Origin of the sequence: Psychrosphaera ytuae (genome assembly GCF_017638545.1) — a bacterium.
Taxonomy (GTDB): Bacteria; Pseudomonadota; Gammaproteobacteria; order Enterobacterales; family Alteromonadaceae; genus Psychrosphaera; species Psychrosphaera ytuae.
In genome coordinates this window covers 402590-460260 of the sequence record NZ_CP072110.1, presented here as the reverse complement: position 1 = coordinate 460260, position 57671 = coordinate 402590, and the positions used below count along the sequence as shown (strand labels likewise).

General features: G+C 40.3%; 59 protein-coding genes, 1 tRNA gene and 1 pseudogene (1 of these 61 cut by a window edge). 35 read left to right on the top strand and 26 right to left on the bottom strand.

Annotation, left to right across the window (positions count from 1 at the left end; genetic code table 11):
- Nucleotides 1-549: the 5' portion of a pteridine reductase gene (locus J1N51_RS02125; protein ID WP_208832360.1), read on the bottom strand. Its footprint begins 210 nt before the window's first position; the window shows 549 of its 759 coding nt (coding positions 1-549); it begins with the start codon at nucleotides 547-549; the stop codon falls past the left edge of the window.
- 297 nt (nucleotides 550-846) lie between these two features.
- On the opposite strand from J1N51_RS02125, the gene thrS reads away from it, so the two are divergent.
- The 4 genes from thrS (at nucleotide 847) to rplT (ending at nucleotide 4061) form a co-directional block, all read left to right on the top strand.
- Nucleotides 847-2757 (top strand): threonine--tRNA ligase, encoded by a 1911-nt coding sequence (gene thrS / locus J1N51_RS02120; protein ID WP_208832359.1) that lies wholly within the window; start codon nucleotides 847-849, stop codon nucleotides 2755-2757.
- 63 nt (nucleotides 2758-2820) lie between these two features.
- The gene (gene infC, locus J1N51_RS02115; RefSeq protein ID WP_208832358.1) at nucleotides 2821-3381 is read left to right on the top strand and encodes a translation initiation factor IF-3; all 561 of its coding nucleotides are present in this window, start codon (nucleotides 2821-2823) and stop codon (nucleotides 3379-3381) included.
- A 106-nt stretch (nucleotides 3382-3487) separates the two neighbouring features.
- Entirely contained in the window at nucleotides 3488-3685 is a 198-nt protein-coding gene (rpmI, locus tag J1N51_RS02110) for a 50S ribosomal protein L35 (RefSeq protein WP_208832357.1), read from the top strand.
- Between the two features lie 16 nt (nucleotides 3686-3701).
- The gene (gene rplT / locus J1N51_RS02105; protein ID WP_208832356.1) at nucleotides 3702-4061 is read left to right on the top strand and encodes a 50S ribosomal protein L20; all 360 of its coding nucleotides are present in this window, start codon (nucleotides 3702-3704) and stop codon (nucleotides 4059-4061) included.
- 58 nt (nucleotides 4062-4119) lie between these two features.
- Here rplT and J1N51_RS02100 read toward each other — a convergent pair whose 3' ends face one another.
- Nucleotides 4120-4950: a MaoC/PaaZ C-terminal domain-containing protein gene (locus J1N51_RS02100; protein WP_208832355.1), complete on the bottom strand. Its 831-nt coding sequence runs from the start codon at nucleotides 4948-4950 to the stop codon at nucleotides 4120-4122.
- A gap of 43 nt (nucleotides 4951-4993) precedes the next feature.
- On the opposite strand from J1N51_RS02100, the gene J1N51_RS02095 reads away from it, so the two are divergent.
- Both J1N51_RS02095 and J1N51_RS02090 read left to right on the top strand, forming a co-directional pair.
- A complete protein-coding gene (locus J1N51_RS02095; RefSeq protein WP_208832354.1) occupies nucleotides 4994-5782 on the top strand; it encodes a substrate-binding periplasmic protein in 789 nt (262 codons plus the stop codon).
- Nucleotides 5772-6401 carry an MBL fold metallo-hydrolase gene (locus tag J1N51_RS02090; RefSeq protein ID WP_208832353.1) on the top strand — a complete coding sequence of 210 codons (630 nt, stop codon included), beginning with the start codon at nucleotides 5772-5774 and terminating at the stop codon, nucleotides 6399-6401. The genes J1N51_RS02095 and J1N51_RS02090 overlap by 11 nt, the downstream gene beginning before the upstream one ends.
- A 44-nt stretch (nucleotides 6402-6445) precedes the next feature.
- Here J1N51_RS02090 and fur read toward each other — a convergent pair whose 3' ends face one another.
- The 3 genes from fur to J1N51_RS02075 form a co-directional block, all read right to left on the bottom strand.
- Entirely contained in the window at nucleotides 6446-6871 is a 426-nt protein-coding gene (gene fur, locus J1N51_RS02085; RefSeq protein WP_208832352.1) for a ferric iron uptake transcriptional regulator, read from the bottom strand.
- A 93-nt stretch (nucleotides 6872-6964) separates the two neighbouring features.
- Complete coding sequence (gene rimO / locus J1N51_RS02080) at nucleotides 6965-8383, bottom strand: 30S ribosomal protein S12 methylthiotransferase RimO (protein ID WP_208832351.1); 1419 nt, start codon at nucleotides 8381-8383, stop codon at nucleotides 6965-6967.
- 154 nt (nucleotides 8384-8537) lie between these two features.
- Nucleotides 8538-9632 carry an energy transducer TonB gene (locus J1N51_RS02075; protein WP_208832350.1) on the bottom strand — a complete coding sequence of 365 codons (1095 nt, stop codon included), beginning with the start codon at nucleotides 9630-9632 and terminating at the stop codon, nucleotides 8538-8540.
- Nucleotides 9633-9737: 105 nt separating this feature from the next.
- On the opposite strand from J1N51_RS02075, the gene nagZ reads away from it, so the two are divergent.
- Together nagZ and J1N51_RS02065 are read left to right on the top strand one after the other, a co-directional pair.
- On the top strand, nucleotides 9738-10826 hold the full coding sequence (gene nagZ, locus J1N51_RS02070; RefSeq protein ID WP_208832349.1) for a beta-N-acetylhexosaminidase: 1089 nt from the start codon (nucleotides 9738-9740) through the stop codon (nucleotides 10824-10826).
- A 13-nt stretch (nucleotides 10827-10839) separates the two neighbouring features.
- Nucleotides 10840-12207: an SLC13 family permease gene (locus J1N51_RS02065; protein WP_208832348.1), complete on the top strand. Its 1368-nt coding sequence runs from the start codon at nucleotides 10840-10842 to the stop codon at nucleotides 12205-12207.
- 68 nt (nucleotides 12208-12275) lie between these two features.
- Here the strand turns inward: J1N51_RS02065 and fldA are convergent, their stop codons facing one another.
- From fldA to J1N51_RS02045, 4 genes are all read right to left on the bottom strand, one after another.
- Nucleotides 12276-12800, bottom strand: coding sequence for a flavodoxin FldA (gene fldA, locus J1N51_RS02060; protein WP_208832347.1), 525 nt, complete (start codon nucleotides 12798-12800; stop codon nucleotides 12276-12278).
- Nucleotides 12801-12804: 4 nt separating this feature from the next.
- A complete protein-coding gene (gene ybfE / locus J1N51_RS02055; protein WP_208832346.1) occupies nucleotides 12805-13089 on the bottom strand; it encodes a LexA regulated protein in 285 nt (94 codons plus the stop codon).
- A 12-nt stretch (nucleotides 13090-13101) separates the two neighbouring features.
- Complete coding sequence (locus J1N51_RS02050; RefSeq protein WP_208832345.1) at nucleotides 13102-13320, bottom strand: DUF2788 domain-containing protein; 219 nt, start codon at nucleotides 13318-13320, stop codon at nucleotides 13102-13104.
- A gap of 110 nt (nucleotides 13321-13430) precedes the next feature.
- Complete coding sequence (locus tag J1N51_RS02045) at nucleotides 13431-14189, bottom strand: alpha/beta fold hydrolase (protein ID WP_208832344.1); 759 nt, start codon at nucleotides 14187-14189, stop codon at nucleotides 13431-13433.
- Nucleotides 14190-14355: 166 nt separating this feature from the next.
- Here J1N51_RS02045 and seqA point away from each other — a divergent pair, with 166 nt between their 5' ends.
- The 7 genes from seqA (at nucleotide 14356) to J1N51_RS02010 (ending at nucleotide 24528) form a co-directional block, all read left to right on the top strand.
- Nucleotides 14356-14934, top strand: a complete 579-nt coding sequence (gene seqA / locus J1N51_RS02040) for a replication initiation negative regulator SeqA (protein ID WP_208832343.1) — start codon at nucleotides 14356-14358, stop codon at nucleotides 14932-14934.
- Between the two features lie 9 nt (nucleotides 14935-14943).
- Nucleotides 14944-16599: a phosphoglucomutase (alpha-D-glucose-1,6-bisphosphate-dependent) gene (gene pgm, locus J1N51_RS02035; RefSeq protein WP_208832342.1), complete on the top strand. Its 1656-nt coding sequence runs from the start codon at nucleotides 14944-14946 to the stop codon at nucleotides 16597-16599.
- Between the two features lie 195 nt (nucleotides 16600-16794).
- Nucleotides 16795-19275 (top strand): glycogen/starch/alpha-glucan phosphorylase, encoded by a 2481-nt coding sequence (locus J1N51_RS02030; protein WP_208832341.1) that lies wholly within the window; start codon nucleotides 16795-16797, stop codon nucleotides 19273-19275.
- A 119-nt stretch (nucleotides 19276-19394) separates the two neighbouring features.
- Nucleotides 19395-20435, top strand: coding sequence for a succinylglutamate desuccinylase (gene astE, locus J1N51_RS02025; protein WP_208832340.1), 1041 nt, complete (start codon nucleotides 19395-19397; stop codon nucleotides 20433-20435).
- Nucleotides 20436-20719: 284 nt separating this feature from the next.
- A complete protein-coding gene (locus J1N51_RS02020) occupies nucleotides 20720-21931 on the top strand; it encodes a thiamine pyrophosphate-dependent dehydrogenase E1 component subunit alpha (RefSeq protein WP_208832339.1) in 1212 nt (403 codons plus the stop codon).
- Nucleotides 21931-22908, top strand: coding sequence for an alpha-ketoacid dehydrogenase subunit beta (locus J1N51_RS02015; protein ID WP_208832338.1), 978 nt, complete (start codon nucleotides 21931-21933; stop codon nucleotides 22906-22908). Before J1N51_RS02020 ends, J1N51_RS02015 begins: the two co-directional genes overlap by 1 nt.
- Nucleotides 22909-22926: 18 nt before the next feature.
- Nucleotides 22927-24528, top strand: coding sequence for a dihydrolipoyllysine-residue acetyltransferase (locus J1N51_RS02010; protein ID WP_208832337.1), 1602 nt, complete (start codon nucleotides 22927-22929; stop codon nucleotides 24526-24528).
- A 68-nt stretch (nucleotides 24529-24596) separates the two neighbouring features.
- On the opposite strand, the gene J1N51_RS02005 is transcribed toward J1N51_RS02010, so the two are convergent.
- The 3 genes from J1N51_RS02005 to J1N51_RS01995 all read right to left on the bottom strand — a co-directional run bounded on the left by J1N51_RS02005 (nucleotide 24597) and on the right by J1N51_RS01995 (nucleotide 26328).
- Nucleotides 24597-25004 (bottom strand): type 2 periplasmic-binding domain-containing protein, encoded by a 408-nt coding sequence (locus J1N51_RS02005; protein WP_208832336.1) that lies wholly within the window; start codon nucleotides 25002-25004, stop codon nucleotides 24597-24599.
- A 12-nt stretch (nucleotides 25005-25016) separates the two neighbouring features.
- Complete coding sequence (locus J1N51_RS02000) at nucleotides 25017-26123, bottom strand: porin (RefSeq protein WP_208832335.1); 1107 nt, start codon at nucleotides 26121-26123, stop codon at nucleotides 25017-25019.
- Between the two features lie 120 nt (nucleotides 26124-26243).
- Nucleotides 26244-26328: transfer RNA gene (locus J1N51_RS01995), tRNA-Tyr, on the bottom strand.
- Between the two features lie 103 nt (nucleotides 26329-26431).
- Here J1N51_RS01995 and J1N51_RS01990 point away from each other — a divergent pair.
- The 17 genes and pseudogenes from J1N51_RS01990 (at nucleotide 26432) to J1N51_RS01915 (ending at nucleotide 40386) form a co-directional block, all read left to right on the top strand.
- Nucleotides 26432-27052, top strand: a complete 621-nt coding sequence (locus tag J1N51_RS01990; protein WP_208832334.1) for a hypothetical protein — start codon at nucleotides 26432-26434, stop codon at nucleotides 27050-27052.
- Nucleotides 27053-27101: 49 nt separating this feature from the next.
- Nucleotides 27102-30158 carry a D-2-hydroxyglutarate dehydrogenase YdiJ gene (gene ydiJ, locus J1N51_RS01985; protein WP_208832333.1) on the top strand — a complete coding sequence of 1019 codons (3057 nt, stop codon included), beginning with the start codon at nucleotides 27102-27104 and terminating at the stop codon, nucleotides 30156-30158.
- A 7-nt stretch (nucleotides 30159-30165) separates the two neighbouring features.
- The gene (locus J1N51_RS01980; protein WP_208832332.1) at nucleotides 30166-30849 is read left to right on the top strand and encodes a LysE family translocator; all 684 of its coding nucleotides are present in this window, start codon (nucleotides 30166-30168) and stop codon (nucleotides 30847-30849) included.
- 81 nt (nucleotides 30850-30930) lie between these two features.
- A complete protein-coding gene (locus tag J1N51_RS01975; protein ID WP_208832331.1) occupies nucleotides 30931-31356 on the top strand; it encodes a hypothetical protein in 426 nt (141 codons plus the stop codon).
- Nucleotides 31357-31362: 6 nt separating this feature from the next.
- Nucleotides 31363-31527: pseudogene (locus J1N51_RS14810) on the top strand (MerR family DNA-binding transcriptional regulator); the annotation flags it as partial.
- A 6-nt stretch (nucleotides 31528-31533) separates the two neighbouring features.
- Nucleotides 31534-31908, top strand: a complete 375-nt coding sequence (locus tag J1N51_RS01970; protein ID WP_232842838.1) for a MerR family transcriptional regulator — start codon at nucleotides 31534-31536, stop codon at nucleotides 31906-31908.
- 368 nt (nucleotides 31909-32276) lie between these two features.
- Nucleotides 32277-32657 carry a hypothetical protein gene (locus J1N51_RS01965; RefSeq protein WP_208832329.1) on the top strand — a complete coding sequence of 127 codons (381 nt, stop codon included), beginning with the start codon at nucleotides 32277-32279 and terminating at the stop codon, nucleotides 32655-32657.
- A 148-nt stretch (nucleotides 32658-32805) separates the two neighbouring features.
- Nucleotides 32806-33267, top strand: a complete 462-nt coding sequence (locus J1N51_RS01960; protein WP_208832328.1) for a hypothetical protein — start codon at nucleotides 32806-32808, stop codon at nucleotides 33265-33267.
- A 680-nt stretch (nucleotides 33268-33947) separates the two neighbouring features.
- Nucleotides 33948-34229: a hypothetical protein gene (locus tag J1N51_RS01955; RefSeq protein WP_208832327.1), complete on the top strand. Its 282-nt coding sequence runs from the start codon at nucleotides 33948-33950 to the stop codon at nucleotides 34227-34229.
- Between the two features lie 231 nt (nucleotides 34230-34460).
- On the top strand, nucleotides 34461-34814 hold the full coding sequence (locus J1N51_RS01950) for a 2OG-Fe(II) oxygenase (RefSeq protein WP_208832326.1): 354 nt from the start codon (nucleotides 34461-34463) through the stop codon (nucleotides 34812-34814).
- Nucleotides 34815-34934: 120 nt separating this feature from the next.
- Nucleotides 34935-35729, top strand: coding sequence for a S1 family peptidase (locus J1N51_RS01945; protein WP_208832325.1), 795 nt, complete (start codon nucleotides 34935-34937; stop codon nucleotides 35727-35729).
- 723 nt (nucleotides 35730-36452) lie between these two features.
- The gene (locus J1N51_RS01940) at nucleotides 36453-36848 is read left to right on the top strand and encodes a hypothetical protein (protein WP_208832324.1); all 396 of its coding nucleotides are present in this window, start codon (nucleotides 36453-36455) and stop codon (nucleotides 36846-36848) included.
- Between the two features lie 227 nt (nucleotides 36849-37075).
- Nucleotides 37076-37324, top strand: a complete 249-nt coding sequence (locus J1N51_RS01935) for a hypothetical protein (protein ID WP_208832323.1) — start codon at nucleotides 37076-37078, stop codon at nucleotides 37322-37324.
- A gap of 110 nt (nucleotides 37325-37434) precedes the next feature.
- Nucleotides 37435-37755: a hypothetical protein gene (locus J1N51_RS01930; protein WP_208832322.1), complete on the top strand. Its 321-nt coding sequence runs from the start codon at nucleotides 37435-37437 to the stop codon at nucleotides 37753-37755.
- A 666-nt stretch (nucleotides 37756-38421) separates the two neighbouring features.
- The gene (locus J1N51_RS01925; RefSeq protein ID WP_208832321.1) at nucleotides 38422-38760 is read left to right on the top strand and encodes a hypothetical protein; all 339 of its coding nucleotides are present in this window, start codon (nucleotides 38422-38424) and stop codon (nucleotides 38758-38760) included.
- Nucleotides 38761-38883: 123 nt separating this feature from the next.
- A complete protein-coding gene (locus J1N51_RS01920; protein ID WP_208832320.1) occupies nucleotides 38884-39756 on the top strand; it encodes a restriction endonuclease in 873 nt (290 codons plus the stop codon).
- Nucleotides 39757-39840: 84 nt separating this feature from the next.
- Nucleotides 39841-40386 carry a hypothetical protein gene (locus J1N51_RS01915; RefSeq protein WP_208832319.1) on the top strand — a complete coding sequence of 182 codons (546 nt, stop codon included), beginning with the start codon at nucleotides 39841-39843 and terminating at the stop codon, nucleotides 40384-40386.
- Nucleotides 40387-40657: 271 nt separating this feature from the next.
- Here J1N51_RS01915 and J1N51_RS01910 read toward each other — a convergent pair whose 3' ends face one another.
- Nucleotides 40658-41431, bottom strand: a complete 774-nt coding sequence (locus J1N51_RS01910; protein ID WP_208832318.1) for a DUF2884 family protein — start codon at nucleotides 41429-41431, stop codon at nucleotides 40658-40660.
- 365 nt (nucleotides 41432-41796) lie between these two features.
- On the opposite strand from J1N51_RS01910, the gene glnS reads away from it, so the two are divergent.
- The gene (glnS, locus tag J1N51_RS01905; RefSeq protein WP_208832317.1) at nucleotides 41797-43467 is read left to right on the top strand and encodes a glutamine--tRNA ligase; all 1671 of its coding nucleotides are present in this window, start codon (nucleotides 41797-41799) and stop codon (nucleotides 43465-43467) included.
- A gap of 110 nt (nucleotides 43468-43577) precedes the next feature.
- Here glnS and ttcA read toward each other — a convergent pair whose 3' ends face one another.
- From ttcA to ccoN, 11 genes are all read right to left on the bottom strand, one after another.
- The gene (ttcA, locus tag J1N51_RS01900) at nucleotides 43578-44486 is read right to left on the bottom strand and encodes a tRNA 2-thiocytidine(32) synthetase TtcA (protein ID WP_208832316.1); all 909 of its coding nucleotides are present in this window, start codon (nucleotides 44484-44486) and stop codon (nucleotides 43578-43580) included.
- An 80-nt stretch (nucleotides 44487-44566) separates the two neighbouring features.
- A complete protein-coding gene (uspE, locus tag J1N51_RS01895) occupies nucleotides 44567-45496 on the bottom strand; it encodes a universal stress protein UspE (protein WP_208832315.1) in 930 nt (309 codons plus the stop codon).
- A gap of 130 nt (nucleotides 45497-45626) precedes the next feature.
- Entirely contained in the window at nucleotides 45627-46349 is a 723-nt protein-coding gene (gene fnr, locus J1N51_RS01890) for a fumarate/nitrate reduction transcriptional regulator Fnr (RefSeq protein WP_208832314.1), read from the bottom strand.
- Nucleotides 46349-47017: a sulfite exporter TauE/SafE family protein gene (locus tag J1N51_RS01885; protein ID WP_208832313.1), complete on the bottom strand. Its 669-nt coding sequence runs from the start codon at nucleotides 47015-47017 to the stop codon at nucleotides 46349-46351. The genes fnr and J1N51_RS01885 overlap by 1 nt, the downstream gene beginning before the upstream one ends.
- On the bottom strand, nucleotides 47017-47229 hold the full coding sequence (gene ccoS / locus J1N51_RS01880) for a cbb3-type cytochrome oxidase assembly protein CcoS (RefSeq protein WP_208832312.1): 213 nt from the start codon (nucleotides 47227-47229) through the stop codon (nucleotides 47017-47019). Before ccoS ends, J1N51_RS01885 begins: the two co-directional genes overlap by 1 nt.
- Nucleotides 47230-47238: 9 nt before the next feature.
- Complete coding sequence (locus J1N51_RS01875; protein WP_208832311.1) at nucleotides 47239-49686, bottom strand: heavy metal translocating P-type ATPase; 2448 nt, start codon at nucleotides 49684-49686, stop codon at nucleotides 47239-47241.
- Between the two features lie 56 nt (nucleotides 49687-49742).
- Nucleotides 49743-50219, bottom strand: coding sequence for a FixH family protein (locus tag J1N51_RS01870; protein WP_208832310.1), 477 nt, complete (start codon nucleotides 50217-50219; stop codon nucleotides 49743-49745).
- Nucleotides 50220-50308: 89 nt separating this feature from the next.
- The gene (ccoP, locus tag J1N51_RS01865) at nucleotides 50309-51277 is read right to left on the bottom strand and encodes a cytochrome-c oxidase, cbb3-type subunit III (RefSeq protein ID WP_208833286.1); all 969 of its coding nucleotides are present in this window, start codon (nucleotides 51275-51277) and stop codon (nucleotides 50309-50311) included.
- Nucleotides 51270-51455 carry a CcoQ/FixQ family Cbb3-type cytochrome c oxidase assembly chaperone gene (locus J1N51_RS01860; protein ID WP_208832309.1) on the bottom strand — a complete coding sequence of 62 codons (186 nt, stop codon included), beginning with the start codon at nucleotides 51453-51455 and terminating at the stop codon, nucleotides 51270-51272. The genes ccoP and J1N51_RS01860 overlap by 8 nt, the downstream gene beginning before the upstream one ends.
- Before the next feature lie 5 nt (nucleotides 51456-51460).
- Entirely contained in the window at nucleotides 51461-52108 is a 648-nt protein-coding gene (gene ccoO, locus J1N51_RS01855; RefSeq protein WP_208832308.1) for a cytochrome-c oxidase, cbb3-type subunit II, read from the bottom strand.
- Between the two features lie 14 nt (nucleotides 52109-52122).
- Nucleotides 52123-53553 carry a cytochrome-c oxidase, cbb3-type subunit I gene (gene ccoN, locus J1N51_RS01850; protein ID WP_208832307.1) on the bottom strand — a complete coding sequence of 477 codons (1431 nt, stop codon included), beginning with the start codon at nucleotides 53551-53553 and terminating at the stop codon, nucleotides 52123-52125.
- A 376-nt stretch (nucleotides 53554-53929) separates the two neighbouring features.
- Here ccoN and J1N51_RS01845 point away from each other — a divergent pair, with 376 nt between their 5' ends.
- A complete protein-coding gene (locus tag J1N51_RS01845; protein WP_208832306.1) occupies nucleotides 53930-54217 on the top strand; it encodes a hypothetical protein in 288 nt (95 codons plus the stop codon).
- A 7-nt stretch (nucleotides 54218-54224) separates the two neighbouring features.
- Here J1N51_RS01845 and J1N51_RS01840 read toward each other — a convergent pair whose 3' ends face one another.
- Together J1N51_RS01840 and J1N51_RS01835 are read right to left on the bottom strand one after the other, a co-directional pair.
- Complete coding sequence (locus J1N51_RS01840; protein WP_208832305.1) at nucleotides 54225-54776, bottom strand: redoxin domain-containing protein; 552 nt, start codon at nucleotides 54774-54776, stop codon at nucleotides 54225-54227.
- Nucleotides 54777-54873: 97 nt separating this feature from the next.
- Nucleotides 54874-56790, bottom strand: a complete 1917-nt coding sequence (locus tag J1N51_RS01835) for a methyl-accepting chemotaxis protein (RefSeq protein WP_208832304.1) — start codon at nucleotides 56788-56790, stop codon at nucleotides 54874-54876.
- A 233-nt stretch (nucleotides 56791-57023) separates the two neighbouring features.
- Here J1N51_RS01835 and J1N51_RS01830 point away from each other — a divergent pair, with 233 nt between their 5' ends.
- Nucleotides 57024-57647 carry an HAD family hydrolase gene (locus tag J1N51_RS01830; protein WP_208832303.1) on the top strand — a complete coding sequence of 208 codons (624 nt, stop codon included), beginning with the start codon at nucleotides 57024-57026 and terminating at the stop codon, nucleotides 57645-57647.
- The last annotated feature ends 24 nt before the right edge of the window (nucleotides 57648-57671 follow it).

The window sequence follows — 57671 nt, the reverse complement described above, 5'->3', positions numbered from 1 at the left end:
ATTGACTCTAATTTTAGGCGCTAATTCGCGAGAAAGCGACTTCGTTAACATCACAAGACCAGCCTTTGCCATACAATAAACAGGGTATTCTTTTAATGGTCGATCAGCATGTATATCAACCATGTTAATAACAACACCTTGGTGTTCTGCTAATGTTTCCTGTAAGCCTTGAATGAGAAAAAATGGCGCTTTTAAATTACTCGACATTAAGTCGTTCCAAATATCCTCGTTTACGTCGCCCATTTTGGTCGGATAAAAACTACTGGCGTTGTTTACCAACACGTCAATACGGCCAAACACTTCAATAGCACTTTTTGCAAGTGTTGTGACTTGATTCATGTCGTTAAGATCAGCTTGAAGCCAGCTTGCAGAATCAACTCTTTTTGCGTTCAATTCAGCGCAAAATTCTGATGCGGCATTTGTTGAGTTATTACAGTGAATTATTACCCGATAACCGTTGTCGTGCAGAGTTTGGGCGGTTCGACGTCCAATTCGTTGCGCTGCGCCTGTGACCAGTGCGACAGGAGCTATGGTGTGATGATCTGACATGTCTCTCTCTAAATTCTAATTAATCCGCTACGTTACGGTTTTTTATAGTATTTAGTTTACTAATAAAAAATACAACTTATCTTTGAACTAGCCTTTAGTAGTCTTGTACTTTTAGCAATTATAAAATACCATTCGCCTCTGATTTTATCGGCAGTGCATTAGATGTTTTTTTAATGCTGTGCTGTTCTTTTTTGATACGACATCAAATGGACAGTAACCATTTGAGTATCTTCTACTTAATTATTAGTTTGTATACGCGACGCATCGTAGGCGCCGCCACTGTACTAAGGAAATAAAATGCCAGTTATAACTCTTCCTGATGGTAGTCAAAGAGCGTTCGATAACGCTGTTTCAGTTTTAGAAGTCGCCGCAGATATCGGCCCAGGTTTAGCAAAAGCGACCATTGCCGGTGTAGTGAATGGTGAACGTGTCGATGCTTGTGAAAAAATCGCGGAAGACGCGCAGCTTCAAATCATTACTGCCAAAGACGAAGACGGCTTAGAAATTATTCGTCACTCTTGTGCTCACCTTTTAGGTCATGCGATTAAGCAGCTTTACCCTAATTGTAAAATGGCCATCGGTCCTACCATTGATAATGGCTTTTACTATGACGTTGACCTTGAAGAGCCGTTGTCACAAGACGATTTAGTTGCGCTTGAGAAGCGCATGTTAGAGCTGGCAAAAACAAATTACGATGTTGTTAAGAAAACGGTTTCTTGGCAAGAAGCTCGCGATACATTCGAAGCGCGCGGCGAAACGTACAAGATGGAGATCCTAGACGAAAACATCGATAAAGACGATCGTCCAGGCTTGTACCATCACGAAGAATACATCGACATGTGTCGTGGTCCGCACGTACCAAACATGAAGTTCTGTCATCACTTTAAACTAATGAAAGTTGCTGGTGCATACTGGCGTGGCGATTCTGACAATAAAATGTTGCAGCGTATTTACGGCACGGCATGGGCAGACAAAAAGCAATTAAAAGCTTACTTAAAGCGTCTTGAAGAAGCAGAAAAGCGTGATCACCGTAAAATCGGTAAAGCGTTAGATCTATTCCATTGGCAGGAAGAAGCACCGGGCATGGTGTTTTGGCATAACGATGGTTACTCAATTTACACTGAGCTAGAGCGTTTTGTTCGTCGTAAGTTAACTGAATACAGTTATGACGAAGTAAAAGGCCCATTGATGATGGACCGTAGCCTATGGGAAAAATCGGGTCACTGGGACAAATACGCAGAAAACATGTTCACGACAAGTTCTGAGAACCGTGAATATGCAATTAAACCTATGAACTGTCCTGGTCACGTTCAAATCTTCAACCAAGGTCTGAAATCATATCGTGATCTACCGTTGCGTATGGCTGAGTTTGGTTGTTGTCACCGTAACGAGCCATCAGGTGCGTTACACGGTTTGATGCGCGTTCGTGGTTTTACTCAGGATGATGCGCACATCTTCTGTACTGAAGAACAAATTCAGGAAGAAGTAAGCGGCTGTATTCAAATGGTATTTGATACGTATAAGACGTTTGGTTTTGAAAATGTCAGTATCAAACTTTCAACCCGTCCAGAAAAACGCGTTGGTTCAGATGAGATCTGGGACAAGGCAGAAAAAGCATTAGCTGATGCGTTAGCGGCCAATGACCTTGAATATGATTTGCAACCGGGCGAAGGTGCGTTTTACGGTCCGAAAATCGAATTCACACTCCATGACTGTTTAGGTCGTGCATGGCAGTGTGGTACGGTTCAAGTGGACTTCTCAATGCCAGGTCGTTTAGGTGCGACTTATGTTGCTGAAGATAACGAGCGTCGTACACCAGTAATGATCCACCGTGCGATTTTAGGTTCTTTAGAGCGCTTCATCGGAATCTTAATTGAAGAATATGCGGGTTGGTTGCCGACTTGGTTAGCGCCAAAACAAGTTGTAGTGATGAATATTACCGACAGCCAAGCTGAATATGTTAAAGATATTGAACAAAAACTAAAAGAAAAGGGCATTCGTGTCATTTCGGACTTGAGAAATGAGAAGATTGGCTTTAAAATTCGCGAGCACACTCTCAAACGCATCCCTTACATGTTAGTTGTAGGTGAAAAAGAGAAAGAAACGGGACAAGTTGCCGTTCGTACGCGCAAAGGTGAAGACATGGGCTCAATGCCAGTAGATGACTTTGTTGCGCTGTTTGATGAAGTGGTTAGCAACTACGGGTAATAACCGTAAAGAGATACTGAAGTGCAGTTGAATAGATAAGGCTGCACTTATTTATTAATTTTTGTGGAGGATTTTGCCATTAGAGCGCAAAACAAACGTGGCCAGAAGGCTGCTCAAAACAGGTTGAACGAAGAAATTACAGCACAAGAAGTAAGATTAGTCGGTTCAGAAGGCGAAGCGTTAGGTGTCGTTTCAATTAACGAAGCTTTAAACGTGGCCGGTGATGCAGGCATGGATCTAGTAGAAATTAGTCCAAATGCCGAGCCGCCTGTTTGTAAAGTAATGGACTACGGCAAATTCCTATACGAAAAGAGTAAAGCTCAAAAAGAGCAAAAGAAAAAGCAGAAACAGATTCAGGTTAAGGAAATTAAATTCCGTCCTGGCACAGATGAAGGCGACTACCAGGTAAAACTACGCAACCTGCGTCGCTTCATAGAAGCGGGTGACAAAGCTAAAGTTACCATCCGCTTCCGTGGTCGAGAGATGGCTCATCAAGACATCGGCATTGACCTTCTAAACCGTGTAAAAACGGACTTAGAAGATATTTCAACTGTTGAGTCTTTCCCTTCACGTGCTGAAGGTAGACAGATGATCATGGTACTCGCACCAGCAAAGAGCAAATAAGCTCTATAAACACAGTAAGTGACTAAGGCCTTCAAAGTAGGCTTTGAGAAATCAAAACTCGCCTTATCACTATTTTTTTAACATTTAACAATGCGGAGTCTAGGCAATGCCTAAAATGAAAACTCACAGCGGCGCGGCAAAGCGCTTTAAAAAGACTGCTTCAGGCGGTTACAAACGTAAACAGTCTCACTTACGTCACATTTTGACTAAGAAGAGCTCTAAGCGTAAACGTCATTTACGTAGCAAACTTATGGTTGCAGCGGTAGATAAGCCGTTAATCGATCGTATGTTAGCTGGCGCTTAATAGAGGAGACTGAACAATGGCAAGAGTTAAACGTGGTGTACAAGCTCGTAAGAGTCACAAAAAAGTACTAAAGGCAGCTAAAGGTTATTACGGTGCACGTTCACGTGTTTACCGCGTAGCATTCCAAGCTGTAACAAAAGCGGGTCAATACGCATACCGTGACCGTCGTCAAAAGAAACGTGTTTTCCGTCAATTATGGATTGCTCGTATCAACGCTGCGGCACGTCAAAACGGTTTATCTTACAGCAAGTTCATGAACGGCTTGAAAAAGGCGTCTATCGAAGTTGACCGTAAGATCCTAGCGGACATCGCTGTTCACGACCAAGCTACTTTCGCTGTTTTAGTTACTAAAGCAAACGAAGCACTAGCTGCATAATCAAATTTTTGATTTTGTATAAAAGGAAGCTCAGGCTTCCTTTTTTTGTGCCTTTTAATCAAGAAAGAGTCATTATGACGTAGCGACTTTGACCATCTAGCGAGAACAACCCAAAAGAGTCACAGTTTGGATCTTGTTTTAGTTCAACCGTGGCTGGCAAATAGCAGGGTTTGTTAAAATTCACTTCCAAAGTATCCCATTCAGGATGATTCAAAAATTCTTTGTTTGAAGAAATTTCTGTAAGCATCCAATGAACGTTGTACATACCGTGGATTAACATATGAGGTAAACCAAACTGCTTTGCTAACCAATTACTCATGTGGATTGGATTAAAATCCTTAGAGTGAAGCGCGTACTTTCTCGCGTCGCGGCTTAAAATACTTTTTGTGCTGAGGTGTAACCAGTTATTCTGTGATACGCTAGGTAGAGTAAAGCGTTTTTGTGCAGTAGATTTGTCCAACATAATATTAGTATTGGTTATTGTTAAACGCTTAAACTGAAACACTTTTGTTTCTATTGTGTACTCGATGCCTTTTCGCGTTTCGTTAGCATGGGTTATGCTTACTTCTATATCTGATGGCAGCCGCCAGTTATGCGCTCTGATTTTAGTAAAAGCTGTACTTAAATGGATCAACCCCAACAAACGGCTTGGAATATTACTTTGTACAATGGTTTGTAACAATATAGGGAAGGTCGCATTGAAGGTGAAAGACACTAAATCATCTACAGCGCAAATTTGTTCTTCAAATCCAGTTAAAGTAGAGCTAGAAGGGTAATAGTTATCTATCCTTATGGAAAATGGTTTAAACTCATCTAAGTCTGACGCCTTTCTTGTGATTGCTTTATAAACTAGGCCAAGCGCGTTGAGTTTGTTTTGCGGTAACGCCATATACATCTTCCTTTTTTCTTATTAGCGACAGGATAAAAAACATATGCGACTTGTTCAACGTATTATCTTGTTTATTTACTGTGCCTTAGTGGTGATGGCTTTTGCTCCTTCTAGCTACGGTCAAGTTAACAATCAATCCAAACCGGCTATTAAGATAGTTATTGATTATTCGCCACCATACATTATGGAGCAGAATGGAAAAATTACCGGGATCGCCACGCAAATTGTAGAAAGCGCCCTTTCTGCCAAACAAGTCTCAACAGATATAAAACAACTACCATGGACTGATGTAAAGCTCAGTGTCGATAGCGAAAAAGTGCTGTCGTTTTGGTGGCATATTAATAAGCAAAGAGAAAAAAGCTGGTTGTTTTCCAAACCCATCTACCAGGCGGAGTATGTGTTTTTAGCACGAAAGGCGGTACGTTTTTATTGGACGCGTTTTGATCAATTAAGGCCTTATAAAATTGGATTGTCACACATTCAAAGTTATGGCGAAGTGTTTGACTCCTACATTCAGTACTTAAATACAGAAAAAACGCTATCTGACTTTAGCGCGATTAAAAAGTTATTAGACGGCCAATTAGATGCAATATTGATAGAAAAGTCGATGGCTTTTTATCTAATGAATTATTTAACCGACGAGGAAAGGCAAAGACTTGAGCTTTTTGAAGAACAAGTCTTGCACAAAGAACCTTACTTTTTGGTCTGTGCAAAGTTTTTTAATAACTGCAGTTACTATATCAATCAGTTAAACGAAGGGTTAAAATTGCTAAAAAACAGTGGTCGGTATGAGGCCATTATTAGAAGTAACAGGACGCTAAATGAAAATTGAAGTATTGCCCGTCACGCCTTTTCAACAAAACTGCAGCATTATTATTTGCACCGACACAAACAAAGCCGCAATTGTCGATCCTGGTGGCGAAGTTGAGCGTATCGTTGAACGATTAAAAGCGCTAAAAGTAGAACCAGAAAAGATTTTAATCACTCACGCACACATAGATCACGCAGGTGGTACAGAGGACTTATCTAAGCAGTTGGATTTGCCAATTATCGGTCCTCATAAAGAAGATAGCTTTTGGATTGACAAACTAGCTGATCAATCTCGAATGTTTCAATTTCCTGAGGCAAAAGTCTTTGAACCAACGCAGTGGTTAAATGATAAAGACGTTGTATCCGTTGGTGATCTTGAACTAGAAGTTCGCTTTTGCCCTGGTCACACGCCGGGCCATGTTGTTTTTATTAATCACAAACACAAATGGTGTTGGGTGGGTGACGTGTTATTCAATGGCAGTATTGGTCGCACTGATTTTCCGCGCGGTGACTTTGATACTTTAATAACGTCAATTAAGAATAACTTACTTACGCTTGACGATGATTACCAGTTTTTGTCGGGCCATGGTCCAACATCTACCATAGGTAATGAACGAGCACATAACCCGTATTTACGGTAGACGCTTCTTAATAAAGACAATAAAAAAGGGCACTAGGCCCTTTTTTACTTTTCTGAACAGTTTTGGTCTTTACAGTGACCGTACAAATACAAGCTGTGATGAGTTAGTTCGATGCCAAATTCTTTAGCTACCGCTTCTTGTCGTTGTTCGATAACGTCATCTTCAAACTCCATTACCTTGCCGCAGTCTAGACAAACTAGGTGGTCATGGTGTTTTTTGTTTGCTAGTTCAAACACAGATTTGCCGCCTTCAAAGTGGTGGCGTGTGACGATACCGGCATCATCGAATTGGTTTAAAACGCGATATATAGTGGCTAAACCGATTTCTTCATCATGCTCTAACATTAATTTATATAAGTCTTCTGCACTGATGTGCTCGTCTTTTAGGCTCTTCATTACTTCCAATACTTTAAGTCTTGGAGAGGTTACCTTTAAGCCGGCATTTTTTAACTGCTGATCGTTTTCGCTCATATCTACTTATTCTTTTTGTGTCGAAATTAATTTCATTATACGCAACAAATTCAACTTTAGAACCGTAATCGAAGTCCTAAATAGTTTTTTCGGTTACTTTTGTACCAAAGTACCCCACAAATCGTACTCATCAGATTCTTCAATTTTTACCGTAACTAGATCGCCAGGCGCTACACCTTGTTCTCCATTTAGGTAAACCATACCGTCAATCTCTGGTGCATCGGCATAGCAGCGACCGATAGCGCCTTCTTCATCAACTTCATCGATGAGTACTTGCATTTCTGTACCGATGCGCGCTTTTAATTTTTGGGTACTGATAGCTTGCTGTTTTTCCATGAAACGAATATAGCGTTGCTCTTTAACGTCTTCAGGTACTTCGTTACCTAATTCGTTCGCCTTGGCACCTTCTACTGGGCTGTACTTGAAACAACCTACGCGATCGAGCTGTGCCTGCTCTAACCAATCTAACAAAAATTCGAAGTCTTCTTCTGTTTCACCCGGAAAACCGACGATAAAGGTAGAACGGATGACAATTTCCGGACATAGCTCGCGCCATTTGTTAATGCGCTCTAGGACTTTTTCTGCTTGGCCAGGTCGCTTCATCGCTTTTAAGACTTTTGGACTTGCGTGCTGAAATGGAATGTCCAAGTAAGGAAGAATTTTACCTTCCGCCATCAGTGGTACTGTTTTATCAACAGAAGGGTACGGATATACGTAGTGAAGGCGAACCCACAAGCCCATTTCACCGAGTTTTTCACACAAAGATTTCATGTCAGTTTTTACTGGCATTCCGTTCCAAAAATCCATTTTGTGTTTAACATCTACACCATAAGCACTGGTGTCTTGTGAAATGATAAGTAATTCTTTAACGCCAGCGGCTTTTAAGCGCTCGGCTTCAGACAGAACTTCACCAATTGGGCGGCTGACTAAATCACCGCGCATTGAAGGTATGATACAGAACGTACATCTGTGGTTGCAGCCTTCAGATATTTTTAAATAGGCAAAGTGTTTTGGAGTTAATTTAACGCCGTGATCAGGGATCAGATCTTCAAAAGGGTTGTGAACAGGCTTTGGCAAGTATTCGTGTACTTGGTTAAGCACTTCTTCGTATGCATGTGGACCGGTGACGGCGAGTACGTTAGGGTGGACTTCTCTGATTTCATCGTCTTTAACACCTAAACACCCGGTCACGATTACGCGTCCATTTTCTTTTAGTGCTTCGCCGATTGTATCTAAAGACTCTTGAACCGCACTGTCAATAAATCCACAGGTATTTACAATAACCAGGTCAGAATCATGATAGGTGTTAACCACTTCATAACCTTCAGTGCGAAGTTGAGTTAGGATACGCTCCGAATCGACTAGGTTTTTTGGACAACCAAGACTAATAAAACCAATTCGACTACCAAGATCAAAAGATTGACCTTCGCTTAGTGCTGCGCTTTCTTTCAATACCTTTTTAGGGGTTTCTAACGTAGTGGTTTTATTAGGGGTAAATTTTTCAACGGTCATGCAAGGCCTATATCACTCAATTAATCGATTTGTTTTCAAGTAAAACGTCACTCGAAAACCGGGTCGGGATTATATATAAAAACCTAATGTAATGACAGGAAGAAAACGGCACTCAATTGTGAAATGAGTGCCGATAATGATTGATTAAGTGGTTTTACGCTTTGTTGCTTTCAACTAGTTTAAAATTGGCGCCCTTATCGCCTTCGATGTACAAATGACAGCTTCCCCAAGAAGCAGGAATGTCCCAGTAGTTATTGGGGTTTGGAACATATGTCACGCGGTGACCGTTACAGCGAATATCTAATCGAGACAGATTGCCACTTACATCTGACAAGCTAAATCCGTGTTTATACAACCTGTGGTGCCAACGACCATTTTCGCTAATTGTACCGTCGTGAATGATGGCTTTGGATGTCTCTTTTAAAGCGAGAATTTGATCTACATATGGTTGAAAGTTGGTAATTATTGTCTTTGCAGTGGGCGTATCAAACTTGGTGATGCCTTCAAAAGTATCAAGGGCATTTGCGAATTGCTGGGTATTTAATTCGGCAATAAAGCGCTGTTGAAGATTATATAAATGGACTTCAGGGCTAAATCTATCGCTTTTGTAGAGCTGCTTAACATTACTTGTTACGTTATAAAGCTGCTTAAGCTGTTTTCTTGGTTGATTGGTTTTTTGAAAATAATCAGCCCAAAGCATGCTTAAATAGCTTTGTTCTAACAAATTACTGTCATTTTTAAAGCGGGTGTCACTCAACTCTTGTTTTGCTTGCTCTAGTTTGTTTTCTTGTAATAGCGCATTTGTGGATTTGTAAAAAGAGTAAAAGCTTCTTGATAGCTTTTGATTAGTGAGCGAAAACTCCATTCTTACCTGATTTTGGCAAGACTCTATTGCTTCACCATTTCGCATCGCTGGCTCAAATTGCCATTGTTTAACTGCAGTTAATGCAACTGATTTAAAAGCGTTGTGGCCGAGACTGTCGGTAACAAATGGTTCTACTACATTACCGTCCTTATCAACTACATAGCTGATTTCTACCCAACCTTCATGTCCGTTTCGCGCGGCCACAATTGGGAACTTAGGCTCCACTCTTTTGATTGTTTTAGCGGTTATTATTTCATCGACAAGACGAGCCGTAGCTGGATTTGATTTCGTATCTGCATTATCGCTCGTTGAAGAAGCTGTTGCGTTTGCATATGCACTGCTGACGAGCATGGTCACCAAAACAGAAAGAGTCCTTTTTTTCATTATTATTTTCCCGATAGATTTATACTTTGTTTGAAGCCAATTTGTTAGGTAGTATTTGAGTGTAAAATCTTTCTAGAATAATAACAATAATGGCAGTCTCTTCTCATGACTTTACAAACTCAATCGTTAAACAAGCGCAGCTTATTTGTGTGCGTCGCTTCAACTGAGCTAACTGACCAAGAAAAAAAACGTATTTCACACCCCATTGTCGCTGGTGTCATTTTATTTAGCCGCAACTTTGAAAACAGTGAGCAACTTACGAACCTAACGCAACAAATCCGCCTTGCTAATGACAACGATTTACTGATTATTGTCGATAATGAAGGAGGGCGTGTTCAGAGATTCAAGAAGGATGGTTTTACGCATTTACCATCGATGTTAACTCTGACAGACTTTATTGAAGAAAATGATCTAAAAGAACAAGAAGTGTTATCTGACATCGGCTATTTAATGGCAAGTGAAGTAATAGAGCACGGTATTGATATATCTCTCGCGCCAGTTTTGGATATAAATAATGGCTCCGATGTTATCGGTGATAGAGCGTTTTCAAACTCTGCGTTTCTAGCGGGTAAATATGCAAGTAGTTTTGTACTTGGAATGCAGGAGGCTGGCATGGCAAGTGTCGGTAAGCATTTTCCCGGACATGGTTCGACAAAAGAAGACTCGCATTTTCATACCCCAGTCGATACACGTACATTAAGTGAATTGATGGATCGTGATTTGATACCGTTTAACCACCTCACCAAAGGAAACTTACTAAAAGGAATAATGCCCGCACACATTCAATTCACTAACATCTGTGACCAACCTGTGGGATACAGTAAAAAATGGATAGACTCAATTCTTAAACAACAAATGAATTTTGATGGTGCTGTATTCAGTGATGATTTAGCAATGGTAGGCGCGTCTCAAACAAAGGGAGCCGAAGGCATAACTCAACTTTTGTCATACAAAGAACGTGCTTTAAAAGCGACTTTAGCAGGTTGTGACTTTTTATTAATTTGTAATCAGCCTGCAATGGTAGATGAACTGCTCGATTCGCTAGAGTCAGAAAACTTACAAGATTCGAAGAGACAAGGCCAATTAATTCAACAACTTAAGGCAAGAAAGATAGACATCAACCGTTCGAAAATATCTCTCGCTAAGCAACGCGTTACTAAAATTCGTGAGTCAAACACGGTTAAAGTTGATTAGGCTGGAGTTCAATATGAAAAAAAATCATTTTATTTGGTTAGCTCCTATCATTGCCATTTTGGTTGCGACTTTAACTTCAGGTTTGGGTCAAAGTTATGAAATAGCGGTTACATTAGGAGTGACAACTTGGGTCGGCCTATGGTGGATTACAGAAGCTGTACCAATACCTTTTGCATCACTGATCCCTTTTATAATGTTACCTAGTTTTGGGGTGATAGACTTTAAAGAAGCGTCTTCTGCTTTTGGTAGTCACGTTATTATTTTACTTCTTGGTGCCTTTTTGTTGGCTAAAGGCCTAGAGTCATCAGGAGTACATAAAAGAATTGCATTTAATATTATTTCATTTTTAGGCGGCACTAGCGCATTTCGAATTGTTTTTGCGTTTATGGCGGCTAGTGCGATTTTGTCTATGTGGATCTCAAACACAGCAACGGTATTAGCTCTGATACCAGTTGCTACCGCAGTCGCTTTATCCGCTAACAACCATAAGTTTGCCGTAGTGTTATTACTCGGCCTAGCGTATTCCGCAAGTATAGGCGGCGTAGGTACCTTAATTGGCACACCGCCTAACGTGATTTTTGCGTCTGTATATGAAGCAACGGCAGGGCAAGAATATGGCTTTTTGCAATGGATGAAATTGGGGGTTCCCATTGTTGTTATTACGATACCTGTGGTAGCCCTAGTTTTAACCAGAGGTATTTCGTTGAGTCACAAGATTGACTTACCTGAAGTTGGTGCGTGGAATAAAGCAGAAAAAAGCGCCATTGCTGTGTTTATCTTTATCGCTTTTTTATGGGTATTCAGAAAACATCCATTTGGTGGCTGGGCTGAATTGACAGGCATGGCACAAGTAGGCGACGCAACTATCGCGTTGTTTGGGGCATTACTCATGGCCTTGATAAAAACAGATAACAATCAGCCTGTTCTTACTTGGGATAAAGCCAAGACAATACCTTGGGATATGCTTATTCTATTTAGTAGTGGTATTTGTTTGGCAAAAGGGTTTGCTGCGTCTGGTTTAAGTGAGTTAATTGGTCAGTCGTTGTCGGGTGTTTTTGACTTACCATTGTTATTATTGCTTTTTGCGCTGTGCTTAAGTCTATCGTTTTTAACTGAGGTGACATCAAATACAGCGACCGCTACCTTGTTCATGCCTATCCTTGCAAGTGTCGCTATGGAGAAGGGCATTCCTATCGAGCTGATAATGATCCCAGCGGTCATTTCTTGTAGTTTTGCATTCTGCTTGCCTGTTGCGACCGCGCCAAATTCAATTGTTTTTGCGTCAGGTCAATTGACCATAAAAGACATGGCTAAACACGGTGTGGTACTCAATTTTGTAGGGGCTGCCATCGTCGCTGTGGTTGTTACTTTGCTCTATTAAGTATTCAGTCAAAACAAAAAAGCCAGCTTGTAAGCTGGCTTTTGTTTAACGTTTTAAGAATTAAGCCATTAGGCTAATTCATCTAAACACATTTCTTCACGAATTTGAGCACACCATTGTTTGACGCGTTGTTCTGTTAATTCTGGTTGGCGATCTTCATCAATGCCAAGACCCACAAAGTGGTCGTCGTCTGCTAATCCTTTTGATGCAACAAAGTCGTAACCATCAGTCGACCATTTGCCCATTAAAATGGCGCCTTTGGCTTCTACTATATCTCTAACCATACCCATTGCGTCTAAGAAGTATTCTGCATAATCTTCTTGGTCACCACAGCCAAAGATCGCAACTAATTTGCCATCAAAGTCGATTTGCTCTAATTCTGGAAAAAAATCATCCCAGTCACACTGTGCTTCACCGTAGTACCAAGTTGGTATACCAAATAAGATCAGGTCGTATTCAGCAATCTCTTCTTTTGTACTTTTTGCGATGTCATGAACGTCAATTAGGTTTTTACCTAATTCTTTTTGAATCATTTTTGCAACGTGCTCTGTGTTACCAGTATCACTACCAAAATAGATGCCTACACTTGCCATCAGTTTAACCTTCTCTTAAATTTTGTATTGATTCGTCTATAAGTTGCGCGAGTAATTCACTCCGGCTAAGTCCACGCTCTTCTGCAATAATTGTCGCTTTGTCGTAGAGCTCTTTGTGCAACTTAATCTCAACACGCTTTAAGCCAGCTTGCTTATCGCGCATTAATTGATTTTTCTTGTTTATGCGAACTTGTTGTTCTCGACTGTAGGGCGACGATTTTGGGCGACCACGCTGCTTTTCGGTCTCAAATAAATCTATCGTCGTTCTATCTATTGCCGCTTTTGCCATTACCTGTATCCGTTATAAACCGTTGGTTTCCCAGAAAAATTGGATAACTCCTTTGGCGATAAAACCAGCACATCCTAAAAACAATACGACCCAAACAGCAATACGACCAAACTTAGGCACTTTGCCTTGTTTTAATACGTCTTGAATAGCCAAGCCTATAAAAACAAATATAGCCAAAAAGAACAGGTTTAAACCCAGTTGTTCAGCAATTGCGTACTGCTCAGGTGTCATCTTGTTTCCTATAATCGTGATGCGCTACGCCAGTGACGGTATTTTCGTCAACTTTTCGATTTGAAATCGAAACGGCGGCGGATTTTAACAAAAAATAAAGCGTGTTTCAGCTATCTTAATAAAAAATCTCGACATATTTTTACAAACGCCGTTTGACGTTCGGCGTGCAACCAATGGCCAGCGCCAGCAATCACTTTGGCTTCTGCACTTGGGAAGCGATTGACGATTTCACTACGGTACTCTGGCAACACGTAGTTTGATTCGCCGCCGATAATCATAAGGACTGGGCCTTCATAGGTTGCTTCCAAGTTTCCTTTGATCAATTCGTTATAATCATTTGCTAACTGATCAAGATCAAAACGCCAACGCCATCCCCCATCTGCTCGTGCTAAGCTTTTTAGTAGAAAGCCGCGAACACCAGGTTCTGAGATCTTTTTAGCTAAAATAGCATCAGCCTCTTGGCGGGATTTGATTTGTGTCAACGGAACCGCCTTTAAACTTGAAATAATATCGTCATGCCTTGGCTTATATTGGACTGGGGCAATATCGGCGACAAGTAACTTTTCTACTCGGTCTGGATGTCTTAATGCTAACTCCATTGCGATTTTTCCACCAAGTGAGTGGCCTAATATGGATACGGTAGAGAGATTTTGTTGTTCTAAAAACTCAAAAACTGCATTGGCCATGTTTTCTAACGAGAGTAGGGGAAGTGAGGTGCTGTCGCCATGTCCTGGTGCATCGATTAGATAAACTTTAAATTGATCACTAAGTTGTTTTGCGACTGCCTTTAGATTGTCAGAAGTACCAAATAGGCCATGGATTACGACTAGGGGCTCACCCTCACCAAAGCTTTGAAAATTAATTGTCATAGTTTTCTCAATAACCAGCATATTTACACTATATTTTCCCTTACGCGGTTGTTTAATGCAATTGGGCTTTAAGCCCTATTAAAAATCTGGTTATAATGCGGCAACTTTCCTTAACGATCATCGTTAATGATCATACAAATCAAAACAACAATAACGATTGAATTTTATGAAAAACATTCAGATAGATGACGATTTATATCAGTTCATCGCAGCGAACACACAACAAATCGGCGAATCTGCATCAGATATTTTACGTCGCTTGTTATGGGAAAATATCTCAGAAAAAGTAGTTCAGGTTGAGCTACAGCAAAAAGACAGTGCGACTGCTACAGACAGCACGACTAAGTCAGTCACTGACGAAGAAAGTAATTCCAATGTTGACGAGCAGGCAGCACCTGTATGTGCAAACACGTCAGTATTTAATGTGCTAAACAAAGAAGAAGTGGCTACTCAAAAAGGTGCAGTTGGTCGATTTTTATTTGTTTTAAGCAAATTACATCGTGCCCATAACGATCGCTTTGGCGAAGTGTTACAGATAAAAGGCCGCGAGCGTAATTACTTTGGCCTAAGTGCATCTGAACTCGAGGCGAGTGGCAGTAGTATTAAGCCCAAACAGATCCCAAACAGTGATTACTGGGTGACTACAAACAACAATACGCCACGTAAAAAGTTCATTATTTTTGAAGTAGCAAAGCAATTAGGCTATGACGACAGTCAAGCCGAACAATTGAGAGAATTAATTTAAGGAAGGCAAATGGCATTGCATCCAAGAGCGGGCACGAAAGCGCAAGCGAAAGATTTGATAAACGTTCCTCGTTTAATGGCGTCTTATTATCTAAATGAGCCTGATATTGAAAAGTTTCCCGAGCAAAAAGTAGCTTTTGGCACATCTGGCCACAGAGGCAGTGCGCTTCATACTACATTCAATGAAACACACGTCTTAGCGATCACACAGGCGATTTGCGAATACCGCCAGGCTCAGCACTATGAAGGTCCGTTATTTTTGGGTTTTGACACTCACGCTTTATCAGAGGCCGCGTTTGCATCAGTGATTGAAGTTCTGGTGGCTAATGAAGTTCAGACAATAATTCAAAAAGATCGTGGATATACGCCAACACCAGTAATCTCAAACCTGATTATTGAGCACAACAAAGAGCATCCGGCGTTTTTGGCAGACGGCATCATCATTACGCCTTCACACAATCCACCTGAGGACGGTGGAATTAAGTATAACCCGCCACATGGTGGTCCAGCTGATAGCAAAGCAACGAAGTGGATCGAAAACCGAGCAAACGAGTTGTTGCTTGGTGAACTAATCGATGTGCAATTATTCCCGTTTTCAGAAGCGCTAAAAACAGGGTACGTGAAAGAGCAAGATTTTATTTCACATTATGTTGAAGGTCTTGCTAACGTGATCAACTTTGACGCAATTGTTGATAAAAAGATAAAAATTGGTGTGGATCCACTTGGTGGATCAGGCATTGAGTATTGGGCCGCAATCAAAGAGCGTTATAACTTAGACTTAGAAATTGTCAACGACAGAGTCGACCCTACGTTTTCTTTTATGACGCTTGATAAAGATGGCAAAATCAGAATGGATTGCTCGTCTGCAAAAGCTATGTCGAGTCTTATTCAAATGAAATCTGACTTTGACATCGCTGTCGCCAACGATCCTGATTTTGATCGTCACGGTATCGTCACAAACACGCATGGATTAATGAATCCAAATCACTATTTGGCGGTTTGTATTGATTACTTATCTAACAATCGCCCCGAGTGGGATTCGTCGTTAGAAATTGGTAAGACACTCGTTTCAACATCTATGATTGATCGTGTTGCTGCCGCAAACGGCAAAAAAGTTTTAGAAGTTCCAGTGGGCTTTAAGTGGTTTGTTGAAGGTTTGACGGATCACAAACTGATGTTTGGTGGTGAAGAAAGCGCTGGAGCGAGCTTTTTGACGCTATCTGGCGATGTTTGGTCAACCGACAAAGATGGTATTATCTTGGCGTTATTAGCGGCTGAAATAACGGCTGTAACTGGACTAAACCCAGCGATTTATTACGACAACTTAGTTAAGCGTCACGGTGAACCAGTCTACAAGCGTATTGATGCACCGGCGTCACCTGAGCAAAAGGCGGTGTTGAGTTCATTATCGCCTTCGGATATCAGTTCTGACTTACTCGCCGGTGAAGCAATTAAGTCTGTTTTGACGGAAGCACCTGGCAACAAGGCGGCCATTGGAGGCCTTAAAGTAGTGACAGAAAATGGCTGGTTTGCAGCACGTCCCTCAGGAACAGAAAACATCTATAAAATATACATGGAAAGTTTTTTAGGTGAAGCACACCTTGCTGAAATAGAAAAAGAAGCACAACAGATCGTTTCTTTAGCATTCGCAAACAAGGGCTTATAAGTCCGATTTTTATTGGTTTTTGCTCTGCAAACGTATGTAGGGCAAAAATCAATGTCATTTTCTTGGTCTCCCGTCCTCAAACCATTATATTCCTTCACCATATTTTGACTATCCTTACACTTAGCAATCAATAAGAGCGCATATCTGTTGCGAATTAAAATAAGCTGAGTCAGGGCAAATAGGGTGAATACCAACATGGCTAAATCGAATACAACACCGTTTGCAGTCACTGCAAATGTAACGGCTGAACAATTCAAAGATTCAATCGTAAAGCACTTAAACGCGACACACGGCACTGACGTTAATAAAGCCAGCAATCGTTCATGGTGGAACGCTACTGCGTCTGCTCTTAATGAATATGTTTACAATGGGTTAAGCAATACACAACGCACATATTTTGAAAACGACACCCGTGCGGTTCATTACTTCTCTCTAGAGTTTTTGATGGGTCGTTTGACTGGCAACAACCTTCACAACTTAGGTTTGTTCAACGTTGCCAAAGAAGCACTGAATGACCTTGGTATCGACATTGAAACATTAGTTGATGAAGAAGAAGATATGGCACTGGGTAATGGCGGTTTAGGTCGATTAGCGGCGTGTTTTATCGATTCACTCGCAACTATGCATTTACCAGCTGTAGGTTATGGTATTCACTACGAACATGGCTTGTTCAGACAAGAATTCCAACAAGGCCGTCAAATTGAACGTCCTGATAGCTGGCGCGAATATGGCAACCCGTTCGAAATTTGCCGTCCAGAGAGCGTACAAGAGATCCCACTATACGGTTACGTAGAAACAAAGTTTGATGAAAACGGTCATATCGTAAAGCAGTGGCACCCAAATCGCGTCATTAAAGGGGTTCCTTGGGATGTACCGGTGGTAGGTTATGAAGGTACAAACGTAAACGTTCTGCGCTTATGGGAGTCTCGTGCATCCGACTTCTTTAACTGGGACGTATTTAATGCCGGCGGTTATCACGATTCGCATCGCGAAAATGTCGAGGCAGAGACGATCTCTAAAGTGCTTTATCCAAACGATGAAACTGACGCGGGTAAAGAGCTACGTTTAATTCAGCAGTACTTCTTTAGTGCCTGTTCTTTAAAAGATATTATTCGTCGCTACCGTCGTGTACACAATGACGATTGGAGTAAATTCAGCGCGCAAGTTGCAGTTCAGTTAAATGACACTCACCCTGCAGTCGCAATTCCAGAATTAATGCGTCTTCTGGTTGATGAATACAACATTGACTGGGATACCTCATGGACCATTTGCCGCGAAACATTCTCGTACACCAACCACACTTTATTACCAGAAGCACTAGAAAAGTGGTCTGTACGTCTATTTGAGAAGGTGTTACCACGTCATTTAGAGATCATTTACGAAATCAACCGTCGTTTCTTAGAAGAAGAAGTAGAGGCGAAGTGGCCAGGTGATGATGAGATCAAAGCTAAGCTTTCTATCATCGAAGAAGGGCACGAGCGCATGGTTCGCATGGGTAACCTAAGTGTAATCGGTTCTAACAAAGTGAACGGTGTTGCAGAAGTACACTCTGCTTTGGTTAAAAGTGATTTGTTCCCAGAGTTTGATGCGTTGTGGCCAGAAAAACTAACTAACGTAACGAACGGTGTGACGCCGCGTCGTTGGATTAAAGCATGTAACCCTAAACTAAGTGCTTTGATAGATGAAACAGTCGGCACTGAGTGGCCAACTAACCTTGAGTTACTTCGTGATTTGGACAAAAAAGCAGATGACGCTAAGTTCCAGAAGACCTTTATGGACATAAAGCACGAAAATAAAGTTGAGTTAACTAAGGTTATTAAAGATTTGACTGATATCGATGTTGACCCTAGTGCGATCTTTGATATTCAAATCAAACGTTTACACGAGTATAAGCGTCAACATCTAAACTTGTTACACATTATGGCCTTGTATCGTCGTTTACTGCAAAACCCTGACTACGATATGCACCCACGTGTGTTTATTTTCGGCGCGAAAGCAGCTCCTGGATACGCATTAGCAAAAGATATTATCTATGCAATCAATAAAGTGGCTGACAAGGTTAACAATGATGAGCGCATTAAAGGTAAATTAAAGGTTGTATTCTTACCAAACTACCGCGTATCTCTAGCTGAAAAAATGATCCCAGCAGCTGATGTCTCTGAACAGATCTCTACCGCAGGTAAAGAAGCATCTGGCACAGGTAACATGAAATTAGCGATGAATGGTGCCATTACTATTGGTACGCTTGATGGCGCTAACATTGAGATCGCAGAAGAAGTTGGCGAAGACAACGTGGTTATCTTCGGTCTTACGGTAGACGAAGTAAAAGCTGTGAAGAAGGCTGGTTATAGCCCTTGGGATTACTATTACGGCAATCAAGAGATCAAAGCAGTTTTAGACTGGTTTGAGACTGACTACTTCACACCTGGCAAACCTGGTGAGTTGGCTTCTATCAAACACAGCTTATTAGATGGCGGTGACCCGTACTTATGTCTTGCTGATTTTGAGTCGTATGCAAAAGCGCAAGAGCAGGTGGACGCTAAGTATAAAGATAGCAAGGGTTGGGCGCGCAGTGCGATTTTGAACACAGCTTACATGGGCAAGTTCAACTCTGACCGCTCTATCCAAGATTACGTGGACAGAATCTGGAAGCTAAAAGCATACAAAGCACAATAGTTTACGTTTTTCGGACCTTACATATTAAGCCCAGCACATGCTGGGCTTTTTTGTTATTATGTATGGGTTTTTGCGACTTTATATATTTCTTTCTAACAACCACAAAAGGTTAAAGCATTATGTACGATTTGTTCAAAACCGACTTTTTAACTGTAACTCGTGAAAATGAATGGCACCTCGAACCATTCGAAGTCGAACACAGCGATTACAATATCTCGGTTTGGGATTCAGGGGTAATGCACATCGAACCAAAACAAGTTAGTGAAGTAGAGCGTTGTTATGTATTCTCAAGTGCTGTACACGGCAATGAAACAGCACCTATCGAAATTTGTAATGAGATAATCACTCAGGTTTTATCGAAAAAAATCCGTATCACTCAGCCCGCTTTGTTTATCTTTGGCAACCCAGCGTCAATTAACATAGGACAGCGCTTTGTAGAAGAAAACATGAACCGTCTTTTCAGTGGGCATCACTCAAAGCCGAAGACGGACTCAAATGGTTTCCGAAATAAAGAATGTGAACGCGCTGCAAAATTGGAAGAATACGTAACACGCTTTTTTGAGTCATATCCAGGGTGGCACCGTACGCACTACGATTTGCATACGGCGATCAGAGACTCGGCACATGAGAAATTTGCAGTTTATCCATTTTTACACGGAAAAAAATGGTCCAAAGAGCAATTCGAAATACTTCGAGCCATGGGTGTAACGACCTTTTTGTTAATGGAAAAACCAGCTACGACATTTAGCTATTATTCTGCAAGAGAGCACGGTGCTGAAGCATTTACGGTAGAGTTAGGTAAAGTCAGACCGTTTGGACAAAATGATCAATCTAAATTTGCTGCAGCCAAACAAACCTTAATTGAGCTTTTACAAGGTAAGGTATTTGACGGTAGCCAATTTGATCAAGCTAACTACCAAATCATGACGGTGTTCCGAGAGATAAACAAAAAAGATGACTCTTTCGAGCTTTGTTTTAGTGACGATGCCGCTAACTTCACACTTTACAAAAAAGGCGATGTCATCGCTAAGGAAAACGGCCAAGACATTGTTGTAGAAGCTGAAGAAGAAGCTATCGTTTTTCCAAATGCCAATGTCGCCATAGGCCAACGAGCGTTACTAATGGTCGTACCGAAAGACATTACTAATGATGTAGAATAAAACTTCGTTATATTTATTCAATTTCTAATACCCAAAGCCTGATGTTATTCATCGGGCTTTTTTTTACCTTCAACGTTAGTTTGGCTAATATTAATCCGAGTGTGTTTAATAAATATGCAAAAGTGGAAATTTATCTTAACACTTTGTACGGCTCGACTATTTACTCTAAAAATCCCAAAAATTGAACCCTCTGCGCCACAAGAGTAAAGTCGAGCGCAATAAAAATAAGTAGAAATACAAAAATTTCATGGTGTACACACCAAAGCGAAAGGGGACGAGTCTAAATGGCTAAGTTAATGAACGTCGATAACCCTAACAACACCTCAAAAGAAGATACTTTAGAGCTACAGTTTGTTAGTGAACATGCGTTATCGATTCCGACTTTTAAAATGTTGGATGAGAACGGCGAGTTATATAAAGGGGCGATGGCATCGTCGATGGATAAGGAAACCGCGATTCGTATTTACGAAACAATGCGTTTTATCCGAGTTTTTGACGAGCGAATGCTGGCTGCACAGCGTCAGGGCCGCATCAGTTTTTACATGCAATGTTTAGGCGAAGAAGCTGCGGTAACTGCTTCTGCAGCGGCGCTAGAAGATCAAGATATGATTTTTGCGCAGTATCGTGAGCAAGCTGCTTTGGCTTATCGCGGTTTCTCTTTAGAACAGTTCATGCACCAAAACTTTTCAAATGCCAAAGATTTAGGCAAGGGTCGTCAAATGCCGATCCACTATGGTTCTAAAGAATTAAATTACTGCACTATTTCTTCACCACTAGGTACTCAAATCCCTCAAGCAGCGGGTTATGCGTACGGTCAAAAATTAAAAGGTAACAAAGCGACGACAATTTGTTACTTCGGTGAAGGGGCTGCGTCAGAAGGCGATTTCCATGCTGGCTTAAACATGGCGGCAGTTCACAAAGCGCCGGTACTATTTTTTGCTCGTAACAACGGTTATGCGATTTCAACGCCTGCTCATGAGCAGTTTAAAGGTGATGGCATCGCTGTTCGCGGTGTTGGTTATGGAATGAAATCGATTCGCGTCGATGGTGTTGATGCTTTAGCGGTATTCGAAGCAGTTAAAATGGCTAGAGAATACGCAGTAGAAAATAACGAGCCGGTATTAATTGAGTCTATTGCTTACCGTTTAGCAGCGCACTCGAGTTCGGATGATCCAACGGGATACCGTGAAAAGGCAGAAGAAGATACATTCAGAGCCAATTGCCCAATCGAGCGCTTCCGCAAGTTTATGCTTAAACAAGGCTGGTTAGATGAAGCAGAAGATGAAAAAGCTAAGGAACGTATCAAGACTGAAGTACTTGATGCTCTAAAAGCGTCTGAAAAAGTAGAGAAGCCAGCGTTAGAAGAAATTGTCACTGACGTTTATGCTGAGGTTCCTGAGCACCTTCAAAAACAATATGATCAATTAAAAGAGCACATTAAAAAGTATCCAGAAGCGTACCCTGGCACATCTGGTCGATTAGGGGAGTCTAACTAATGGCAAAGATGAATATGTTACAGGCAATCAATTCAGCATTAGCGATTGCCATGGAAGAAAACGAAAACGCTTGTGTGTTTGGTGAAGATGTTGGTGCTTTTGGTGGTGTTTTCCGTGCCACAAGTGGCCTTCAAGAAAAATTTGGTAAAGACCGAGTGTTTAATACACCTCTGGTAGAACAAGGTATTTTAGGCTTTGCCAATGGTCTTGCTGCTCAAGGTACACTGGCGATCGCCGAAATTCAATTTGCGGACTATATCTTTCCTGCGTTCGACCAAATCGTTAATGAAACAGCAAAATTCAGATTCCGCTCTGGAAACGAATTTAATGTGGGCAATCTAGTGATCCGCACGCCTTACGGTGGTGGTATCCACGGTGGTTTGTATCATTCACAATCACCTGAAGCTTACTTTGCGCACACACCAGGTTTAAAATTGGTATTCCCACGTAATGCCTACCAAGCAAAAGGCCTATTAGCCGCATCTCTTGAAAGCGACGACCCAGTAATCTTTTTTGAACCTAAGCGTTTATACCGAGCGTCTGTAGGAGAAGTTCCTGAAGATAAATACGTCATACCATTAGGTAAAGCAGAAATCGTAAAAACCGGTACTGATGTGACTTTACTCGCTTGGGGTGCACAAGTTGAAATGCTTGAAAAAGCTGCAGAGATGGCCGAAAAAGACGGTATTTCATGTGAAGTAATCGACCTTCGTACGGTTTTACCATGGGATGTCGATACTGTTTGTCAGTCGGTAGTCAAAACAGGCCGCTTAGTTGTATCACAAGAAGCGCCTTTAACAGGCGGATTTGCATCTGAAATCGCTGCGACGGTACAGCAGGAGTGCTTCCTGCACCTAGAGTCACCAATTGAGCGCGTATGTGGTTTGGATACACCATATCCATTAGCACACGAAAAAGAATATATGGCCGATCATCTAAAAGTATATGAAGCCATAAAACGTTCGATGAATTACTAATCAGGTAGGAGTTTTAAAATGAGTGTAGATTTTATTTTACCTGATATTGGTGAAGGTATAGTCGAATGTGAAGTAGTCGAATGGCTTGTTGAGGAAGGCGACGCTATTAAAGAAGATCAGCCAATCTGTGAAGTGATGACAGATAAGGCGATGGTAGAAATTCCGGCAAAAAGCGATGGCGTTGTGAGCAAGTTGTATTACCAAAAAGGTGACATCGCAATTGTGGGCAAACCTCTTTTTGCAATTTCTGAGGATGGTACAGCTGGAAATAACAATACAGCAGAAACCACTGTCGAAGTTGCGTCCAACGAGCCACAACAAAAGGCCGCAGCTTCTGCGCCTAGTAATGGCGTAGTTGAAGATTTCATGTTACCAGACATCGGCGAAGGTATCGTCGAATGTGAAGTAGTAGCTTGGTTAGTTGAAGAAGGCGACGAAGTTAAAGAAGACCAACCGATTTGTGAAGTTATGACCGACAAAGCAATGGTTGAGATACCAGCTAAAAGCGATGGTGTTATAAGCAAACTTTATTACCAGAAGGGTGACATCGCTATCGTTCACAAACCGTTGTTTGCGATTACAACCACTGGTAGCTCTTCAGATGTGATCGCGCCACAAGTCTCGAGCCAGAAAGAAGCTCAAAGCTTGCCGAATACAAAAGAAACCACTCGCACAACTGCACAACAGTCGAATTCGGGTGAAATAGTAAACAAAAAGGCTGTTGCTTCTCCTGCAGTACGACGCCGCGCACGAGAAATGAATATCGATATTCGAATGGTGCAAGGTTCAGGTAAGAACGGTCGAGTTTATAAAGAAGACTTACAAGCTTTTGTAGAAGCTCAATCTGGTACTCAAGCAACAAGCTCTGTCACAGTTCAACAAACTAGTACTGCGACGGTAACGCAAGGTTCGGCAACCAACAGAGTTGAGCCTATACGCGGTGTCAAAGCCGCAATGGCAAAAGCGATGCAGGAGTCAGTATCAACGATCCCTCATTTTACGTACTCAGACGAAATCGATTTGACCGAGTTAGTAAAACTTCGCAAAAAGTTAAAACCAGAATACGAAAAACAAGACATCAAACTAACCATGATGCCGTTTTTCATGAAAGCTTTATCTTTGGCGATAAAAGAGTTTCCAATTATGAACTCGCAGCCAAACGCTGAGTGTTCTGAATTGACTTATTTTGATGATCATAATATTGGCATGGCGGTGGACTCTAAAGTGGGTCTATTAGTGCCTAATGTGAAAGGCTGCCAAAACCTTAGTATCAAAGATATTGCGGTTAAAGTGAGTGAATTAACAGACCAAGCAAGAGCAGGGCGTTTGTCACCTGAGCAATTAAAAGGTGGGACAATTTCGATTTCTAATATTGGTGCATTAGGCGGTACGACAGCAACGCCTATCATTAATAAACCAGAAGTTGCTATTGTGGCGTTAGGCAAAATGCAAACATTACCTAGGTTTAATGCGCAAGGCGAAGTTGAAGCAAGAAACATCATGACGGTTAGTTGGTCAGGTGACCACAGAATCATCGACGGTGGCACGATTGCGAGATTTAATAACTTGTGGACTCGTTATTTAGAAGATCCTTCAAGTATGCTAATGGCTATGTCTTAATAGCAAAAACAAAAAGCCATTTCGTTTGAAATGGCTTTTTTGATCACATTGCAATAAAGTCGCTTTCGTTAAAGCTTTAATGCAACTTTAACATCACCTGTCACTTTACTGGCATCAACAAAACTGATGGTATTGGGGTTTGAAGCAACCAACTTAATCGCTTCTTCCGCACTACCAACCTCTTGAGGTGGGGTGCCTTTACCGGTAAACACCAGTTTTGACCAATAGGCCTTTAATTGGCTTTCACTGCGATTTAAAGCTTTTGTATTAAACTCCTGTGTGACAGCATTACCTGCCGCCAAGTTAACAGGAATTATTTGGCTTCCGTCAGGAAACGTCTTCATTTTTCCAGTAAAGATACGCGCTATGGCTTTTTCATCTAACGTGGAGTTGTTGGATGGGTGGACAATGACTGCTACATCCGCAAATGCACTAAAGCTCAGTAGCAAAGAAAGTGTCATAGTTAACTTTTTCATATTAGCCCCTTGTTAAAATACTAAATCTACGCCAAACGTAAGCGCACTGCTATCACCTGCAACGGCGTACTCGAATGAATTATCTTCGACTTTATCGTATTGCATCTTGAACGCTGCTGATGCGTGGAAGTCATACCTAAAACCAACAGAAAACGTGTTGTGGTTTTCGCCATCGGGAATGACAGACCCGTCTAAATAGTTTCCAGTTTGTTCTAGTTCAGAGTAAGCGATGAAAGGAATGAAACCGTCAAAGTTATAGCCAACAGAAACCATAAGCGAATCAAGTGTGCCATCATCGTCTAATTCCAATTGGTTTAACTCGGTCAACAAAAATGCATTGTCATAAGTGACATTGACTGCTAGTCCCAAAAATGTGCCGTCACGTTCTTCTTTGCCGCCCCAGGTAACGGGAATACCACTTCTGGTCCGTTCATTGGTATATGTCATGCCGGTAAGTCGAATTTCGAGCCATTCGTTAGATACGTTTGCTACTGCGCCAAAAATATCTTTCCATATCTCTGTTGTGGGTTCGAGGAAGAAAAACTGACTTAATAGTCTGTTGTCCGTACTTTCTTCTGATCCCATATAAACGTTAGTGGATAAACTCCAGTCACCTAGGTTGCCTGTATACATTACATTGGCACCATTGTAATTAAACACTTGCCATGTATAGGTATCTGCAGGCGGCCTCATCCAAGTATAGGCAAAACCTACGTCGTAAAAATCGGAATAGTAGAATAGCGGTAGTCGTTTTTTACCCGCTTGGAACGTCCAGTTATCATTGATTTCGTAGGACAGAAATGCCCATTCTATTTTTGCTTTAAAATCGTCAGCACCGCGTGAAACGATTTGGCCAGTAAGGGTTAATTTTTCCGTCAAATCGGCACTGATTTGGATACCAAATAAGGACTCTTCCCTAAATGACCACTCTTCAGAATAAGTAGATACGATTGGGTAATCGGCTAAAAAAGTTGGGGGTACATCGTACTGAGGAACGCCATCGCCGCTCAATACCTTACCTGCGTTAATACTAGCAAAACCGGTGAACTTAACATCAGCCAACACGTTTGCAGAAGTTAACAAAACACAGGCCATAGTTAGCGTTGTTTTGAATTTCATGCGAGACCTTAAGTTTATGTAAATAATTAATAATCAACTTAAGGTATATATCGAAATTGGTATTTAGCAAGTTATCAACAAAAAAAGCGCACTCATTGAGTGCGCTTTTCTTTTGAATGATGGTGGAGGGAGGTGGATTCGAACCACCGAAGGCAGAGCCGTCAGATTTACAGTCTGATCCCTTTGGCCACTCGGGAACCCCTCCGAACGGTGCGCATAATAACAAACCGAAAATGAATGTAAACATTTTATTAAAGTTTTTGTTTCGAATGCCGATTTAATAACTAATTGTGAAAGAAATCAGTCAAATGCGTACAAATATTCACCAAACAAGTCAATCAACTCACGACCAGGCCTTTGCCGCGGAAGTGAATAAAAATGTCATTACGGAAGCGTCTGTTTATTCAGGTGTGGCTCGTTCTGCGCGTGAAAATGACAAGCCTAGCTTTGACTTACTTTTGGCGATGGCAACCCAAGACGCAACGCAATTCGACGAATTCAAACAAATCGACACTCCGAATATGTTTAAAGACGTATTAATGAATGACGTTTTTTATGTAAAAAAATGTCCTATCTATGGTGTGGCAGACCCAGAACGTTCATTATCGTTAAACAAAATGGTCAAAGACGATCAGTTCAAAAACGCACAACTATCATTGCTTATGGATCAGCCGCCGTTAGTCGAGGGCAAACAAAAGGTAGCTGCGGACGTATTTTACAACCTAGGCTACAACGAGCAGATATTAAACCACGATCTTAGTCGTGCTTTAGTTGTAGAGACTGATTCATCACAATCAAACGAAAACTCTTCTGCGGATATAAATTCAAAAAAAGCAAATATTCATAGTTTTGAAAGACCTAACAGTATGGATATTCAGAAGTGGTTTAACACAATTGCCGAGGCAAGAAGTTTAGACTTAGTGAGTTAGAACTGGTTATAATCTGATCTCAACTTCAGCAATATCAGTAGTTAGGTCTATGATCAAAAGAATTCCTAAGCAGCAACTCGTTCATCCTACCGTTTTAGCATTTTGTAAAGAACTTGCGGCAAAAACTACGTCTTCAATGCCGTTTAAAGGCGACATCGATACTAATTACTCATCACGTTTGTCCCAGGCTACTGACAACAGCGTTTATCAGGTGCTTCCACAAGCTATCGTATTTCCAAAAGATACAGATGATTTATTAGCGTTAACCGAACTCGCCAACGACAAAAAATATCAAAAACTGAAGTTTACGCCGAAAGGCGGTGGTACAGGGACAAACGGACAAGCGCTGACAGAAAAAATAGTCGTAGACATGTCTCGTCATATGCGTGGGATTATCGACTTTAACGCTGAAGAGGGATGGGTAAAAGTCCAAACGGGTGTAATCAAAGACCAACTGAATGATTTTTTGCGCCCTCATGGGTTCTTTTTTGCGCCTGACCTATCAACGTCAAACAGAGCGACAATCGGTGGCATGATAAACACTGATGCGTCAGGTCAAGGCTCTTTGGTATATGGCAAAACGAGCAACCATGTATTAGAGATGACCGCTGTGACCATGGCCGGCGATCTTCTACATACCAAGCGAATTTCAAAATCAGAAGCGGAACAAAAAGCTAATGGCAAAAACTTCGAAGCAAGTTTATACCGCCAAGCATTAGAAACTTGTGAAGGGCACCGCGAAACGATTTTAAAAACCTTCCCACGACTTAATCGCTTTCTTACTGGTTACGATCTTGAAAATGTTTTTGATGAACAATTACAAACCTTTGATTTAGGCCGGTTGTTAACAGGTTCTGAGGGAACACTCGCGTTTATTACTGAGGCCAAGCTCAATGTTACGCCAATTGCTAAGTTTAAAACCATGCTTAACATTAGCTATGACAGCTTTGATTCTGCACTGCGCAACTCGCCATTTTTAGTGGAAGCTAACGCCACTTCAGTTGAAACAGTGGATAGTAAAGTACTGGGCTTAGCCAAGAGTGACGTGATTTGGAATGAGGTCAGCAATTTAGTTTCAATGAGAGATGACGTTGCTACAGATGGCCTTAATATCGTAGAGTTTAATGATGAAGATGAAGCGTCTCAGCAAACCAAAATCACCAAGCTTTGCCAACGTTTGGACGAGCTAATTAACAATGGTGAAGCAGGTGTGATTGGCTATACAGTGACCAACAGCCGTGAAGACATGTTAAAGATGTATGCGATGCGTAAAAAGTCCGTTGGCCTGTTAGGTAACGTAAAAGGCAATAAAAAGCCTATCGCATTCGCCGAAGATACCGCTGTGCCACCAGAAAATTTAGCAGATTTTATCGCCGAATTTAGAGCATTGTTAGATGCTCACGAACTTGATTATGGAATGTTTGGCCACGTAGATGCTGGCGTCCTACACGTTCGACCAGCTTTGGATTTAATGGACCCGCAACAAGAAAAACTGATGCGCGTTATTTCCGATCAAGTGGTTGCCCTGACGGCAAAATACAAAGGTTTAATGTGGGGTGAACACGGCAAGGGTTTCCGCAGTGAATATGGGCCAGAGTTTTTTGGCGAGGCTTTATTTCAAGAAATTCGTAAGATCAAAGGCGTATTTGACCCAAAAAACAGGCTCAACCCTGGCAAGATTTGTACACCTATTAATAGCAAAGATAAGTTAGTGTCGGTTGATGCCACTAAAAGAGCTTACTTTGACAAACAGATCCCAACAGAAGTCAGAACCGAGTTTGCAACATCAGTTAACTGTAACGGCAATGGTCTTTGTTATAACTACGATGTGTCATCTGTAATGTGCCCATCGTACAAAGCAAGCAATGACCGCAGATTTTCACCGAAGGGGCGCGCGACGCTTATGCGCGAATGGTTAAGGCTTCAAGGCGAAAATATGACATCAACGCCAATTAACATGGCAAAAACCGGTGTCATGCAGTTACTTAGATTACCTAACAAGTTAATTAACACGACTGCCAAAGCACTCGGCCAATATGACTTTAGTCATGAGGTTAAAGATAGCATGGATGCCTGTTTGGCCTGTAAAGCTTGTACAACAGCGTGTCCTGTAAAAGTAGACGTACCAACCTTTAGAGCGCAGTTCTTAGAAGCGTATTATTTGCGCTATTTCAGAAAAATAAGCGATCACTTAGTAGGCAATGTCGAAAAACTAATGCCTTTAGCGGCTAAGTTCCCGCGATTGGCGAATAGCCTTATGTTTAATCCAATCGCCAAGTACATCACCGAAAATTGGATTGGTTATGTCGACGCGCCAAAATTAACACAGAACCCAGAAAGCACAGTGCCTGTGGCCAACCTGTATGACGAAAATGAATTTGATAGATATAAAAAGCAACAAAATGTTGTTTTTATTGTTCAAGATGCATTTACCTCGAGCTTTGAATCAGGCCTAGTCTTAGATACGGTTAAAGCGTTAAAAGGGCTAGGATTCAAACCGGTATTGCTACCATTTAAAGCAAACGGAAAGCCAGAACACGTCAAAGGCTTTTTAACTAAATTTTTAAAAACGGCTGATGAGGCTGCTGCTTTTTATAACAAAATAGCAACGCTCAATCACCCAATGGTGGGACTAGACGCATCCATGACCCTAGCGTATAGAGACGAGTACATTAAGGCGTTAGGCAAGGACAACATCAAATTTGACGTTAAATTGCTAAGCGAGTGGCTGGTTGAGCAAGATTTAAGTAAATCAAACTTCAACAAGTCGCAAGGATTTGACTCTGTATCTATTTTTAACCACTGTACGGAAAAATCATTACTTGTGGATAGCCCCAAACATTGGCCTTTAATTCTGGCAAAACTCGGTATCAAAGGACATGCCGTAAACACTGGCTGTTGCGGAATGGCGGGTACGTTTGGTCATGAAAAAGCCAATCAAGAAACAACCAAACAATTGTTTGATATGAGCTGGCGTGACTCGCTAAACAAAGATAAAAGTGATGAAGCTTTTGCGACAGGCTTTAGTTGCCGTTGCCAAACAAAACGATTTCATACCAAACAGTTACGACACCCTATACAACTTATTGCGGATTTGATGGATTAACTAAAAGATGGAACTAGAGCGTTATTATTTGGAGTTTATGACGATCGCGATTGCACATTTGATCGCAGTTGCAAGCCCAGGACCTGATTTTGCAGTTGTCCTTAAAAACTCAATAAAATATGGACGTAAAACAGCGCTTATAACAAGTGTTGGTGTGGGTACCGCTATTCTTATTCACGTAGCCTATGCACTCGCGGGTATAGGCCTGGTTATTAACAGCACTCCATGGTTATATGATGTACTCATAGTAGTCGCGGCTGCATTTTTGATTTATATCGGGTCTGGTGCAGTTCGCTCGCCTAAGCCTGAGATCAATTCAGTCGGTGGGTTAGGGTCTGCGATAGATGCTAATTCGAGCGATACGACGCAAATCCAAAACGAACAAATTACTTCGCGTAAAGCGTTTGTGATTGGCTTTATGACGAATGGGTTAAACCCCAAAGCAACCTTGTTCTTTTTGTCGTTGTTCACAGTTGTCATTTCTGCAGATACACCAATGTTAGTTCAAGGTGTATATGGGGTTTATCTTGCCTTGGCAACTACGGCTTGGTTTTGTAGCCTTTCCCTTTTGTTATCCCACAAGAGAGTTCGTGCAATGTTCAGCGAAAAAGGGTACCTATTTGACCGAATTATGGGGTGGGTACTTATCTTGTTGGCAGTTCATATCTTAACCAGTGAGTTTTTGTTTTAGGTTTTAATTTTTAAACTTTGACCTGTCTACAACTTTACAGTTTATCTTCCTCAGCCCGTCATGTGTTTGAGGAAGATAATAATGTTAAATGACAAAGATTTTATCTCGCAATTTGAAAACCTAACCTTGCCACCTTCAGAGTTTAATCACCTGGGGCACTTAAGAATTGCTTGGCTTTATTTATCACGTTTTGATCAAAATACGGCCGAGCGTAAGCTGTTACAAGGAATAAAACAGTACGCTTACCACTTAGGTGCGCAAGATAAATTTCACTTTACCCTCACTGTGGTTACTTTTCATCTTATTGCAAAGCGAATAAAGAAAAGCGGGTCTCCAAGTTTTTTAACCTTTGTTAAAACAAACCCCGATTTAGTCAATTATCTACCAAAGGTACTAAACGAGTATTATAGTGAACAGCGACTGCACAGCAGTGAAGCGGCATGCACTTTCGTAACACCAGATAAAAAGCCGTTAAAGGTTTTATATAATGACAACTTGAGTGTTTAAAAGAGTATGGAGGCAACCACTTTGTTTACGATAAGCCAAGTAGCAAAAAAGTATAATTTGTCACGTAGTACGCTCTTGTATTACGACAAAATCAACCTTCTAAAACCTTCAGGCCGATCTCAAGCAAATTACCGGCTATATTCCGCATCCGATCTCGAAGCAATGGAAAAGATTTCAATGTATCGAAGTGCGGGATTGAGCTTGGAAAATATCTCTGAAATCTTGAATTCTGAGCAAACTGACGCAAGCAATGTTTTGGAAAACAGGCTATTAGAATTGCACCGCGAAATGGCTAGCTTGCGCGAACAGCAGCGAAACCTTATCAGCTTGCTAGGCAAAGACTCATCTCTTCGAACCACACATTCGATGGATAAAGACCAGTGGGTAAAAATCCTAAGAGCGACCGGTATGAACGACGAAGCCATGCACAAATGGCACATAGAGTTTGAGCGTCAACTACCTGAAATGCATAAAGACTTTCTTGAGTCTTTAGGCTGTGATGAAGAAGAAGTAAAACGAATTAGGGCGTGGTCACGCTCTGCAAGAGTATAGTCTCCTATAAAAAGCACTTTTAATATTTCCGCTTAAAAAAATCAAAAAATCAAAAAATCAAAAAATGAAATTTGGTTATATATTTAAATGTAACTGAACCTTTTTTTGCCCCAAAGCAATAAGTGACCAAGATAGGGCGGCGATAGGAGCGGTCGTTGATCCTGTTTATAGCGAATTAAAAAAGAAGTTTGATGTAAAGCAAGTACAGTTTCATCTACCTCCTGCAACTTCCTTTTATCGAGCTCATAAGCCCGGTGATTTTAAGTCATTTGCTGCAACAGTTATTGGTGCAATTTAAACTTGTTTAGGAAACTGTAGGTAGTATTATTTGATAAATAAGAACTTTTATATTTCTAAGGACAGATTAGGTGAAACCAGATTATCAATCTTACACACTCGAAGAGTTGTATGATGTGAAAGTAAATATTAATAAGGATGCTTACCCTGAGCGATATGAAAACTTACTAATAGAAATAAAGTTGCGAGAGGAAGCCGCGCCTAAAGTCATGCAAAAAGCTACAAAAACCAAACGAAAACGCACTAATAACGAAAAAATTGCCACTTCTTCTTTTGTTTTAATTGTCGCTATAGCGGCCTTTTATTTCGAATATATCCCAGGAAAGCATGGTGGTATATCTATGAAAGAAGATCCTTTTTTCTTCTGGGGTATTTTGCTTTTCTGTGTAGGAATGGCTGTAAATCAATTACTTTCTTTTGAATGGAGGCAACAAACTGGTTCAAGCGTTTGATGATGGTTTACGAGTAAATAGGATTCGATGGCCAAATGCATAGCAAAAACATTACGTCACCCGCCGGCGGGGTTAGGCACAAACAGGCGAATCGCTTCGCCAATTTGGTCTGCCTGTTTATGTCCCATATTTAAGAGTTAGCTGCGTCATGAGATTTGCGTTACTTTTAACACTTTTTGTATCATTCCTTTCTTTTTCCTGTGTGTTAACAGGGGAAGATAAATATAAAAATCATTTTCTAGAAGCAATGAATTCTAATTCATTGGTTGTAATCGGGACTGTCAAAAGAACATACCATCGAAAAGATAAGTGTACTGTTGAAAAGTTTTGCCGCTCTAGCGGCGTAGTTATTCACGTTGATGAAATCCTAAAAGGCTCAACTTCAAGCTACATTGAGGGCTATACAGCAACGTATACTTCTTGTTTTGGAGACACTTTTCATCCTGTAAATTGGGAAGAAATCGATGGAATAGCGCAAAGAGCGCCTAGCTATATTGTTGGAAAAGAGTATTTATTTGTTTTAAAGCAGGAAAAAGATGATTATCAATTTCTTGCAGGCAAAAAATTAGAACTGAGCCTAAAATTAATCGAAACTTTCAGAGTAAATTGAGCTTGCAAGAGACTATTTCTCAAGTGAGAACTTCTGTCACTTTTGTGAAGTTCGGCTGCGTACGTATAGCGGCCATCTAGGGATAATCAACGCTAGAATTGGAAAGCTCGAAAACGGTCGTTCGATTTCTAATGAAAATAATGAGCCTAGTTTTGCAGAGGAAACTGGTGTTACTATGAATTCGTAATAAAGAAGTGTTAGCAATACTTAATTCTGAGCCCAGAGAATATGAACCATCATCGATTATTCCCATATACGGGTGGGTGCATAATGATCCCTGTACTCACTCTTTACGGTGAGCAATACGAGATATCGCTTTTAGCAACTTTAATTGTGATCATATTGTTTTCCGTAGATCCTGTTTTTCGAGCTTATAGAAAGTCCCTTGACGGGTTCACAGCCTTTTTCTCTATATCGTTAATTACTGGAATAGTACTCGCACTTATATCTACTTTTTTGTCATCGTATAAAGGGTTAATTATCTTTTTATGGAGCTTTCCAACTTTCATCATTGGATTTCGATTGGGTAGTAACATAGATAAGACATAGTAAAGTATTTGCTAACAAGGTAATTAAAATGATTCGCTTTAGTTTAGTATTATTAATTGCAAACGACGCAATAAAACTGCCAAACTAGCTCACACATTATTATGACGTTACATACTTGTATGGATACAAACATGACTAAACTTACATTCCCTTTTATATTGTTAATGCTAACAGCTTGTTCAGACAATAAAGACGCATACTTTAAGAAAATTGTTAGCTGTGATCTTTTAGATGCAAACTTTCAACATATGAAAAGTAAAAAGGATTTACATGAAGCGGAAATTGAAGCAGATATGCAAACAACAATGACTGCGGAAGAATTCACTAAATTGGAATCGGATCTAAAAATAAAGGCAGTTCAAGTTGAAGAGTGTAATAGTTATATTAAGCAACATGGAAGACTTAAATATTAAGTCAGGAGCATTCGTGTATAAGAAGTGACTATGCTTCGAGCAGCGGATATTGTCAGTTTTATGGAGTTCGGCTGAGTACGTTTAGCGGCCACACGGAAATGATTTACGAGAGATATTAAAACAGCAAAAACGGACGTTCGATCGCTTACAAAAACAAAGAGCCTAGTTTTAAAGAAGAAACTGATGTTACTATGAAGTTTAATCAGGAAACTGTTATGTTCCAGAGGCACAATGAGTTCTTTAAAGAAACTTTTTAAGTGGGAAAAAGGTCGCCAATTATCTGGTTACGACAAAATGTTTATACTTGGAAGTAAATGGTTTCTGTTGTTTGACGTTTATCTTCTAAGATTCCGAGAAGGTAGTGAAATAAAACCGCATACCGATAAAATAGAGAAAGGTAATCATTACCGGCTCAATATCGTATTGAAACCGGCAAAAGAAGGTGGCGAGTTCATTTGTGATAACTCTATTTATGAATCAAAGCGCATAAAACTTTTTAGGCCGGATGCATGTCAGCATAGTGTTACCAAAGTAATTCGCGGGAATCGCTATCTCTTGAGCATAGGTTGGGTATGTGGTGTATAAAAAAGTTAAGTCGTTCCTGCTAGTCACAGGAACATATACACGCGGGCTGCTTTTCATTATAGCCCGTTGAGCTTTACCTCTTATTTGAATTTTAGCTACCTAAGGAATGAACTGCATAATATGAAATACTTATTACTCTTAATTCTAGCTTTCTTCTGCTTCGGTAATAATGCCTCAATTAAAAGGCATGACATCCCCTCTGAAAATTACTTAGTAAAAAAAGCTCCGGGTTATCTAATTGATTTACCACATGAAGGTCATGGTGTTTTAATCAACTCAAGATGGATTCTTACAGTGGCACACACAATCTTTTATGATTATGTTGGTAAGGAACTCGCTATTAATTCAAAAAACTATCAGATTGAACGTGTCTATATTCACCCTGGTTATCGTGAGCCAGACAAAAGCTTACTACAAGGGAATTTAAAGCCTTTAATGTCGTTTTTTAAATCAAGACATGACATTGCATTAATTAAATTAAAAACTCATGTTGTTAATGCAGAGCCAATTAAAATTTACTCCGGCCGTTCAGAACAAAATAAAACAATTACCGTTTTTGGGCGAGGGGCAACTGGAAACGGGATTACAGGTGAAGACTTAAAAACTAAATCACACCGAGTGCTTCATAAGTTTCAAAATATCGTAGCCAGTGCAGAAGATCATTGGATAACGTACATATTTGATGAGCCTATTAACGCATTACCACTTGAAGGGATGCATGGATCTGGTGACAGTGGTGGCCCATCCGTAATAATGGAAGGTGAAAACACTTACCTTGTAGGCTTATCAAGTTGGCAATTGGCATTTGGAGATATATCTAATTTTAAAGGTGGATTATACGGAACAACTGCCTATCAGGTTCGAGTTTCGAGTTATCAGGGCTGGATATCCAGTTTGGTTGGTAGCGAACAGTAGACTGTGGTTCTAGTAGTAGTTGATTGTTCTTTTGTGAAGTTCGGCCAAGTACGTGTTGCGGCCACCCAGAGATAATCAGCGCTAGATCTAAAAATGAGCGAGAACGGACGTTCAATTTATAATGAAAATAAAGTGCCTATTGTTGCAGCAGAAACTGGTGTTATTATGAGGTTTAATTAAGAAACTGTTGTATGACTTATGAGATTTCATAGATATATTGTCGGATTCGGCAGCAAAGAAAGATATGAAAATGATATTAGTATCTTAGGCACGTTGATTGGTTTCTTCGGGATTTTCTATATGGCAATTGATAGTTCTATGGCAAGCAACGGTCAAATTGCAATAAGAAGTTCAATTGTTTTAGTTGGTCTTTCGTTTATATGCTATTTAATTGCCAGCTTCCATAAATCATTAATTTATTTATTCACACTCGTCGCCTTAACCGGAACATTCTATTTTTTCAACTCAGGCATGGCTAAAGAAACTAGTTGCTTAGTGCTTGAAAACAAGTATTGGATGGAAAGGTGTATTAGCTCTGCAAGATCAATGAAAATTGCCTCGTGCTACCTATTATCTCTATCTATTGTGTCCGCAATTTTGAGCTATTTAAGAATAAAATCGTCATATAACAAGCAAAATAATGATGATTCGTTATAGTGTGGAAGTTATAAGACTAACGACGCCACACATTATTTCGACGTAAGTTAAATTTCATGGTCGAGCATGTATCAAATTTTTAAAATTATTATATACGTAACCATAATCCCGCCATTATTGTTTGTAGGATTTGTCTTTATAGCGGCATTTATTCCATCTGATCCTGAGCCTTTGGAGGTTGTTTTTAAAGAGTCATGTGGTGTTGATTTACCTTTTGGCTATGTTGTTATAGAACGGCAGCCTTCTCGGGGTTTTGCTCCTCAGGGAGTTTCTTACTCTGAAAAAGGAGTAATACAAGTTGATCTTAAACATGCATCCGACATATTACACTCTTTAGAAGTTAATACTGATTACAAGCTTCAACAAGGCTCATTTGAGAATTTTGAAGTTGGTAAAAAGCTTGGCATATGTCAAGTATCAACTCTTTCTGGGTATGTAAATTATCAATATGCAGTGTGGTGATGCTGCCTGAATAGAGACTATGGCTCAAGTAACAACTATTGTCAGTTTTTTGAAGTTCGATTGCGTACGTGTTTCGGCCACTAAGAGTTAATCAGCGCTAGATACGGATAGCGAGACATCGGACGTTCGACTTCTAATGAATCAAAGAGCCTAGAGTTGTAGTGGAAACTGGTGTTACTATGAACTAAAAATAGGTAACCGTTATATATCTGAAACTCGAAGAGTAATTGAGCAATAATAAAATAGGAAAGTTTCCAAAATGGATAACCGTATTGGCTATTATTTTCGGCAGTATTGCTTTGTATTTTGCTTTCAAATTGGGTTTTACTGGGAGATTTAACTTTAAAGGTAGTCATTATTCAGCTACTGACACGCCTATTAGTTTTTGGGTTCAAGTACTTGGACTATTTGTTTTAGGTTTAAGTATGATTGTTTTACCATTTATTCCTGAGCGCTGGTTTAACAAAGACTTGTAACAAGGCATTGAAGAAAGACTCATTACGGCTTGCTCGAGCTCCTTCGTCACCAATTTTAGCAAGCCTAAACTCACTTCTTAACGAAGCGTTAGTTGCCACAAGGAAGCCTCATGATTAAATTAGAAATAGGTGCGCTAATTGTATTAGTTACAGCTATATTGCCTTGTTTGATTTGTGGTTATCTTATTGTTTTTCATGGTCGTAGAGGTCTAATTTCTGGATGGGATGATAGTAAGTTCTCGAACCCTGAAGGTGCCGGTAAATTAGTTGGTATAAGTCTAATAATTATGGCTCTTCTATTAGGACTTGCTACTTTATTGTGGTTTGCTCAGCTCATCACTGAAATCATGCTTATTTACGCGATAGTTCCCATTTCTTTAGTGCCGGTTTTAACGTTGGTTTATGTAAAAATTAAGTTCAGCGTAAAATAGCAACTATCAAGAGATTATTGCTCATGTGAAAACTTCTGTCACTTTTGTGAAGTTCGGCCTTGTACGTATAGCGGCCATCTAGGGATAATCAACGCTAGAATTGGAAAGCTCGAAAAGGGTCGTTCGATTTCTAATGAAAATAAAGAGCCTAGTTTTGTGAATGGAACAGGTGTTAGTATGATTTCACAATAAAGAACTGTTAGCTTGAAATGAAAGTTTGGTGTCAAATTGGAAAATAAGTCAAAATCGAGGGCGAACACTGCTTTTCTAAAAGGTATGCGTTATATGCTCACTTTTAGTTTGACTCTACTAACTTGCTTATTCTTATTTAGCATTAGTATGAGCTCGAAGGGAACGATTAGCGTAATTGATTTTATTATTGCGTATGCGGGAATTGCTCTAACCTCCTTACTAATATCATTTCTAATTTGTTATGTAGGCATAAAGCGCAGTATAGACGCTGGCGAAGCGGCTGATGACAATATATTTACTCGGGACGGTAAACTTAGTATCAACATATTTAAAAAGCCATTGGATTAATTTTCAAGCTAACAAGGTTGTAAACACGGAAAACTTACAGTTGGCTTTGTTGTGTCTCACAAATTTTAGCCAACTATTATTTGCCGGTAACAACGGTGTTAGCTTCGTTGGATAAATGGTCGTATTGTGAGTAATAAAATTACAAGAGAAAGGATAGAAAAGTATTTAATTGCCCACCAAGTAGAATGCAGCGAGCAGGAGTTAATGAAACTCACACGTACTTTAATTGATGACACAGAGGAAGAAGCTAAATGCTTTCTCAAGCAGTTGATACTTTTTTATCGTGATAGCGGTGAATTTGATATTGATCATGTTTACATTGAGCAGCACTATGAACATTTACATTCATTGCCCAAAATTACAACTCATAAACAAAGTCTAGCTCAGCTTATTTTGTCGTATGCTTTTTCAATATTTATTTTAATTTGTTGTGTAGCCGCAATATATAAGTTTATATTTTCCTGACGGCAGCTAACATGGCTGTCAAGAAAGGACGTAAAAAGCTTGGCTTGCGTCACTACGTTTCTAATTTTAGCCAAGCGTAATTCGCCTATTAACAGGGCGTTAGCGTTCTCGAGAATATTGTGTATGGATTGGAAACAATACGAAACTGAAATATTTGAGCTATTTCATCGGCAATACCCTGATGCAGAGATTACTTTAGATGCTAAGAAAAGTGGTCTTTACTCTAAAGTTGAAAGACAGGTCGATGTTCTAATCGAGCAATACATAGCAGGGAATCGTTTTACACTTGTAATTGATGGTAAATACTTCAATAAAAAAGTTGATGTTAAAGCAGTAGAGAGCTTTATTGGTATGCTCGAGGATATTGGAGCTCATAAAGGGTTATTGATTTCAAATCAAGGATTTAGCGAGGCTGCATATAATAGAGCACACTTTGGCCCGTCAGAAGTTGAGTTGGATATTCTAAACTTCAAAGACCTTCATCAATTTCAAGCTCACGGTGCTATGCCATATGCGGGAGAAAATATTGCATTAGTACCAGCCCCGTTTGGCTGGGTAATTGATGCTCAACCAACACCAGCGTGGCTAGCCACACTTTATCAACAAGGCCTAACTATTGATAAAGCTATCGATAAAAATGAGTTTATGTATATTCAATTTTGGGATCGAAAAGCTCAAGGTGATAGTTTAGATGATTTGCTGAAATTGCAACTATCTAGATTTGAAGAAAATGATCCTGATACAAAAATAGAATATTTGCCAACGATAAAACGCCAAGGTCAGCGTACGTGTCTTCGTAAAGCGACGATAAATAATTACCCATCATCAGAGTTTACCGGCTTTATCGAATTTTCTGATTTTATATTCTTTTGTGTAATGTTTACTCCCGAAAATAGAGAGCGGCAAAATATTCGAAAACTGGAAAATATATTAAAGCTTGTTAAAGCTGGTAAAGTGAAGCATAAGAAAGCTACCAAGAAATTCGACACGGACTAATAAAGCTTGGCTTTGTTTGCTTCTCTCACAGTTATAGCCAAGAATTATTAGTCGGTTATTTGGGTGTTATTCAAAAGGAGTCGCATGGAGATTTTGTTTAATCACTTAGGTGAAGCAAGTGATGAGGAATTTGAGCTTAAAGTAATAGAAAATACTGTAAGAAAGCTAGAAAAATATCCTGGTGGTTATATACCTGCAAATGTAAAGATAAAGGATATTGGGGCTGGAGCAGACTGGAGAGTGGTCTCAATTGAAATAGTTGCTGCAGCAACAGGACTATTTTTTGCCATACCGGCTCTCCACAAAAAAATTCGCGAGTCATGTGAAGAGTGGCAGCGAATTTACAATGGACTCAACAAAGTCTTGGCTTGGTTAGCTTTCAGTTCACCAGTGTACTACCCTGACGAGTACTTGTTTCTAATCGCGCTGTATGAGTTAGATTCGGAAGATAATGCTAATGACTTTACTTTTTTGGGTTCTCATAATCTACCAGAAGCTAATCCGAGTTTAAAAGGCTTAGAAAGCGTAGTATTTAATTTCAGATATGATGAAAGTTTTGAAAGTATCGCGGTGTCTAGAGCTGGAAAAGTATTATGGAGAAATTCAACAGAACTGAGTTGTTTTGCATAACAAATCAATCAAGGCGGACTAAAACCAATTGGTTTACAACGCAAACACCGCTAGAGTATAACCAATTAACTTTTAGCCTATTATTGAGGCGTTGCTACTGTCCGTTGATGGCACATACCAGCCCCAAAAGGAACGAAACACCACCGTCCGCTCATTGTCTTAAGCAGTCCCAGACGACAATACAATAAATGTATGTATGTTCAGCGGTTAGAAATGACATACCTGTTTCAAACATAAATAACGTCTGAAACAGGTATGAGTATTGATGTTTTTAGCGGTTGTGACGGTATTTAATCACGTCTAATTCTTTAAGTTTGCTGCTAGTACGGCTTAATTCGTTTTCTAGCTCATCAACGTGTTCTACGCTAAAGCAGAATGACTCAACTTTTTCTTCTAATCGAGCCGACTGCGCCTCTATACGCTCTTCAACTCTAACATCTAAGTCTTCAAGGTGTTCAAATGCACCTTCTCCTTCGGTCATTGCCTTACCGATAAGCTGTAAAACATTGCCTACTAGACTCGGAACAATTTCTTCCATTACTTCTTCAACTGCGCGGTCGACTTCATCGTTGACGTAGTTTACATCCATGCCGTTCGCCTGAAAGTGATAAGTACCGTCTTCTAGATTATAACGACTAATAAGAGTATGTTTTAAATCGGTAAACTTGCTTTCTATATCGGTTTGAACCCCAAGCTCGTTAAACGTCATCGTTAGCGCTTCTGACGCGATGTCTAATCCGTCTATAACAATTGCATTTACTTCTGGAATTAGCTTTCTCGCAGAAGTAGAGTACTGATTAACTAGCGCTTTTTGTTCTTGGGTTAAATCTAATTCAACCCCTTTGTAGAACACCGTTTTGTCTTTGTAAATATCATATAGCGTGGTGTCATTTTCACGAATGAGGATGTGTTCTGGTGTAATGGTAATGTCTTTGTTCAGGTTTACTTCGCAATGGTCGTTTTGGAACCTGTCGTTGTGTGCTTCGGCGCTAAATGAAACATTAAGTGCTGCGATAGTGGCTAGGGCAATTGTAAGTTTTTTCATTTTGATTCCTTCGGTACTAAATTTAACGTTCTTGCCTACGTACGTTTATAAGTAATATATCAACTTGTGTACCACATTTTGATTTGTTCGTAACCCTTTGTATTTGTTGACGTTTATCCTAATTACTTTTGGTTGATGTTTGGCTTTGTGTCGTCACAACAAACAAAAGTTAGTAGTTTTTACTATTTTTTAACTAAATTAATAGCTTATTGAATCCCTGTAGCTTTTTGTACAAATTTTGATATGTAAAACCCAGCTCTAATTTAAACGGCGATAAAGTCGTCATATAACAAGTTTTACTTGGCGACATCTGTATAGCTAATGATATACTTTGACGCAATTTTAAGAATAAAAAGGATACCTAAATGGCGGATACAGAAAATCGCCCATCCAACTTCATCAGAAATATCATTGATGCAGATTTGGCCTCTGGCAAATACGAGACTACGCATACTCGTTTTCCACCAGAGCCAAACGGTTTTTTACATATTGGTCATGCTAAATCTATCGTTTTAAACTTTGGTATTGCGCAAGATTATAACGGTAAATGTAATTTACGATTTGATGATACAAACCCAGAAAAAGAAGATATTAACTACGTTAACGCAATCAAAGAAGATGTTAACTGGTTAGGGTTTAAATGGGATGGCGACATCTGTTATTCATCAAACTATTTTGATCAACTTTTTGGTTATGCCGAAGAGCTTATCAATAAAGGTTTGGCTTACGTAGACTTTTCTAGTCAAGAGCAAATCCGCGAAATGCGCGGTACGCTAAAGGCGCCAGGTACCAATAGCCCTTATCGCGATACGTCACCAGAAGAAAACTTAGCTCATTTCCACGCTATGCGTGACGGCAAGTTTAAAGAAGGTGAGTGTTGTTTACGTGCAAAAATCGATATGTCATCGAGCTTCATGTGTATGCGCGATCCGGTAATTTATCGAGTTCGTTTTGCACACCATCACCAAACAGGTGATAAGTGGTGTATTTATCCGATGTATGATTTTACCCACTGTATTTCGGATGCGATCGAAAATATCACTCATTCACTATGTACACTAGAGTTCCAAGACAACCGTCGTTTATATGACTGGGTTTTGGACAATATCTCAATTGAATCTCGTCCACATCAGTATGAGTTTTCTCGATTAAATTTAGAATACACCATGATGTCTAAGCGCAAGCTAAATGCGTTAGTTGTAGATAACCATGTGAGTGGCTGGGATGATCCGCGTATGCCTACAATTGCAGGCTTACGTCGTCGTGGTTATACACCAGCTTCAATCCGTGAATTCTGTAAGCGTATTGGTGTAACAAAGGTTGATAACACGGTTGAGATGGGCATGTTAGAAGCTTGCGTGCGTGAAGACTTAAACGAACATGCACCGCGTGCAATGGCAGTAATTGACCCGATTAAACTCGTCATCGAAAACTTACCAGATGATCACATCGAATGGTTAGACGCGCCAAATCATCCTAATAAGGAAGAAATGGGTAGCCGTAAGGTTCCATTCACTAAAGAGATCTATATTGAACGCGAAGATTTTCGTGAAAGCGCGAACAAGAAGTACAAGCGTCTTGTTATCGACAAAGAAGTACGACTAAGAAATGCGTACTTCGTAAAAGCCGTTCGTTTTGACCAAGACGACCAAGGTAATGTAACGACGGTTTATTGTGAATACGACCCGACTACTTTAGGTAAATTACCGGCCGATGGACGTAAAGCAAAAGGCGTAATTCATTGGGTATCAGCGAGTCACGGTGTCGAAGCAGAAATTCGTGACTACGACCGATTATTTACTGTTGCAAACCCTGCCGCTGCAGAAGAGTTTACTGACGTATTAAACCCTGACTCACTCGTTATCCGTAAAGGTGTAATTGAGCCAAGCTTAGTGGACGCTGAACCACAGCAAGGATATCAGTTTGAACGTCTTGGTTATTATTGCTTTGACGGCAGTAAGAATGAAGACGGCTTAATGATCTTTAACAAAACAGTTGGGTTGAGAGACTCTTGGGCTAAAGAGGAAAATAAGTAAGCTCTTACGTAGTTTTACTTATGCTAAGAAAACAAAAAGCACCGTAAAAAACGGTGCTTTTTTTTTGTAGATAGATTTAAATCTATCGTATGAATTAAAAGGGGAGTTCGCTAAAGGTTAATAACCTGGACGCCCGAATCTGACTGAGTAACGTCATCTTCTTCAAGATCTTTAAATGGTGTTATTTCTGGTGCGTCAAAACCAATATCACCTTCTTCGGCCTCTTGGCTCAAGCCTTTAAAATCAAATAACTCATTGTCTGCTAAGTGACTTGGTACGACGTTCTTCACTGCGTTGAACATACTTTCAATTCGACCTGGAAACTGTTTGTCCCAGTCGTTTAACATTTGTTTAATTTGTTTACGCTGAAGGTTTTCCTGAGAACCACATAAGTTACATGGAATGATAGGAAATTCTTTTGCTTCAGAGAACTTAACAATATCTTTTTCTTTTGCGTAAGCGAGTGGGCGAATAATGATGTGTTCGTTGTTATCGCTTTTTAACTTAGGTGGCATCGATTTTAGCTTACCGCCATGAAACATATTCAAAAACAGGGTTTCCAAAATGTCGTCACGATGGTGACCTAAAGCAATTTTAGTTGCGCCAAGTTCTTTAGCTGTACGGTATAAAATGCCTCGACGTAAACGCGAACAAAGTGAACACGTCGTTTTGCCCTCTGGGATCTTTTCTTTAACGATAGAGTAGGTGTCTTCTGTCACAATTTTGTGCTCTACACCTAACTCTTCTAGATAGCGCGGTAGAATGTGATCAGGAAAGCCTGGTTGTTTTTGATCTAAGTTAACCGCAACAAGTTCGAAGGACACAGGAGCAGATTTTTGTAGGCTCATTAATATATCGAGCATAGTGTAACTATCTTTTCCGCCCGATAGGCAAACCATAATACGATCGCCGTCTTCAATCATATTAAAGTCAGCGATGGCTTGGCCAACCTGACGACGAATGCGCTTTTGTAACTTGTTAAAGTTATACTGCTGTTTTGCTATTGCTGAACTTGTCATAACTACCCTCAAAAATCAGGGGCGCATTATAATCGGCTCGCGATGTTATTTAAACAACAAATTCAGCAACGAGACATTTGTTAGATTTTAATAGGGCACTCAAAGTCGTCAGGCTTGACAGCTAATAAGTCACACTCAACATTATCAATGACGTGTTCGGCTGTATTACCAATCAAAGCGGCGCTAATGCCTTGTCGACCCACGGTACCGATTACGATTAATTCGGCGTCCATTTCTTGCGCGAGACGCGGTATAACGTCCTCTGGCATCCCTTCAAGTACATGACAGTGCGACGAAACAATGTCATTTTCTGAGGCGAGTTTGGCCAAGCTTTCTGTGTGATGTTGTCTCATCGACGAATTGTATTCTTGTGGATCAAACTCTGGGATCTCAACTGCTATATTCACTGGTGTAGGCGGGTATGCGTTTACCAAGTGTGGCTCGGAATGAAGCAGTTTTGCCATGTAATTGGCATATTGAGTGATTTGGGTATTTAAGTTTTTGTGCTCTGAATCATCGGTTCCGGCAGAAACTGCAGCTAAAATTTTGCCGTGCTCTGGCCAAGCGTGTTCTTTGACTAATAACACAGGTACCGGGCATTTACGTAGTAGGTGCCAATCAGTAGGCGTGAAGATGACTGACTTTAAAGTGTCGTGCGCATGAGTACCTTTGATAACGAGGTCATATTTGTTAAATAAGACTTCTTTTATAATGCTTTCGTATGGGCGGTTGTGCCAAACGACTTTGTAATCAATCGGGGTGGCCTTTAGGTCTTGCTGGGCAATAAGTTCTTCTAGCCAAAGTGTACGATCACCAATAACAGCTTGTTTCATGGCATCGCGTTCATCAGCCGATAACATTGTTGTCATTTCATAAGAAAAGTCATAAATAGACAAAAATAAGGTGAGGGTAACGGGAGATTTTTTGGCGAGTTCGATAGCGCGTAATAACGCTTTTTGCTCTTCTTCAGTTGGGTCAACTACAACTAGTAATTTATTGAAAGTATTCATGACAATCCCTTTTTTTTGCCTTTTCTACATTTAGTGTAGAACAGACTAAAGGGATTTGAATGAGTTTTTATTGAACTAAATCAATCTTTTTGTCAGAAAATCAATACTATCGAATATTTTCTACAAGGTACTAAGCGAGTTGCTTCAATCCATCGACGTTTAAGATTTCGACGAATTTACCATCTAAATTGATCAATTCCTTTTTTTGCAACTTACTGATGATTCTGCTCACTGTCTCAACGGTAAGACCCAAATAGTTACCGATCTCGGCACGAGTCATGGTCAATCTAAATATTGTTGCTGACAAGTTACGCTCGTCGAACCGCTTCGACAAAGAGACTAAAAATGTACAAATTCGCTGCTCGGCGGTTTTCTTACTAAGTAACATAAACATAGATTGGTCGGCAGATATTTCATTACTCATTAATCTTTGAACTTGTTGGCGTAAGCTCGGCATCGAGCTTGAAAGGTTGTCAATGGTATTAAATGGGATCTCACAAACCATTGAGGTTTCTAATGCCTGAGAATATGTTTTATAACTTTGATCTGCGATTCCATCAAAACCGATAATGTCTCCCGGTAGATGGAAACCCGTAATTTGTTCGGTACCGTTTTCATCAATTAAAAAGGATTTGAAACTACCTGACCTGACGGCATAGAGAGCACGTAGAGGTTGCTTGGCCTCAAATAGATATTGGTTTTTTTGATAGGGTTTCTTTCGCTCAATCAAATCATCAAGTCGGGTTAACTCTTCATTGTTTAACGAAAAAGGCAAACACAGCTGGTTTAAATTACAATTTGAACAGCTTATAGAAAACTGACCACATTGATTCTTGCTTCTTAATTGAGTCATTATTCAAGTCCTTGTAATTTTAACCAGGTTGTATACAACTGATATGATGCCATCAGAATGATAAACATACCAAACACAGTTCTAATTTTCTTCTGCTTTATGTAAATAGCCAATTTATTATTCAGACTTGTCATACCAATTAGTGCAGGAAGAGTAGCGATACCAAACATAAACATGACGGCACCCCCGTGTAATGGTGAGGGAGCAACCAAGGCTAAGCTTAAAGCGGTATAGACCAGACCACACGGTAAAAATCCCCAAAACAGCCCATACATCAAACATTTGAATACACTATCAATGGGCAATAAACGTTTTTTTATCGGCTCTAATGACTTGTTAACCCAAACGCCGATTTTTTCTATGTTTAATACGGCATTCGAAACGTTACAGATGTGTAAACTAATGCCAAACATCAACAAACTAGCGAAAACATTTAGGTACAACACATTTCCACCGCTTAAAGAAATGATACCTTGTGAAAAGTAGTTTGCGATGCAGCCAATTAAGGCGTAACCACTAATACGCCCAAAACTAATGTATGTGGTGTAGCGCAAAATTGATTTTTCTCTTGGGATTGAGAAGCCAAGTGCCATTGAGAGCGAACCACACATAGTTAAACAATGGACTAGGCCAAACAAGCCCATAAAAAACGCTGTGCTAATGAGCATTAAACACGCCCATTTTTGGTAGATTGATTGTCGGTATTATTTTCGGCTGGTTTTGCTGTTTCCTTTTTTGGCATATCGTCATCCATTAATATGGATAAGCCTTGTTTTTCGAGATCTTCAAATTGCTCTGATTTTGTAGCCCAAAAAAACGCGTATACACCTATGATCACAAATACAATGGCGATGGGAATTAAGTAATAAATAATACTCACTGATTTATCCTACTTTAAAAGCCTTAAAGAGTTGGTCACGACAATTATCGAACTAGCCGACATACCGATCACCGCGATGTAAGGTGGCACAAAACCTAGCATCGCCACTGGCAATATAGAAATATTGTATATCAAAGACCACAAAAGGTTTTGTTTAATAATGCGTTTTGTCTTGTGTGCGTACTCAAACAGTTTACTGACGGTATGAAGTTGGTCTTTAACAATAATAATACTTGCTGATTGTTTACTTATGTCTGCGCCGCTTCCCATTGCAACACTCACATCCGCAGCAGCAAATACAGGTGCGTCATTAACGCCGTCGCCAAACATCATCACCGCATCACCATTATTTTGATAACTTTGAACTAAAGCCGCTTTTTGTTCCGGCTTACAACCAAGGTGTACGTCATCTAATTTAAGTTCGCTTGCAGTCTTTGCTACGTTTTCACTTTTGTCACCGGTTAACATTACCAACTTAAGATTTAAGCTACGTAGATATTGCAGTAAGGTCGTCGTACCGTTTTTCACTTGATCAGCCAAATTAAACTCGGCTATCGGTATGCTTTGTTGTTCTTTTATAATTGAGACGTAAACATTAGCGCCAGTGTGCGTAGTTTTACAATGCTGTGCGTTTCCAATAGCCAAATCAACTAGGTCACCAGAAGGTAGGGTAATTTCAGCAGTAATGCCATTACCTACAATTATCTTAGGGTTATTGATTTGGATAGGTAACGATGTCGATTGGATGTGTGGCCAATGCTTATGGTTAAACGCCTTGGCGATTGGATGCTCACTAAGCTTTTCTAACTGAACGATTAGCAGCTGTAATTCGGTTTTTGATAGAGATAGTCCTTTGAGGTTTTCCTCGTACCACAGCTCTTTTTCAATCGAGAATTGTCCGTTAGTTAGGGTTCCGGTTTTGTCAAAACCAACGCGGTTAATGGTATTAATGCGGTCAAAGGACTCTGAATCTTTGATCAAAATACCATTTTTACTCAACGTAGATAGTACACATGTATAAGCGGTCGGTGTTGCAAGACTCAAAGCACAAGGGCAGGTGGCTACCAACACGGCGAGAGAGATCCAAAGGGCGTCATCAGGAGAAACAAAGTACCACCCTACATAAGTCAGGGTCGAAATCACTAACTGTGCCAGTACAAACCAATGAGCAATTTTGTCGGCTAACAAACTGTATTTGGGTTTAAAGTCAGCAAATGACTGTTGCATTTTATTTATGTTTGCTAGGGTTGTTTCTGCACCAATTGCGGTCGTTTTAACCTTGATAAGGCCGTCAGTATTGGTGCTTCCGGCCATGACATGATCGCCAACGGATTTAACTTGAGGATCAAATTCACCAGTTAAAAGTGATTCTGAAACTAACGTCTGACCCTCAACAATCACGCCATCTACGGGTATTTGTTGACCTGCTTTAACCAGCACCAAATCATCAACTTTTATGTCTTTTAATAACTTTTGTTTTTCCGTATTGTCTGCGCTTATTATTGTTGACGTTATGGGTAATGTAGAGGTCAAATTAACGTTTGACAGTATTGCTTTGGATTTTGCCCTAAACTCCAAATACTTTCCGATTAAGAGTAAAAAGGTAAACATTGAAATGCTTTCAAAAAACACTTCGCCTTTTGGGTCGGTAAGTTCTGTTGTTACTAACTGGTAAAAACTAGCTGTAAACGCGCCATAAATAGCAACACTTACAGGTACGTCCATATTAAGTCGCTTTGCTTTTAATGCAGTAATAGCACCGGTTAAAAAAGGCACTGCAGAGTAAAAAATAACAGGTATTGAGAGGGCTAAGCTGACCCATTTGAAGTAACCAAACTGGTGAGGCTCCATATTGGTGAACGCACCAAAATACATCGCCACGGCAATCATCATAACCTGCATGGTAAAAATGCCCGCGACACCTAATCGCTTAACGTATTCTTTTTCTTGTTTTTTTATGTTGGTTTCTGTAGATGAAACTTTGAAAGGCGTTGCCGGATATCCAATTTGATTTAACCTAGAGAAGATTTCCGATAACTTGGCGAGCTTATTATCCCAAACGATGGTTGCGCGTTGATTGACGGTATTTACATTAACTTTTACCAAACCATTTATCGGTTGCACGGCTTGTTCAATCAACCAGGCACACGCAGCGCAATGAATATTGTCTAAAGAAAGGGTTATTTCAAACTGATTATTTGGTAATTCATTTGCAATAAGTTGAACGTAGTCAGTATCGTCGTACATTGCGAACTGGGAGTTGGCGTTATTGTGTTCTGGCTTTGCTGCTAATTCCGAGCGAAACTCGTAATAACTACCCAATCCATTGCTGTAAATGTGTTCGGTTACGCCTTTACAACCAAGACAACAAACTGGCTCTTTTTGTTTAGGCGTGACGGCCCAAATTACGTCAAAGTCTTTTGGGAAGTCACTCCCACAATGAAAACAACGATTCAATGAAAAACCCTTTAGGATACTTTTATCTTTTTTGTTTATTAGTAGGTAAGTCCAACTTACGCTTTAATTTCAATCCATTCGGTAGAAGGAAGCGCCACTTTTTGTTTCACTTTCCAGCTGTCATCCATTGGTTGGATAAATAGACTCCAACTTCCAGGTGCAAAATCTTCTAATGTTTTGCCGTAAATGCCGTTAGAAGCAGCTGTAACCGTAAACTCTAAGTCACGCTTACCTTGAGTAGAGTGAATCAAAGAAATTTTAAGCGCAGTTAATGACTCACTCGATTGGATTTCAAAGCGATTATTGTTAAGTCTAACTTTCAAATCAATACCGCTATCTGCGAAGGCTTTGTATAAAGTAAGTTCCTGGTTAATCGCTTTACCTTTTTTATAATAATCGTCAACGATGATTTCTGGCTGATTACTACTTGTAATAGTAATCATGGCAATACCACCTACTAAAGACATAACGGGTAGGGCGATGACAAACCAAACCCAAGGGTGTTTGTACCAAGGCTGTGCATTTTCGTTCATTTATTTGATTACCTCTACTCAATTGGATGAGTATTAACTGGACAGATATAAAAAAAGCCTCCGAAGAGGCTTTTTATTTTACCCTAATTTTATTTATCAGGGTGCGAAATGTTGTAAATATATGCTGAAATAACACGTACTTTGTCTTCACCGAGTACATCTTTCCAAGCTGGCATTACACCATTACGGCCATAACGAAGCGTCTCTTCAACGGCTTTGCGTGAACCACCGTACAACCAAATGTTGTCAGTTAGGTTAGGTGCACCAAATGGCAGGTTATGAGCTAAAGAGCCTTTACCATCCGGGCCGTGACACGCTGCACACATTGCAAATTTAGCTTGACCTGCATCTGCAAGTTTGTCGTTTACTTTACGACCTGCTAAACGCAATACGTACTCAGTCATTTCTTGGATTCCTTGTTCGCCTAATGCTGCTTCCCAGCCAGGCATTTGAGCCTTACGGCCGTATAACAAGGTCTCTACGATAGTCTCTGGCTCGCCGCCATATAACCAATCGTTGTCGCGTAAGTTAGGAAAACCTTCAGAACCACGTGCATCTGAGCCGTGACATAGAGCACAGTTTTGTAGGTATAAACGCTGACCAACTTTAAAGCCTTCTTCATCGTAGGCTAGGTCCATAAGTGGCTTTTCAGCTAGTGCTTTAAATACCGGACCGAATGTTTCGTCTGCGCGCTTCACTTCTTGGTCTAACTGAACCAATAAGCCTTCCGCTTTTGCTTTTTCTGACAAACGTTTTGATTCTGCTAGGGTAGTGATACCTTGGTTTGAGCTCTTCCACCCCAAGAAACCTTCCCAGTTACCTAGACCAGGCATCGCCGCTAAGTAACCTACAGACCAAACAAGAATTAAGTAAAACGTGTATGTCCACCATTTTGGTAGCGGGTTATTAAGTTCTTCGATTCCGTCGAACTCATGACCCATTGATTCACCTTCGCCTACGTGAGTGTAGTTTTTAAGGTTAACCGTGATGATCCAAAAACACGCAACGATTGAGAAGACGGTAAGGATAATTACCCACCAACTCCAAAAACTAGTCATTACCATTAGATGACTCCTTCTTATGTGGTGTACCGTTTACGTCTTCGTCGTCAAGAATAGATTCTGCAATCTTATCAAAGTCCTTTTTTGAACTTTTCTTGTACGCCCAATAAACGATACCCAAAAATAGTATCAATAAAATTAAAGTGTAAATTCCGCGGTACGTTCCGTAGTCCATAACGCCTACTTAAGGTGTGTACCTAGTTGTTGAAGGTAAGCAATCAATGCTTCCATTTCTGTTTTACCTTCGACAGCCGCTTTTGCTCCAGCAATGTCCTCTGCAGAATAAAGTGGAATGTAGTTTCCATTTTCATCTTTATGAGTTTTACCTTCAGTTAAACGGTTAAACACTTCTAATTTCTTTGCTGTGTATTCACCTGTTAACGTGTTCTCTTCTAACCAAGGGAAACCTGGCATATTAGATTGAGGTACCACATCACGTGGGTTAATTAGGTGTACACGGTGCCAATCGTCACTGTATCGTTGACCAACACGAGCTAGGTCAGGACCAGTACGCTTAGAACCCCAAAGGAATGGGTGATCCCAAACTGACTCGCCCGCAACTGAGTAATGACCGTAACGTTCAACTTCAGCGCGGAAAGGGCGGATCATTTGGCTGTGACAGTTGTTACAACCTTCGCGGATGTAAATGTCACGACCTTCCATTTCCAGCGGCGTTAGTGCACGCAAGTTAGCAATTGGTTGTGTAGTGTCCTTTTGGAACATTAGCGGAGTGATTTCTACTAATGCACCAAAACTGATTGCAATGACAGTAAAGATAGCAAGAAGCGGTACGCTTTTTTCGATCTTTTCGTGATGATTCGTTGCCATGGTAAATCGTCTCCTTATGCTACTTGAGGTTGTGCTGCTTCAGGGTGTTGTTTTGCATGACGTACAGTTTTGTACGTGTTGTATGCCATAACTAACATACCTGCAACAATGAACACACCACCTAAGAAACGTACGAAGTAGTAAGGGTAAGACGCTTCTAAGCTCTGAACAAAGCTGTAAGTCAATGTACCGTCAGCGTTTACTGCACGCCACATTAAGCCTTGAGTAACACCCGAGAACCACATCGCAACGATGTAAAGTACGACACCAACTGTGTGTAACCAGAAGTGTGTATTAACAAGGTTGCCGTATAACATTTGAGTCTTACCATATAGACGAGGAATCAAGTGATACAACGCACCGATAGAAATCATCGCAACCCAACCAAGTGCACCAGAGTGAACGTGGCCGATAGTCCAGTCTGTATAATGCGAAAGCGCATTTACTGATTTGATTGCCATCATTGGGCCTTCAAACGTAGACATACCGTAGAACGATAGAGAAACGATTAAGAAACGCAATACTGGGTCGGTTTTAAGCTTATGCCACGCACCAGATAACGTCATGATACCGTTGATCATACCACCCCAAGAAGGGATAAATAGAATCACCGACATAACCATACCCAATGACTGTGTCCAGTCAGGAAGTGCAGTGTAATGTAAGTGGTGAGGACCAGCCCAGATGTATAATGAAACTAACGCCCAAAAGTGAACTACTGATAAACGGTAAGAATAAACCGGACGTTCTGCTTGTTTAGGAACGAAGTAATACATCATACCTAAGAAGCCAGCAGTAAGTAGGAAACCAACCGCGTTATGACCGTACCACCATTGAATCATTGCATCGACTGCACCAGAGTAAATTGAGTATGACTTAAAGCCATTAACTGCAATTGCTTGGCTGTTAACGATGTGAAGGATTGCAACCGTGATGATGAAACCAGCATAGAACCAGTTTGCTACGTAAATGTGGCTGGTTTTACGGATCGTTAAGGTGCCGATGAAAACGTACGCGTAAGCTAACCAAACAATCGCAATAGCGATGTCAATTGGCCACTCTAGTTCAGCGTATTCTTTTGATGTAGTCAAACCCATTGGAAGAGTAATGACCGCTGACAAAATAATCGCTTGCCATCCCCAGAATGTGAATGCAGCAAGTTTGTCGCTGATAAGTCTTACTTTACATGTACGTTGTACCACGTAATAAGAAGTAGCGAAGAGTGCACTTGTACCGAATGCAAAGATTACGGCATTAGTGTGCAAAGGACGCAAACGTGAGAACGTAAGCCAAGGCGTATCAAAGTTTAGAGCAGGCCAAATTAATTGCGCAGCAATCAAAACGCCCACGCTCATACCAACGATACCCCACAATACAGTCGTTAAAGCAAATTGCTTAACAACCTTGTAGTTGTACTCTGGGTGAGCAATGTTTGTTGTTGTCATAATGTGGTTCCACTTACCCGTGAAAAATGTTGTTTTAAAGTTCTAAATTTTAGACTCTATTTGAAACTTTTGAATTAAATTATCCAAAAACTCCAATTAAAGACTTTGGCGCGGGGTGCATAATAAAGACTTTGAGAATAAAATAACAGCGAACAACGGCATTATATTGTCCCAGATCAACAATTAGAGAATTCAAGTGCTTAAAAAAACATCATTCGTTCCATTATTTTGTTTAATCAGTGGTTTTTTGCTTTTTATTTCAGCTTGTAGTGACCGAGAAAACACACGTTTAATGGACGACTGTCAATCTAACCAGACAAACTGTCTTACTCTTTCCAGCCCTCACGCCAAGGTTTTTTTGAGCTCAGAATTTATTATGGTTGAACGTATTGAAACGATCACAATTGAGTCAAACTTACGCCTAAAAGAAGCGAAATTAATTCCTTTAAACATGAACATGGGGATAATTCCTATTCCGTTACTTAAACAAAAGGAAATAGAAAGTAACCAGCATACAATACGTACAGAAGGTCAGCTGTTTTTGGGAATGTGTTCAGAGCCGGTTATGAACTGGAATTTAGTCATCTTATTTGAAAATGGTGAAGTCGACTCGATTCCAATTAACAGTTACTGGAATCGAGAGGCTTATATCAACCAACTATAAAGATGTTTTATTCAATGATAGGTTCGTGATGTGTACCGCGGATTGGGTAGTTGTTTTCTGGATCGCGAATCCATTTTAAACCTTCATATAGTTTAATCACTTCTGGTCGGGCAAATGGATTGTTACTTAAGTCGACAACTTGAATGTTGTTGTTTTCGTTGACGACGAAGAGCGCAGGCTCTGAAAAAACATGATCAGTCTCGTGCTCGTTACGCGGTACCGACTGATAAACACCAAGTTGGTCCATAGCTTTAAGGCTTAGACTGTGGGCTATTGGAAAGCCGATTTTTAAATCTTTTTTGTGCGACTCTAATTGTTCTGGGCGGTCCGCTGAAACTGCTATTAGGTCTATACCTATGTCTAAGAGTAAATACTTGAAGTCTTCTAATTCGTTGAGGAACTTGGTGCACATAGGACAATGAGCGCCTCGATATACGACGACCATCTGCCAATCTGCATCGGGATTTTGTGGTTTTCCTAGGGTTACATCTTTACCTGAGTCTAACGTAACCTGAATATTAGGGAAGGGCTGACCGGCATGAAGCTTATTGGTAAACATGACACTCCTTAACGATTTTGTTTTGTAAATTTAAATATTTATAAACAGTGTTACGCTAAGTAATAGTGCATGGTTTAACTTCATGCCAGTTTGTTTTTTATCGAACCTTAAATGAATTAACTAAATCGTCCAGTTGTTTAGCGAGTAATTTAAGGTCTTCACTTGAATCAGCCATATTCGTTGAATTGGCAGCGGCTTTTTCGCTATTTTCACTGATTTGTTTAACATGGCCATTAATTTCTTGAACCACAGTTAATTGTTCTTCAGTGGCTGTAGCGACTTGGGTATTCAAGTCTTCTAAAGTGTGGATCTGTTCAACGATATCCTTCAAAGCGTCATTAGCCTTAGTCGCAGCGTCAGCGCTTCGTGCAGCTAGATCTTTGTTGTGCTGTACGCCGGCAACGGCAGTTTCAGACTCAGTTTGAAGTAGAGTAATCATTGCAGCGATTTCGTCAGTCGATTCATTCGTTCTTTTGGCTAGATTACGAACTTCATCAGCCACGACCGCAAAGCCTCTGCCTTGTTCACCCGCTCGAGCGGCTTCAATAGCAGCGTTCAGCGCTAATAAATTGGTTTGCTCAGAGACTCCTCGAATAACGTCTAGGACACCACTGATAGATACACTTTTTTCTGCCAATGATTCAATTGTATTTGATACCGTCTCCATACCCGATGCCATTTCACCAATATAGTTTGATGAATCTGTGACAACGTTATGTGCAATATTTACTTTTTCGTTTGCCGTTTGAGTGGCTTCGGCAGCAATATTTGCGCTTTTCGCAATGTCACCAATGGTAATGCCCATCTGATTAACAGCAGTAGCAGCATGAATCGACTGATCCCGTTCTAATTCTGCCGCCTTACTTGACGACTTTGCCGATGAGGAAACTATTTCAGCCGCTTGACGTAGGTCAATTGACGTATTGGCGACATCAATCATAACGCTTTGAAGTTTGCTGATAAACTTATTGAAGCCACCAACTACGACGCCTAATTCATCTCTGGCGTCATGATGAATTTGGATAGTAAGGTCGCCTTCACCTTTACCTAAATCTTGGAAGACTTTGGCTAGTTCTTTGATAGGCTTCACCAATAAACCTGACATATAAACGCTTACACCTGCCAGGATACCTACCACGATGATGAACCAAAAAATCATATGATTACGGCTTTCTACCAGGCCTGCATATAATTCAGCAGTTGGTACTTGAGAAACCACGTACCACTTCATGCTTGGAATATAACTCGCAGCGACTACGTAATCTTCTGTTTGTTGAAACGCAAAATCTTGTCTCGCAAGCAAAGTAGACGCGTCTAGGTCTTTATACTCTTGGTTTAATGACAGTTTGCCGACTTTCTCTTTATCAGGATGAACTTGAATCTGACCCTCGCCATTTACCAAATACACAAAACCGGTTTGCTCGATTTTAAAACCTGCTAAATAATCAATCATGTCGTCGAACGATTTTGCGACCCCAGCGGCTCCTTTACCGTTAAGATTTTGGTAATTTACAAAAATATCTGTTTTGCCGTTGGGATAAGTATAAATACTGGCAGACTCGGCGACACCACTATCCCTAAATGCATAGAACCAACCATCTTCTTGGTTTTGTCTCAAAACTCTTAAAAAGCCATCGTGATTCCAATATTCCGCAGTCTTTCGATTGGCAAAAGAAGCGTTACTGTAGCCATTATTGGTTTTTATATTGTTGAGGTACTCAGTTAAAAGTTTAGCGTCCTGGTTATTGCCATTTTCAACCCAGTCCAAAATCATTGGGTTGGTCGCGATGGATTTGGTAAGGGCAGACATTCGAGCGGTTTGACCATCGATAGCATTCCTTACGCGTTGTAATAAATTGGGTAGTTCAGATTGTTCAATCCTTGAGACCATGATGGACTGTGCTTTAGAGTATCCAATGTAACTCACAATACTGGTTGAGATAACAACTGCTGCAATTAGAGCGATGATGAGTTTAAGTTGAATAGAAATTGAGCGTCGTACAGCTTTTTGCATAATTCTTCCTAATGACGGTAAAGCCGCTTTTCCTTAATGTTTATAGTTATTGTTATTATTTGGAAATAGATACTAACGAAATACATCGGCAAAATTAATAGTTTCTTAATAGGAATATTTATTTTAGGTTATTTCGACGTTTGTATGGTTGTTTTTCATACAATGTTAGATGATCAGTCGTATCTTTTACGACGTTTAAGGTAATAAAAATGCTAAGCAATAAAGTGGGCTAAATGACAATAAAATTGCTAAACAATAAATTAAGTGGTGTGTTGTTTGACTTAGACAACACCCTCGTGTCTTGTACAATGAACTTTAAAGAGATGCGCAGGGCAGTCGGATGCCCGGAAGGCGTCGATATATTAGTTCATGTGTCAGCATTAGATGAGAACTTAAGAGAGCAGGCCCATGAAACAATAATCGATATCGAAGTTGCTGACGCTCAATTAAGCGAACCATTCGATGGGTTAACTGAACTGTTTGAATTTTTAAACCATCAAGATATACCAACTGGGATAATTACTCGCAATTGCCTCGAGGCTGCAAGGTTAAAATTGCAGAGAGCTAATCTGTCCACAGACATTCTTATCACCAGAGAAGACTTTCCTGCTAAGCCACACCCCGGTGCATTGCTTCATGTTGCTAATAGTTGGAACCTAAATACACGAAACATGTTGTTTGTCGGTGACTATAAATACGATTTGTTAGCTGCGAATAATGCTCAAATGCCATCTTGTTTGGTACACAATGAAAAAGACTCACCCTTTACCTCCATGGCTTCTTATGTAACTGAAGATTTGATTACATTAAAACAAGATTTAAAACCTTTCATTCAACGGAATAGGCTTGATCTTTAAGTAATGACCTTTTAGTTTCACCCC

Bases quoted from the DNA above. Each gene is read 5' to 3' on its own strand.
- thrS (WP_208832359.1), top strand. From the start codon at position 847: ATGCCAGTTATAACTCTTCCTGATGGTAGTCAAAGAGCGTTCGATAAC.
- rpmI (WP_208832357.1), top strand. From the start codon at position 3,488: ATGCCTAAAATGAAAACTCACAGCGGCGCGGCAAAGCGCTTTAAAAAG.
- rplT (WP_208832356.1), top strand. From the start codon at position 3,702: ATGGCAAGAGTTAAACGTGGTGTACAAGCTCGTAAGAGTCACAAAAAA.
- J1N51_RS02100 (WP_208832355.1), bottom strand. From the start codon at position 4,950: ATGGCGTTACCGCAAAACAAACTCAACGCGCTTGGCCTAGTTTATAAA.
- J1N51_RS02095 (WP_208832354.1), top strand. From the start codon at position 4,994: ATGCGACTTGTTCAACGTATTATCTTGTTTATTTACTGTGCCTTAGTG.
- J1N51_RS02090 (WP_208832353.1), top strand. From the start codon at position 5,772: ATGAAAATTGAAGTATTGCCCGTCACGCCTTTTCAACAAAACTGCAGC.
- fur (WP_208832352.1), bottom strand. From the start codon at position 6,871: ATGAGCGAAAACGATCAGCAGTTAAAAAATGCCGGCTTAAAGGTAACC.
- rimO (WP_208832351.1), bottom strand. From the start codon at position 8,383: ATGACCGTTGAAAAATTTACCCCTAATAAAACCACTACGTTAGAAACC.
- J1N51_RS02075 (WP_208832350.1), bottom strand. From the start codon at position 9,632: ATGAAAAAAAGGACTCTTTCTGTTTTGGTGACCATGCTCGTCAGCAGT.
- nagZ (WP_208832349.1), top strand. From the start codon at position 9,738: ATGACTTTACAAACTCAATCGTTAAACAAGCGCAGCTTATTTGTGTGC.
- J1N51_RS02065 (WP_208832348.1), top strand. From the start codon at position 10,840: ATGAAAAAAAATCATTTTATTTGGTTAGCTCCTATCATTGCCATTTTG.
- fldA (WP_208832347.1), bottom strand. From the start codon at position 12,800: ATGGCAAGTGTAGGCATCTATTTTGGTAGTGATACTGGTAACACAGAG.
- ybfE (WP_208832346.1), bottom strand. From the start codon at position 13,089: ATGGCAAAAGCGGCAATAGATAGAACGACGATAGATTTATTTGAGACC.
- J1N51_RS02050 (WP_208832345.1), bottom strand. From the start codon at position 13,320: ATGACACCTGAGCAGTACGCAATTGCTGAACAACTGGGTTTAAACCTG.
- J1N51_RS02045 (WP_208832344.1), bottom strand. From the start codon at position 14,189: ATGACAATTAATTTTCAAAGCTTTGGTGAGGGTGAGCCCCTAGTCGTA.
- seqA (WP_208832343.1), top strand. From the start codon at position 14,356: ATGAAAAACATTCAGATAGATGACGATTTATATCAGTTCATCGCAGCG.
- pgm (WP_208832342.1), top strand. From the start codon at position 14,944: ATGGCATTGCATCCAAGAGCGGGCACGAAAGCGCAAGCGAAAGATTTG.
- J1N51_RS02030 (WP_208832341.1), top strand. From the start codon at position 16,795: ATGGCTAAATCGAATACAACACCGTTTGCAGTCACTGCAAATGTAACG.
- astE (WP_208832340.1), top strand. From the start codon at position 19,395: ATGTACGATTTGTTCAAAACCGACTTTTTAACTGTAACTCGTGAAAAT.
- J1N51_RS02020 (WP_208832339.1), top strand. From the start codon at position 20,720: ATGGCTAAGTTAATGAACGTCGATAACCCTAACAACACCTCAAAAGAA.
- J1N51_RS02015 (WP_208832338.1), top strand. From the start codon at position 21,931: ATGGCAAAGATGAATATGTTACAGGCAATCAATTCAGCATTAGCGATT.
- J1N51_RS02010 (WP_208832337.1), top strand. From the start codon at position 22,927: ATGAGTGTAGATTTTATTTTACCTGATATTGGTGAAGGTATAGTCGAA.
- J1N51_RS02005 (WP_208832336.1), bottom strand. From the start codon at position 25,004: ATGAAAAAGTTAACTATGACACTTTCTTTGCTACTGAGCTTTAGTGCA.
- J1N51_RS02000 (WP_208832335.1), bottom strand. From the start codon at position 26,123: ATGAAATTCAAAACAACGCTAACTATGGCCTGTGTTTTGTTAACTTCT.
- J1N51_RS01990 (WP_208832334.1), top strand. From the start codon at position 26,432: ATGCGTACAAATATTCACCAAACAAGTCAATCAACTCACGACCAGGCC.
- ydiJ (WP_208832333.1), top strand. From the start codon at position 27,102: ATGATCAAAAGAATTCCTAAGCAGCAACTCGTTCATCCTACCGTTTTA.
- J1N51_RS01980 (WP_208832332.1), top strand. From the start codon at position 30,166: ATGGAACTAGAGCGTTATTATTTGGAGTTTATGACGATCGCGATTGCA.
- J1N51_RS01975 (WP_208832331.1), top strand. From the start codon at position 30,931: ATGTTAAATGACAAAGATTTTATCTCGCAATTTGAAAACCTAACCTTG.
- J1N51_RS01970 (WP_232842838.1), top strand. From the start codon at position 31,534: ATGTATCGAAGTGCGGGATTGAGCTTGGAAAATATCTCTGAAATCTTG.
- J1N51_RS01960 (WP_208832328.1), top strand. From the start codon at position 32,806: ATGAGATTTGCGTTACTTTTAACACTTTTTGTATCATTCCTTTCTTTT.
- J1N51_RS01955 (WP_208832327.1), top strand. From the start codon at position 33,948: ATGACTAAACTTACATTCCCTTTTATATTGTTAATGCTAACAGCTTGT.
- J1N51_RS01950 (WP_208832326.1), top strand. From the start codon at position 34,461: ATGAGTTCTTTAAAGAAACTTTTTAAGTGGGAAAAAGGTCGCCAATTA.
- J1N51_RS01945 (WP_208832325.1), top strand. From the start codon at position 34,935: ATGAAATACTTATTACTCTTAATTCTAGCTTTCTTCTGCTTCGGTAAT.
- J1N51_RS01940 (WP_208832324.1), top strand. From the start codon at position 36,453: ATGTATCAAATTTTTAAAATTATTATATACGTAACCATAATCCCGCCA.
- J1N51_RS01930 (WP_208832322.1), top strand. From the start codon at position 37,435: ATGATTAAATTAGAAATAGGTGCGCTAATTGTATTAGTTACAGCTATA.
- J1N51_RS01920 (WP_208832320.1), top strand. From the start codon at position 38,884: ATGGATTGGAAACAATACGAAACTGAAATATTTGAGCTATTTCATCGG.
- J1N51_RS01915 (WP_208832319.1), top strand. From the start codon at position 39,841: ATGGAGATTTTGTTTAATCACTTAGGTGAAGCAAGTGATGAGGAATTT.
- J1N51_RS01910 (WP_208832318.1), bottom strand. From the start codon at position 41,431: ATGAAAAAACTTACAATTGCCCTAGCCACTATCGCAGCACTTAATGTT.
- glnS (WP_208832317.1), top strand. From the start codon at position 41,797: ATGGCGGATACAGAAAATCGCCCATCCAACTTCATCAGAAATATCATT.
- ttcA (WP_208832316.1), bottom strand. From the start codon at position 44,486: ATGACAAGTTCAGCAATAGCAAAACAGCAGTATAACTTTAACAAGTTA.
- uspE (WP_208832315.1), bottom strand. From the start codon at position 45,496: ATGAATACTTTCAATAAATTACTAGTTGTAGTTGACCCAACTGAAGAA.
- fnr (WP_208832314.1), bottom strand. From the start codon at position 46,349: ATGACTCAATTAAGAAGCAAGAATCAATGTGGTCAGTTTTCTATAAGC.
- J1N51_RS01885 (WP_208832313.1), bottom strand. From the start codon at position 47,017: ATGCTCATTAGCACAGCGTTTTTTATGGGCTTGTTTGGCCTAGTCCAT.
- J1N51_RS01870 (WP_208832310.1), bottom strand. From the start codon at position 50,219: ATGAACGAAAATGCACAGCCTTGGTACAAACACCCTTGGGTTTGGTTT.
- ccoP (WP_208833286.1), bottom strand. From the start codon at position 51,277: ATGACTAGTTTTTGGAGTTGGTGGGTAATTATCCTTACCGTCTTCTCA.
- J1N51_RS01860 (WP_208832309.1), bottom strand. From the start codon at position 51,455: ATGGACTACGGAACGTACCGCGGAATTTACACTTTAATTTTATTGATA.
- ccoO (WP_208832308.1), bottom strand. From the start codon at position 52,108: ATGGCAACGAATCATCACGAAAAGATCGAAAAAAGCGTACCGCTTCTT.
- ccoN (WP_208832307.1), bottom strand. From the start codon at position 53,553: ATGACAACAACAAACATTGCTCACCCAGAGTACAACTACAAGGTTGTT.
- J1N51_RS01845 (WP_208832306.1), top strand. From the start codon at position 53,930: ATGGTTGAACGTATTGAAACGATCACAATTGAGTCAAACTTACGCCTA.
- J1N51_RS01840 (WP_208832305.1), bottom strand. From the start codon at position 54,776: ATGTTTACCAATAAGCTTCATGCCGGTCAGCCCTTCCCTAATATTCAG.
- J1N51_RS01835 (WP_208832304.1), bottom strand. From the start codon at position 56,790: ATGCAAAAAGCTGTACGACGCTCAATTTCTATTCAACTTAAACTCATC.
- J1N51_RS01830 (WP_208832303.1), top strand. From the start codon at position 57,024: ATGACAATAAAATTGCTAAACAATAAATTAAGTGGTGTGTTGTTTGAC.